The following is a 56107-nucleotide window of genomic DNA, read 5'->3' as shown; positions in this document are numbered from 1 at the left end:
GCATTTTCTGCCTTATGCACGTGCCCTCGGCAGCATTCTTCGTCGCTATTCTCGTCAACGGCACCTTCATCGTCTTTTTCACCGCGACAGGTCAGGCAACTTTCATTGCCATTGCCGTCAATATCCTACTGGTCAGCTTTGGCATGCTGGCCGTGCTGGTGGTCAATTATCGAAATTTCGAAAACATGATCAGCGCGCAGCACAAAACCGAGGCTCTCAGCAACGAGAACCTGCGCCTGGCGAACATTGACAGCCTGACAGAACTTCCCAACCGCCGCGCATTCTTCAAACACCTGGCAGAGGCTTTCACGGTCGCGACAGAAAACAGCACGCGCTTGGCGGTTGGCGTCATCGATCTGGATGGCTTCAAACCCGTCAACGATCTCTATGGCCATTCGTCCGGAGACCGCCTTCTGGTCGAGGTCAGCAACCGCCTCACTGCCAATTTTTCATCCAGCGACATCTTTCTCGCGCGTCTCGGCGGAGATGAGTTTGCCTTCGTGATCTCGGATTGCCCCAGCGAACGATGTGTCGTCAGCGAGGGAAACCACATGTGCGACCTGCTGCGCGCGCCTTTCCACCTTCCTGACGCGACCATCATGATTTCAGGCTCGATTGGCATCGCGGTCTTCCCAGATCTGGCATCCTCCCCGGAAGAGCTTTTTGACCGTGCAGATTACGCTCTCTACAACGGCAAGCGCAGCAAACGGGGCAACAGCACACTCTTCACCGCACTCCATGTGGCAGAAATCCACCGCGATGCCCTCATTGAGCAGATCCTGAAACAGGCTGATCTTGCAAGCGAACTCTTCGTGGTCTTCCAACCCATCGTGGACGCAGCACGCCGCCGAACAACCGGTTTCGAAGCTCTGGCACGCTGGCACAGTTCAGCGCTCGGCAATGTCTCGCCCGGCCAGTTCGTTCCCATCGCTGAGCGCGCTGGAATTGTGAACACGCTAACGCGACCGCTCCTGAAAAAAGCACTGGATGCAGCCTGCAAATGGCCTGACCATCTGACGCTTTCCTTCAATCTTTCAGCGCAGGATTTAAACAGCCCGGAAGCGGTTATAAGCATCATCGCCATCATCGAGACCAGCGGCTTCGATCCTTCACGGCTGGATCTCGAAATCACCGAAACAGCGTTTATCCACGATACGCGGCAAGCCGGACTATCCGTCGAAATGCTGCGCCAGATCGGCTGCGGCATATCGCTGGATGATTTCGGAACCGGCTATTCCAGCTTGACCTCGCTCCACTCCCTGCCGCTGACAAAGATCAAGGTCGATCATAGCTTCGTTCGCGGGATCCAGCAAAACCCGGCCAGCGAGAAAATCGTGCGATCCGTTTTAACGCTCAGCCGCGAAATGGGCCTGGATGCCATTGTGGAAGGTGTCGAGACAGAAGAAGAAATGGCGGTTATCAGCAGCCTCGGCGGCAATCTGGTCCAGGGCTACCTGTTCTCACGCCCCATGCCGGATACAATGATCGAAGGCTTTCTTGCGTCAGAAGAAGAGCGCCAGCAGGAGGTTTATCGCAGGGCGTGAAAGCGCCAGCGCCGAAGCGCTGGCATCTGTTATTATGCGGCAGTCTTTGCATTGGCGATCACGCCAACCAATTCGTTGACGATGCGCTCGACTTGAGCGCTATCGTCACCTTCCGCCATGACGCGGATCAGCGGCTCGGTGCCGGAAGGCCTGATAACCAGACGCCCCTTATTGGCAAGCGCGCTTTCCGCATCGGCAATGGCCTGCTTCACAACAGGATTTTCCAGCGGCTTGCCGCCTGTCGTGCGAACATTCTTCAAAAGTTGCGGCACAGGCTCGAACTTGCGGCAGACTTCGCTGACGGTACGACCAGACCGCTTGACCCGCGCCAGCACCTGAAGCGCTGCGACAAGGCCATCGCCGGTCGTGCCATAGTCTGACAGCACGATATGGCCGGATTGCTCACCACCCACGTTGAAATCGTGGTTGCGCATATGCTCGACCACATAGCGGTCACCGACCTTGGTGCGAGCAAGGGTCATGCCCTTATCCACGAGGAAACGCTCAAGACCCAGATTGGACATGACGGTTGCGACAATGCCTCCGCCGCGCAGGATCTTATCATCTGCCCAGCTTGCGGCAATCGTTGCCATAAGCTGGTCGCCATCGACAATCTCACCCTTCTCGTCAACGATGATCACCCGGTCGGCATCGCCATCCAGCGCGATGCCGATATCGGCGCGGACCTCATGAACCTTTTTCTGAAGCGCGGCGGGGTGTGTCGAACCACATTCGAAATTGATGTTGGTGCCATTCGGCTCGTTGCCGATTGTCACCACCTCGGCACCAAGCTCCCAAAGAGCAGCCGGAGCGACCTTATAGGCCGCGCCATTGGCGCAATCGATGGCGATGCGCAGACCGCTCAGCGTCACATCACGCGGAAGCGTGCGCTTGACGAATTCGATGTAGCGATAAATATCCCCATCCACGCGCTTGGCGCGCCCAATCTCGTTTGGCTTGGCAAGCTGGGAATAGATGTCCTTGTCCAGCAGCTCCTCGATCTCAAGCTCCAGCTCGTCGGAAAGCTTGTAACCATCGGGTCCAAACAGCTTGATGCCATTGTCTGAGAAAGGATTGTGCGAAGCCGAAATCATCACGCCGATATCCGCACGGAGGGACCGGGTCAGCATGGCAACGGCAGGCGTGGGAATTGGGCCAAGCAGAAACACATCCAGACCAGCAGCGGTGAAACCGGCCACCAGCGCATTTTCCAGCATATAGCCGGAAAGACGTGTATCCTTGCCAATCACGACACGATGGCGGTGATGGCCGCGGCGGAAAATGGTGCCCACCGCAATTCCAACCCGCATGGCCAGATCAGGCGTCATTGGAAAGACGTTGGACTGCCCGCGAATACCATCGGTTCCGAAATAGCGACGTGTCATATGAACTCCAGATTTGTCCCGCGCACGACAGACACCCCAATGTCCGCCAAGCTTTCCGGCTAGATGCCATAAAAGGCGCAGCACAGCACGTCAATTACCGCAAAGAGCAAACATATGTTGTTACCAGCTCAGATTCACGCAGGCATACAGCAAAGCAAAAGGGCCGCCCTGTTACGGACGGCCCCTTGATATCAGCAGATTTTGAAGATCAGCGCGGCTGCGGCTCCATGCCGCCTTCCGCTTCACCGTCGCCCTTGGCGTCGGTTGGGCCATCCTTCTTCGCGCCGGTCTTCGGCACAGCCGAACTGCGGCCCGGCGAATCGTCACCCAGATCGCGCGCTGGTTTTTCACCCCGGATCAGCGCCTTGATTTCTTCGCCCGTCAGAGTCTCATATTCCAGCAGGCCTTCCGCAATGGCGACGAAGCCATCGTGGTTTTCGGTCAGAATACGGCGCGCTTCAGTATAAGCTTCGTCGATCAGACGGCGCACTTCCGTGTCGATGGTCTGCGCTGTTGCTTCCGAAACGTTCTTGGACTGCGACACGGAATGACCAAGGAACACTTCCTGCTGGTTTTCACCGTAGGAAACCTGTCCAAGCGCGTCGGAAAATCCCCATTGCGTAACCATCGCACGGGCAAGCTTCGTGGCCTGCTCGATGTCGGATGATGCGCCCGATGTGATGTTTTCCTTGCCGAAGGTCAGTTCTTCAGCCACGCGGCCACCCATCATGATGACGAGACGGGACACCATCCACTTGTAGCTCATGGAGTAGCGGTCGCCTTCCGGCAACTGCATGACCATACCCAGCGCACGACCGCGCGGAATGATGGTTGCCTTGTGCAGCGGGTCAGCCACCGGCACTTTCAGCGCGGTAATGGCGTGGCCAGCTTCGTGGTAAGCAGTCAGCTTCTTTTCAGCCTCGGTCATGGCGGAAGAGCGGCGTTCCGCACCCATCATGATCTTGTCCTTGGCATCTTCGAATTCAGCCATGGTGACAACACGCTTGTTGCGGCGTGCTGCCATCAGGGCGGCTTCGTTCACTAGGTTGGCGAGATCCGCACCAGAGAAACCGGGCGTGCCGCGTGCCAGAACCTTGAGATCGACATTCGGCGCCAAAGGCACGTTGCGAGCGTGAACTTTGAGAATGCGCTCACGGCCGACAATGTCAGGGTTCGGAACAACGACCTGACGGTCGAAACGGCCCGGACGCAGCAAGGCAGGGTCAAGAACATCAGGACGGTTGGTCGCAGCAATCAGGATAATGCCCTCATTGGCTTCGAAACCATCCATCTCGACCAGCAACTGGTTCAGCGTCTGTTCGCGCTCGTCGTTACCGCCGCCAAGACCGGCGCCACGGTGGCGACCAACGGCGTCGATTTCGTCGATGAAGATAATGCAAGGCGCATTCTTCTTGGCCTGCTCGAACATGTCACGCACGCGGCTTGCGCCAACGCCGACGAACATTTCAACGAAGTCCGAACCCGAGATCGTGAAGAAAGGCACGTTGGCCTCGCCCGCAACGGAGCGCGCCAGCAATGTCTTACCAGTACCCGGAGGACCGACGAGAAGCACGCCGCGCGGAATCTTGCCGCCCAGACGCTGGAACTTCTGCGGATCACGCAGAAACTCGACGATTTCTTCCAGATCCTGCTTAGCTTCATCCACGCCGGCAACATCATCAAACGTAATGCGACCATGCGCTTCGGTCAGAAGCTTTGCCTTGGACTTGCCAAAGCCCATGGCTCCACGAGAACCACCTTGCATCTGGCGCATGAAGAACAGCCAGACACCGAGGATCAGGAACATAGGGAGCAATGTACCAAGATAGCTCAGGAAGCCGGACGAACCGTCGCTTTCGGGGCGCGCAACGATTGTCACGTTCTTGCTCTGCAGACGCTCCATCAGCGAATCATCGATGACGGGAGAATAGGTCTGGAAGGCTGTGCCGTTTTCAGTGGTGTAAGTTCCCAGAACCCGGTTGCCGGTGACCGTGACTTCACGCACTCGCCCGGCATCTACATCGCGCAAAAACTGCGAATAGGGAATGTCACGCGAACTCGACTGCGAGGGCGACGTCTGAAACATGCTGAAAAGCGCAATCAGCAACAGTGCGATCACGGCCCACAGGGCGAAATTTCTAAAATTTGGGTTCATTGAACTCCCCGAACTGCAACGGGCAAATGCGTGCCCGCCATTATGTTGTGCCTAACATAAGGACGACAGTTGCCCTTGCCAAGGCAGGTGGGGGCATCAGATGCAATTTGAGGTAAAAACTCTGCGAAAAACCCGTGTGAAATGCGCAAGCAGCGCTAGACCGGGGGAAGCGGAAAGGCTGCGCGGCCAACAAGGCTGGCAATTGCGTTCGCAAGCTTCAGATCAAAGCGCGGCAGAAACAGGTCATAGGGAGCAATCATTCGGCTACATGAGACGTTTCCTGCAGACAATACTTCGCCTTGCTGCCCCTGAAACATCGGCATTGTCTGCCAGGCGCGACGAGCAACCCCCGCAGGAATAGCTGTTACAACACCAGCCCCCTGCGCCTCTTTGCCACAGGGCCGCACGACCATCTCAAATGCAAAATTATTCTTGATCTCGAAGCGCTCGTCCCAGACCCGTGTCTCACCGGCGGGAACCTCTGTCGTTTCGATGCCCCTCTCCTCGCGCACCAGATAAAGGAAGTCTTTCCGGCGGTCGAACATCACCCGCCCGGCCGTTATCTTGCCTGCACCATCTTGCGTGGCGCAGGCCATCACCTTGTCCATGCTCTCAGCCGCCATCGCAAAGCGCCGCCCGCCGACGACGCAGCCAAGCGCTGACAAAGCGTAGCGCAGCGTTGCGGGGTCGGCATTGAGGGCTTCCCGTTTCAACGCAAAAATATTGCCGCCATCCGATATGGCATGGTCTTCAATTAGTTGCGCTGCCTGTTCCGAGAGCTCAGCTCGGTTGATTGAGCGATCAATCAACATCCCGGATGCCTCCTTGCGCATCCGGACACGCTCGTATTTCATGTCGTCATTGCTGGGGTCATCGTACCAGGAAAGCCCCTGCTCACAGAGAAAATCCCTGATATCCTGCCGCGTACAATTCAGGAATGGCCGCAAGATCCAAAGGCGTCGGTCGTAGAGAACGGCGTCCGCCATGCCTGCAAGGCCAAGATTGTCTGCCCGTGTGCTTCGGGCGCTGCGCATGGCAATCGTTTCCTGCTGATCGCCCAGCGTATGGCCGACAACGGCCATGTCAGCACTAATGTCTTGAGCAACCGCCCCTATCAGCCCGTACCGGGCAAGCCGAGCCGCTCCGGAAAGACCGCTCTTCGGCTTGTCTGCATCCCACCCGCGAATATGGTGTGGAATGTCGAGGCGCTCACAAAGACTCCGCACGCCTTGCGCTTCCATGGCAGATTCCGCACGAAGCGCGTGATCGATCGTCACAGCATGAATGGAAATGTCGCTTCTGCCCGCGTCGCGCAAAACGCGATGAAGCGCGATGAGCAACCCGGTGGAATCGCTACCGCCGGAAACGGCGACGAGAAGTGTGGTGGGTTTTGAAATCTTGTCGATGAACTGCCGCGCGGCCAAAAGAGGCGCAATCGGCGTCACCAAGGACGACCTGCCATGACAAGCGGTCGTCACAGCCTTAGCAGCTCAGGCGTTTTTGTTCGCTGGTAACCTTGCCCAGAACGGTCTTGGAGGCGCTGGGGTAACGCTTTGGCACTTCACGCAGGGTTGCGCAGGCCGTTTCTTTGTTGTCGAGAGCAGCCAGTGACATGCCAAGCTTCAAGAGCATTTCCGGTGCCTTTGGCGACTTGCTGTAGGTCTGGTGCGCATTCAGAAACGTCTTGGCAGAATCGGTGAATTTGCCCTGGCTATACTGGGCTTCACCCAGCCAGAAGTTGGCATCAGCAGCCTTCGTTCCCTTGGGATAGCCCTGGATGTACCGCTCGAAACCCTTTTCCGCCGCCTTGTAATCACCAGACAGAACATTGCTGTAGGCAGCCTGATAGATGTCGTTTTCGCTGGTCAGCGCTGCCGTGTTGACGGGATCAGGTCTGGAAGAGCGTCCGGTTTCAACGCCAGGCAACGCGCCAGCGGAGTTGTTAGCACCGGAGTTCAGCGAACCGCCCACGGGCGCCCCACGGGAATCAAGCTCGATAGACCCCAGCGTGGTTTCGCCGGGTGCTGCATTAGCGCGTGGTGGTAGTCCAATGTCGCCACCACCCATTGAAGCGCCGCCCTCGGACGGCGTTTCAATGATGGATGCGACATCGTCCTGAGGACCAGCCGATGGAATGTCGGCTTCAGCCTTCTTCTTTGGCGCAGGTGCAGCGGCCTTGCCGCCCTCAAGTTCCTGGAAACGGAACTCATTGTCTTCCTGTGCCTTGCGTATCGTTTCCTGCATCTGCAAAAGCTGGAAGCTCATTTCCTCGATGCGGCCATTCAGCTGACGGATCTGCTCCTCAAGCTGCTGCACGCGGTAGGTTTCGCTTGCCTGCACATTGATCACGGGTGCATTTTGCGTGTTCGACGTGCCGAAGGCCCCACCTGAACCGAACAACGGACCCGAGACGGCCACGCCGCTCAAGCCGGTGCAGGCTGCAAGCCCCAGCATTCCCGCCACGACAAGTTTCTTCATGTTGCGTCCTGTCTGGTTGATTTGCGCCCCAACGACGCAAAACCGGATTTTTTCCATCTGGCGTCAAAAAGCAACTTAAGTTCGGCCAAACTATGGAAAAAAGAAAGGCGGCCCGAGGACCGCCTGTCAATCATCATCACACAATCGCGAGACGGTTTAGCGAGCGCCACCGAGAACGGTAACCGCACGGCGGTTCTGCGACCAGCAGGAAATGTCGTCGCAAACAGCAACAGGACGTTCCTTACCGTAGGAAATGGTCTTCATGCGGTTTGCAGGAACACCCTGCGAAGCGAGGAATTCCTTGGTGGCAGATGCACGGCGTGCACCCAGCGCAAGGTTGTATTCGCGTGTGCCGCGTTCGTCGGCATGGCCTTCAACGGTGATGGCGTAGTTGGGATAACGGGCCAGCCACTGAGCCTGACGCTGCAGGGTCTGCTGTGCGTCGGCGCGGATCGATGTCGAGTCCGTATCGAAGAAGATGCGGTCGCCGACATTGACAGTGAAGTCCTGTGCAGAACCAGGCGTCGCAGAACCGGCACCGCCGCCAAGGCCAAGCTCGCCAGCGCTGTTCGGCATGTTCTTCTTGTTGGCGCAACCGGCCAGCGCAAGCGCGAGTGTCAGAGCGATCATGGCCGGGTTACGGGCAATTTTCTGCATCGGGCCGAGTGCCGAAGTGTTTGTACGGCTCATAGCCGGTCTCTCCTTAGAAATTCAGTAACGTTGCCAGACAATAACCGAATGCAGTTAATTGCCCCCAAACGATTATGGTTAACAGAAAGGAAATGCCTTATTTTTTGCCCACTCACAACCAGATGCAGCAGAAAATTAGACAGCCCCCCAGGCGACATGCGTAGAAAATATGGAGGCCCGCCCTCAAGCGAACCTCCACAATGGCTATGTTAGTCCAGCAGCGGCGACCAAGCAGGGTCAGACGCAAATGTCGGCGTCTTAATCTGCTGCTCGTTATATCCCGTTAGATCGATGGAGTAGAGCTGAGGACCGCCGGCACCTGCATTCTGGCGGAAGAACATCAGAACGCGGCCGTTCGGTGCCCAGGTCGGTCCCTCATTGTGGAAGCCCGACGTCAGAATACGTTCGCCCGAACCATCTGGCTTCATGACGCCGATGGAGAACTTGCCACCCGACTGCTTGGTAAAGGCAATGAGATCGCCGCGTGGGGACCAGACCGGCGTGGAATAGGAACCGTCACCGAAGGAAACGCGCGTCTGACCGGAGCCATCGGCATTCATAACGTAGATCTGCTGACGGCCGCCACGGTCGCTTTCGAAGGCGATGCGCTGACCATCAGGCGCGTAGGATGGTGCAGTGTCGATGGCGCCAGTGTTAGTCAGGCGTGTCGTGGTGCGCGAGCGCAGGTCCATCGTATAGATATTGGCGTTGCCTTCCTGCTGAAGGCTCATGATGACCTTCTGTCCATCAGGCGAGAAGCGCGGCGAGAATGTCATGCCGGGGAAGTTGCCGACAACTTCACGCTGTCCGGTCTCCAGCTGCAACAGATAAACGCGCGGCTGCTGGCCCTCAAACGACATGTAGGTCACTTCCTGACGGCTTGGCGAAAAGCGCGGCGTCAGAACCAGATCCTTGGTCGTGGTCAGGTTACGAACGTTGAAACCATCCTGATCCATGATCGAAAGGGCACGCTTGCGGTCAGTCTTCGGTCCGCTTTCAGACACGAACACGACACGGGTATCGAAATAACCCTTTTCACCCGTCACACGCTCATAGATCGCATCGGCGATGATGTGAGCGACGCGACGCCAGTTCTCCGGCTGGGTAAAGAACTGCTGGCCGCTCATCTGCTGACCCGCAAACGTATCCCAAAGGCGGAATTCGGCACGCAGGCGACCATCGGCCTCCTTCGTTACGCGGCCCGTGACCAGTGCCTGCGCATTGATGACCTTCCAGTCTTCGAAACGCGGCTGCTGATCGGGATTGCTGATCTTTTCGATGAAGGCATTCTTGTTGATCGGCGCAAACAGCCCCGAACGCTGAAGATCGGCAGCGATAACCTGCGAGACCTGCGCGCCGATACCATCGCCCGACATGAAATCGGTGACGGCGATTGGCAACGGCTGCACATTGCCCCTGTTGATGTTGATTTGAACTTCAGCGCTGGCCGGTGTGACGGCGATGAGCGAAAACAGCATGCCAGAGGCAACCATCATCGCACGCATGAGAGAGAACTTGATCATTGAGACAAGCCTTTCAGCTTCATACAGAAATTTGACATCGAGTTGGGTGGCAAAGTTGTCATCGTTCCCAAAACTGTCGGTTAAATCGCAAACTCAGACGGGTCGAAGTTCAGGACCATCGTGTTCCATCCCTTTTCGCCCTCGTATTTCTCTAGCGGCAGGTTTTTCAGCGGCTGCGACCGGAAGATCGCACGGCGGGCGCTGCCTTCAACGGCGCGGCGCGTTCCCTCTGGTCCACCCGTTGCGGTAATTTCAGGCTGGCCGACGATATTGCCGGATTGATCGAGCGAAACGCGCACAACCACGCGGACTTCCGAAACGCCCGTCAGGCCGGATGCCATCGTCCAGTTGCCTTCGATCTGACCGCGGACATTGTCGATCTCACTCGAACTCAGGCCGGTGCCAATCGTCTTCTTGCCGCCAAGCGACGCCGTTTCGGTCGAACGCTTCGCGCCTCCACCGGATGGAGCTTGCTTGTTCAGTAGCTTAGAAATCTCATCGGCATTGAACTCGCTGGCCTGCGAGTTGGCAGACTTTGCTGTTTCCTGCTTGCGGTCAGCAACCTTCTTGTCGTTAGGCTTCTCATTCGATTTGGCCTGATCGGATGTCTTTTCAGGCGGCTTTTCGGCAGGTTTCTGCTCGGCCGGCTTCTGTTCGGCTTCCTTGGGCGGCTCCGGCTTTGGCTGCGGCGGCGTCGGGCGCGAATTGGGGCGCGGCACATTCGCCGGCACGGGAATTTCAGCCGGTTCCTGATTTTGTGGTGGAGGTTCCTGCGCCTGTTGTTCGGCAGGCGGCTGCGTCGGCGTCGGCGGTGTTGCTATTTCCGGCTTGGGAATAGGAAGCGAAGCCGTTTCCTGCGGCTTGGGCGCAGATGTCTCTTCCTTGACGATATCCTTGACGTCGTTAGGCTTGTTATCGACGACAGGCGCTGGCTTCTCCTGCTTGGGAGGAGCTGCCGCGCTATCATTGTTGTTGGGCTTTTCCGTCGGCGTTGGCGGCGCATCCAGATCAGCGCTGTTGTTGCCGATGTTCTGCGCATTGGCGACGACATCAGGGCGGGTCGTGGGAACGGGGGCAGACTTCTCGGCCTTGGGCGCGTTCTTGTCGCCCTGCTGCATCTGCGTCATCTCTTCCACGGACACGAGTTCCACGGGCATCGACTCAGCCTGGCTCACCTCCAGCGGTGCCGGCGAGCCCAGGGAAACCAGGGCAACAGCCAGCACTGAAGCGTGCACAATCGCAGATGTGGTAATGCTGCCCTTCATCGCTTACGTCAATTATCCTGTTTCTGTTGCGTTACGAGGCCGATATTCTTGAAACCCGCAGCCTGAATACGCGCCATCACATCCGCCACGATGCCATAGGCCGCGACGGAATCTGCACGCACGAAAATGCGCTCATTATAGCCGGTGGTGGCAATTGCCTGCAGCTTGTCGGCCACTTCCACCGCCTGGATCGGCGTTTCCTGCAAATGGATCACGCCATCCGCATTAACCGAAATGGTGATCGGTTGAGTCTCAGAATTCAGAGCACTGGCAGAGGTCTGCGGCAGATCGACAGGCACGCCCACCGTCATCATCGGTGCAGCGACCATGAAGATGATGAGCAGCACCAGCATGACGTCCACGAGTGGCGTCACGTTGATTTCGCTGATTGCGCCACCCTTGCGGCGCCCCCGGCCTCGGCCACGACGTCCGCCGGATCCACCGCCGCCACCGCCTGCTGACATACCCATTGTGTTTACTCCACTCGCTCGGTGACGCGGTTACTGCGCGGCCTGACGTGTCTGCAGCTTCTCATCGATCTGGCGCGAAAGAATGGCGGAAAACTCGTCCGCAAAGCCTTCCATGCGCGCAGAAAGCTTGCCTGCATCGCCTGTGAACTTGTTGTAGGCGATAACGGCCGGAATAGCGGCGACAAGACCGATGGCCGTTGCCAGAAGCGCTTCGGCGATACCAGGTGCCACAACCGCAAGGTTGGTGGACTTGGAACCGGCAATCGCCTGGAACGAGGTCATGATACCGATAACCGTACCGAACAGACCGATAAACGGACCCGCCGAACCGATCGTTGCCAGCGAACCGAGGCGCGCTTCGAAGGTTTCGCCTTCACGCGCCATCGTCACATCCATGGCTCGGTCGATGCGCATCTGCAAACCGATGGGAGACCGCGCACCGCGCTCGAATGATTTCTTCCACTCGCGCATGGCTGCCACGAAGATAGCCGCAAGGCCGGTATTCTGGCGCTCGGCCAGCGTGCGATACAGCTCTTCAAGCGACTGGCCAGACCAGAACACCTGCTCGAACTGGTCGAACTGTCGCTTCGCCTTACCGAAGGCCACATATTTGTCGATGACGATAGCCCACGTCCAGACCGAAGCTGCGAGAAGGCCGATCATGACCAGCTTGACGATGAGGCCAGCCTGCATGAACAAAGCCCAGAGACTTACGTCGTGCGTTGCCGCGGCCAATCCTGCCTGTTCCATAAAAATCCAATCCCCGAATCCAAACGCCCGGTGCATGACCGGGCGATTTAAACGCGCATCAACGTTTGAAGTCCTTCGGCAGTCGCCGAAAACCCCTTGAGCCGTGCCCCGATATGACCATTCAGCCTTCCTTGACTGTAAATTTGGTAAAAGGAAGGCGTGCGGCGCACAAATACCGGATGGTTAAGATAGACTACATTATGGTTAAGAGAGTGTTACGAAATAGGCACGACTAACAGCAACTGCATCATCGGAAATTCTTAACTTAGAAATTTCTCAGCAATCGTCTCCGGCAGACGTCGCGGTCTTCCCTTGGAATTGATCACCGCGATGATCACTTTCGCGACAATAAGCAATGTGTCGCCGCGCCGGATTTCCTGCGCAAGCACCATCTTGGCCCCACCCGCTTTTTCCGTCGTGGTCGTAATGGTCAGAACATCATCCATCCGCGCAGGCGACTTGAAGTCAATTTCCATGCGGTGAACCACGAAGACAAGCCCCTCCTCATCCGCAGTCAGAAGCGCACTCTGCTCGCAGCCCAGACACCGCAGATAATCCGTGCGCCCGCGCTCAAGAAAATGCAGATAGCGCGCATGATAAACGAGACCCGAGAAATCCGTATCCTCGTAATAAACCCGCTGCGTCAAACGATGGCCGTGTTCGATGAGTTCGCCAGAGAGGGATACGGTCAGCTCAGTCATTTGTCGTCCAGATTGCGATCATCCCAGACGATATGCTGGGTCGTGACGGGCAGATTTTCGATCTGTCCCGCGATAAAATAGGGTGGAATATCCAGCTGCGTCAAGGCTTCGGTTGTCGCCCTTGCCCAGCGAAACTCCAGCGGGTACTTGCCGTCCTGCATGCGGTGGACGATATCTGCTTCGTGGAAGGGGAATGTCTCCGGCAATTCCATCAGGTAGTAAAACCCAAGCTCGTGCCAGTCCTTGCCTTCGTAGTGGTAGAAGTTCTCAACCACCCAGAGCAGGCGCCCAACCGTTGCTTCAACGCCAAGCTCCTCCACCATTTCACGTGCCAACGTCTCCTTAGTCTCCTCACCCATTTCGGCGCGACCGCCGGGGAAACTCCAGAATTTCTCGTGTGTCGCCCGGTGGACCAGCACGTGGCCATCGCGAAAGGCAATGCCTGCTACCCGCATCTGGAAAAGGCGCTTCGGCTTGAATTTCATGCGTATACGGAGGTCTTCAGTCATGCGCTTCTTCCAGAAAAAGGAGGTCAGGTTGCCGCGAGCCTACGCGTTTGCGCCTGCTTTGCGAACCCCGCATTGCCAGTTTCAGCATAAGCCCCGTATCGTCAGGCCTTTTCCAGTTCCGAATGGCTTTTCAAAACACGCCCACCGTCTTCCTGCTCAATCAGGTAGGCGGGCTCGTCCTCACTGGCTTTGCGCTTGATAACTGAACCTTCGATCTTGCGCTCGACATCTTCGGTAAAGCTCTCGGCCACCTTGCCTTCGCCCTTGCCGGAACCCCATTTCCACTGAACTTTGGTGCCCTTGCGAAACTTTGTCATCACACGCTCCTTGCCAAAAAGAGAGCAATGGCCAGAGCTGCCGATGGTTCCTCAGGCTTCGCCCAGGTCTATCACCACGATTTCGGGCGGAGACAGGAACCGCACGGGCGCGATGGAGCAACCAAGTCCACCGGACACGACAAGATGCCGGTCATTCTCCACCACATGGCCGTAAACGAAGCGCTCTCCATAGCGCGATGGCACAGCCGGACGCCAGCCGAAGAGATTGACCTGTCCGCCATGGGTATGGCCTGAAAGCGTCAGCGACACACGGTCCGGTACCTTCACGAAAATATCTGGCTCATGCGCCAGCAGAATGACCGGCGCATCGTCGCTCACCTGCGCAAGCGTGCCGGACAGATCGTCCAGACCGATCAAGCGGCCTCCGGTCTTGTACGCCCATTGGTCTTCCACCCCGGCGATCCAGAATGGATTGCTCTCAGTGCCACAGCGCACAGCCTTGTTGGAATGAACCTGAATGCCCACCGCCCGCAGTGCCTGATGCGCCACCGTTTCCTTCAACCGCAGCCGTTGCGCCTCAACGTCCTGCCACCAATCATGGTTGCCGCACACGGCGTGCACGCCTTGCGGTGCCTTCAAACCCGAAAGCGCCTTTGCCCAATCTTGCGGCTCTACGACACCCGTCACCAGCTTCATGCCCGACATGTAGTCGCCCAGCAGCAGCATCACATCGCCACCCAGAGTATTGGCGTAATCGCAGATTTTGGCTATCCGCTCTGCCGGCATCCAGGGCTCGCAAGCATGAAAATCGGCAAGCGCCACGATGCGCAGGGTCTGGCCCTTTGGCCAGCCGGGCGGATTGATGCGGTAACGGGTGGTGGAAAGCCGCGCCAGCGGCTCAATGCCACCCGCATAGGCACCGAGAGAAACCAGTCCCGCCGCCATTGTCGCAGCAGTCTTGAGCAAGGCACGGCGGGTGATCACAATCAATCGTCCTCAAGAGACATGCGGAACTGTGCCGCTTCGATATCCTTTGGCGGCTGCATACCAAGATGCTTCCACGCCGTGCCGGTCAACACCCGTCCCCGCGGCGTGCGCTGGATGAAGCCCTGCTGGATCATATAGGGCTCGATAATGTCTTCGATGGCATCACGCGGTTCCGACAATCCGGCCGCGATTGTCTCGATGCCGACAGGCCCACCGCCGAAATTCACGGCAATCATCATCAGATAGCGCATATCCAGCTGGTCGAGACCCATATTGTCCACCAGCAGCCGCGTCAGCGCCTCGTCAGCAATCTGGCGCGTCACGGATTCAGCCCGCGCCACTTCCGCAAAGTCACGTACGCGGCGCAACAGCCGCCCGGCGATGCGCGGCGTTCCGCGCGAACGGCGGGCAATTTCGCGCGCGCCTTCTTCCGTCATCGGCAGGCCCATGATGCGGGCACCACGGCGCACGATCAGCTCAAGCTCCTCGACGGTATAGAAAGACAGGCGAACAGGAATGCCGAAGCGATCGCGCAGCGGGTTGGTCAAGAGCCCAAGCCGCGTGGTGGCCGCCACCAGCGTGAATTTCGAAAGATCGATCTTTACCGAACGTGCCGCTGGCCCCTCGCCAATAATCAGGTCGAGCTGAAAATCCTCCATTGCCGGATAGAGAATTTCCTCCACAGCCGGGCTCAGGCGATGGATTTCATCGATGAACAGCACATCGCGCTCTTCAAGATTGGTCAAAAGCGCCGCCAGATCGCCCGCCTTGGCAATGACAGGACCGGAGGTGGACTTGAAATTGACGCCAAGCTCCTTGGCCATGATCTGCGCCAGCGTCGTCTTGCCGAGGCCCGGAGGCCCGACGAACAGAACATGGTCCAGCGCCTCGCCACGGTTCTTCGCAGCCTCGATGAAGATCTTGAGGTTGGCACGCGCCTCTGCCTGACCGGTAAAATCATCCAGCGTCTGCGGCCGCAGCGTCGTATCAATATCTTCGCCGCGCTTTTCCGAAGAAATCAGCCGTGCCGCGTCGCTCATGTCAGATATTCCATTCCGGGTATTTGCTTGGCGTTTTTACCATGGCGCGCACTAGCGCGAAAGCTCCTTAAGCCCCAGCCGGATCAGCTTTGCACTGTCGCCACCCTCACCGCCATTCTTCAGCGCAGCAGCCACGGCATTGGCCGCCTGGTCACGGGAATAGCCAAGGTTGGTCAGCGCGGAAACAGCATCGGCCACCGGTGCCGACGCTACGCCTTCGCCCAACTCCTGCTTGAAACCGATGGAGCCGGAGGCGTCTCCCGCAAAGGCGGGTGCCTTGTTGCGCAACTCGGTCACGATACGAACAGCCACTTTCGGCCCCACACCCGGAGCACGCGAGACAACGACCTTGTCCTGCAACGCGATGGCATTGGCAAGTTCGGATGGCGTCAGGGTAGACAGCACGGCCAGCGCCACCTTGGCGCCCACGCCCTGAACGCTCTGTAGCAGGTTAAACCATTCCCGTTCCAGCGCCGTCATAAAACCGAACAGCCTCAGCTGGTCTTCGCGCACATAGGTTTCGATGAAGAGAACAACCGCTTCCCCCGCAGAGCCCAGCCGAGACAGGGTGCGCGCCGAGCAATAGGCCACGTAGCAGACGCCGTGCACATCGACGACCACATGGTCATCTGCGATTTCATCGATGGTGCCTTTGAGTTTTCCGATCATGGTAACGCCTGTGAAAAGAGGAAATCAGCTTGCTGCCAGCACGCGGCGCATGCGCTCGCTTGCCCGGTTGTGGGCGTGACAAATGGCAATGGCAAGCGCATCTGCCGCATCATTGCCCTTGAATTCGGCCTTGGGCATCAAAATCTTGAGCATCATGTGAATTTGCTGCTTCTCGCCATGGCCCACGCCGATCACGGCTTTCTTGACGGCATTGGGCGCATATTCGGCAACCGGCAGACCGGCACGGGCCGGAACCAGCATGGCGATGCCACGGGCCTGCCCCAGCTTCAAGGTTGCCACCGCATCCTTGTTGACGAAGGTCTGCTCAACAGCCGCCTCATGTGGTTGATGCGAATGAACGATCTCCGAAAGACCATCATGCAACTGGCAAAGGCGCGATGCCAGGTCCATGTCGCCATCCGACGTGACAGTGCCGGACGCCACGAAACGCAGGCTGTTGCCCAAGGTCTCGATGATACCCCAGCCCATTCGCCGCAGCCCAGGGTCTATCCCGATAATTCGAATCGCATTTTGCATATGGCATCCTAACGTTGCGGCTCGAAACCTGCCAGCGATAAGTGAACAAAACGACAACATTGATCTCAAAAGCGCCTTGGCCGTTGCACGAGTTTTTTTGATCCATCGTTCAATTCGCTGCGATTGGGCTGGCAAATCCGGCCATGTCGCTTACATCTTGAGCAACGAAATACGCACCAGGAGCGTCCAATGATCCCTTTTTCCATTCTCGACCTGTCGCCCATTGGTGAAGGCGAGACCGCGAGCAAGGCGCTTGATAATTCCCGTCGCATGGCAATCAAGGCGGAAGAAGAAGGCTATGAGCGCATCTGGCTGGCCGAACATCACGGCATGCCGGGCATTGCCAGCGCCGCAACCTCCATCGTCATCGCCCATGTCGGCGCTGCCACATCGCGCATTCGCGTCGGCTCCGGCGGCATCATGTTGCCAAACCATTCACCGCTGGTCATTGCCGAGCAATTCGGCACGCTGGATGCACTGCTGCCCGGTCGTGTCGATCTCGGTCTTGGTCGCGCACCCGGCACGGACATGCGCACCGCCCGCGCTCTGCGCCGCAATCTGGACGCAGGTGCGGAAAATTTCCCGCACGACATCATCGAATTGCAGCGCTATCTCGGAGCGCCGGAACCGGATCAGGCCATCCTGTCTGTGCCGGGCATGAATTCAAATGTGCCGATCTGGATGTTGGGCTCAAGCACCTATAGCGCCCATGTGGCCGCAGCCCTTGGCCTGCCCTACTCCTTCGCCTCGCATTTCGCACCTGATATGCTGATGGATGCCATCGCCATTTATCGCGAGCGTTTCCAGCCATCGGAAACGCTGAAAGAACCCTATGTCATGGTCGGCGTCATGGGCGTGGGTGCCAATACGGATGACGAGGCACAGCATCTGTTCACGTCAGCCCAGCAGCAATTCGTCAATCTGCGCAAAAATGTCCGCACGCAGTTTCCGCGCCCCGTCGAAACCATGGACGGCCTGTGGAGCGATATGGAGCGCATCACGGTTGATCATACGCTCCGATACGCAGTCGTTGGCTCCCATGCCACGATCGAGCGTAAGCTCGGCGACTTCCTGGCTGAGACAGGCGCAGATGAGCTGATCATCTCGATGCCGGTCCACGATATCCAGAAACGCCTTCGCTCCGTAGAGGTCTTTGCGCAGGTGCGGGGTGGGCTGAAACTGGCGGCTTAAACCTCAAACAAAAAAGAAAACCCCGGTGATGAGCCGGGGTTTTTCATTGTGTGGTCTTTGTTCTCTTGGCCAATTCAGGCCGAAAGCTTGGCCATGATTTCTTCGGATACTTCGAAGTTCGAATAAACGCTCTGAACGTCGTCATCGTCTTCCAGATTGCCGATCAGCTTCATCAGCGACTGCGCCTTTTCTTCATCCACCGGCACCGTGTTCTGTGGCTTCCAGATGGACTTAACGCTGTCAGCTTCGCCCAGCACCGCTTCCAGCGCCTTGGACACTTCGTTCATCGCTTCGAATTCGCAAATGATCGTGTGGCCGTCTTCGCTGCTTTCCACATCATCGGCACCAGCTTCAATCGCCGCTTCCATGACGCTATCGGCACTACCGACAGAGGCCTTGTAGCTGATTTCGCCAACGCGGTCAAAAGAGAAGGAAACCGAGCCGGTTTCGCCCAGTGCGCCGCCAGCCTTGGTAAAGATGGAGCGAACGTTGGATGCCGTGCGGTTGCGGTTGTCCGTCAGCGCTTCAACGATAACCGCCGTGCCGCCTGGACCATAACCTTCGTAACGCACATAATCGTAGTTCTCAGCATCTGCACCGGATGCCTTCTTGATGGCGCGGTCGATGTTGTCCTTCGGCATGGACTGCGCCTTGGCGTTTTGCACTGCCAGACGCAACGCCGCGTTCATGCTCACATCCGGCAGACCGGACTTGGCAGCAACGGTGATTTCACGCGCAAGCTTGGAGAACATCTTCGAACGAATCGAATCCTGTTTTCCCTTGCGATGCATGATGTTCTTGAACTGTGAATGGCCAGCCATGGCACCCCTGATCGGATCGTTTGTTTGGATTGCGGTGCTTATAAGTGCGATGGCCCGGCGGTTCAAGCCCACATGACCAACTCTTGTCGCAGCACGGTCATACTTCTCCTGACGCAGGAAGGAACTGAAATCTCCACACTTCGTTTCGTTACCAGTCAGCAAATGTGAAGGAGACATATTGAATGGTCAGTTTGAGTGAAGCACGCGAAGCCCCTGCTCGTCAGCTTTGGGATGAGATCAATTCCGTTCATGCGGGCATGCTCGGCCTCGAAGGGCTCCAGAACCACATGCAGCCCATGGCGCCTCACGCAGATCCGAAAACCAACACCATCTGGTTTTATTCCAAGAAGGATTCGCAGCTCGTCCAGTCGCTGAGATCAGCCTCCCGCGCCCATTTCTGCGTCATTGGCAAGGATCACGATTATCATGCATGCCTAACCGGTAAGCTTGAGGTACGTGATGACAAGACCAAGGTCGATGAATACTGGAACTCGGTTACCGCTGCCTGGTACGAGCACGGCAAGAGCGATCCCCTGCTCACCATGCTTGCGCTGCATGTCGACGATGCCGAAATCTGGGCTTCCACCGATAGCACGCTGAAATTCGGCTGGGAAATTGCAAAGGCCAATATGTCTGACGACAAGACGCCGGACATTGGCGTGCGCCAGCATCTGACTTTCGCATAAATTCTTACTCCGCCCTCCGCATCTTCACATGCCTTGCGGCACCAGAATTTGCGGCTGGCGGGGCAAGTTCCTCATAGACACATTGATAACCGGATCACCTGCATAGGCGATCTGAAATTGCGGCCCGAACGTCACCAGAAATTGCTCCAGACCGCTCGGCTGGTGCATCGGCAAGATCAAGGCAGACCGCAGCCGCTTGACGATCCGGCTCATACTGTCGGCCCCCATCGTCAATCCCCCATCCACCGGCACCATCAATATATCGAGGCGGCCAATTTCGGCATATTGCGTTTCTGTCAGCTCGTAATGCAGGTGGCCGAGATGCCCGATGCAAAGACCGGCGACCTCGAAAATGAAAATCGAATTTCCATCCTTTTGCAGCAGCCCGCCTCCACCCCAGCGGTTGCGAATATCGGATGTGACATTGCGAATATAGACGTCACCCAGCTGCAACTTGTGCTGGGCTTTCTCCCCCGGCACATCGCCCCAGCCATGCAAAACGTGCTTGATCGCCGGGTCAGGATACATCGTGTAATGCGTGGAATGCGCATTGTTCATCGTCACAACGGTGGGCGTCACAGGCGGCAGATAAACACCATTGTAATCGGTGGCAATCGTCACCCCCTCGGGCGAGGTGATGAGAAATGTCGAATGCCCGATATATTGGATTTTGACGTCTTCTTTGGTCGCCTGCACCCGTTGCAACCCGCTCGTGACGCTGGCGAAGGTAACGCCGGGGATTGTGCTGGCAATGACCTGGCATTGGCTGACGGGAGGTCGTGCGGGCCGTTGCTGCGCCTGTGCCATCGTTCCGCACAGAACCGTGGCGGCCATCGCCAGAATGAGCATGCGAAGCATCACCACCACTCCTTAAACGAAATGAGTGGGGCCAAGATGCGGCAAGGCTCAATGATCGTCTACACGCAAGCGCGCTCACGGCACTCACAATGTCGTCATTGTCAGGAGCGTCAGGTCAGGCCCAGAAGGCCGGAACCGTCTCCGCCAGCCGTGGCCCCAGCCGCAGCGGCGCAATCTTTTCAGCCAATCCCGTGCGGTCGGATATCTCAACGCCCACGCCGCAGATTGTGGCGGGGCCGCTCGCCGCCTCAAACCGGCCCTTCGGCATTTTGGAAATGAAGCGATTGATCGGCTCTTCCTTTTCCATGCCAAGCGAGGAATCGTAATCGCCGCACATGCCCGCGTCAGACATATAGGCCGTACCGCCATTCAGGATCTGCGCATCAGCCGTCGGCACATGCGTATGGGTGCCCACCACAAAGCTTGCACGGCCATCGACGAAATGGCCGAAGCACTGCTTTTCGCTGGTCGCTTCCGCATGAAAATCGAACACGATGGCATCCGCCTGCTCACCGAGCGGGCAGGAGCCCAGAATGGTTTCCGCCGAGCTGAAAGGATCGTCCAGTTCCGGATGCATGAAAACGCGGCCCATAATGTTGGCCACGAGAATGCGGGCGCCGTTGCGCGCATAAAACAGGCCGGAACCCTTGCCCGGCGTTCCCTTGGGATAATTGGCAGGCCGCAGAAACTGGTCGTGCCGCTGGCAAAAGCTCACAGCTTCCTTCTGGTCCCAAACGTGGTTGCCGGTGGTCACCACATCGGCCCCGGCGTTGATCGTCTCGAGATAGATGTCCTCGGTAATCCCGAAACCACCGGCGGCGTTCTCACCATTGACGATCACGAAATCCAGTTTCAGATCGGAGATCAGTCCCGGAAGACGCTCCCACACCGCCGTGCGGCCCGTCTTGCCAACCATATCCCCGAGAAACAGTAATCTCATTCCGCCGTCCTGCTGTTGAAAAATCGCATGCCGCTCTCGGTCAGAATGGCATCCAGCGCCACATCATGCGCTTGCGCGGGCACTGATGGCACTTCCTGGCAGTCGAATGCAATGCCGATCAGCGTTGTTTCAAGCCCTTTTGCATGAAGTCTGGCGATTGCGCGGTCGTAATGCCCCGCTCCATAACCAATCCGCTGGCCCGTCGCATCAAAAGCGGACAGGGGCACAAGCAATATTGCGGGGTCAAGGACCGCCGCATGCGCATCCGGTCCGGTGGTGCCAAATCCGGTTTTAACCAGCTCTGAGCCGGCGGCAAACTCACGGAACGCAATCGTCTCCCGGTCCAGAATAACAGGAAGGCAGATCCGCGCACCCTTTGCGCGAAGACGCTCCATCAGCGGGCGCAGGTCCGCCTCGGACCTTATTGGCATGAAGCCGGAAACAATCGTCCCCGGTTCAAAACGGATCGCATCGGCACCGTGTTCGGCAATATCAAGGCTTTTGGCGGTGCGTTCATCAACGGAAAGAGCGTCCCGCAAGGCGAGACGCTCTGATCTGATCCGGGCTTTATCGAGGTCGCCAGATGTCATCAGGCAGCCCGGCTCACCAGCACCTTGTCAATGCGGTGCCCATCGAGGTCGATCACTTCGAAGCGCCAGCCATCGCGGGTGATGTGTTCACCCAGCTCCGGCAACCGCCGAAATTCGTCCAGTACCAGACCGGCAACCGTTTCGAATTCGGCGTCGTCGGCAATCTGGAAACCCATGCGGTCGGCAAATTCGTCAGCCGGCATCCACCCGGCAACAAGGAAACTGCCGTCCTCGCGCTCAACCATGGCAGGCTCTTCGCCGTCATCTTCCTGAAACGCGCCGGTAATGGCTTCCAGCACGTCGCCGGAGGAGACAATACCTTCGAAGTGGCCGTATTCGTCATAGACCAGAACCATATGCACGGTGGAGCGACGCAACGACTGAATCACGTCAACAGCGCTGGTAAGGTCCGAAACGACTGGTACTTCGCGCAATAACTCGCGAATGTTCAACTCCCTGCCGGATGCCAGTGCATCAAACGCATCTTTGGCAAAGAGAACGCCGAGAATCTCGTCGGATGCCCCGTTTCTGACCGGCAGACGCGAACGTTGCGTCTCGCGCAACTGCACACGGATTTCCTCCGGCGTATCTTCGATATCAACCACTTCCACGTCGCGGCGCGGTGTCATCAGGCCGCGCGCATTGCGGTCAGCAAGGCGCATGACGCTGGTGATCATGGCGGATTCTTCGCTTTCGATGACACCGGCACTGTGTGCTTCGGCCAGAACGGTGCGAATTTCATCGTCGGTCACGGAATTGTTGGATTCACCGCTATGGCCAAGAAGCGCCAAAATAAGCTTGCCGGAGCGGTCCAGCAACCACACGATGGGCGCGCCGACTTTCGCCAGCATCACCATGGCCGGAGAGACACGAACGGCAATCTTTTCAGGGTCACGAAGGGCGATCTGCTTGGGTACCAACTCACCAACAATCAGCGAGAGATAAGTGATGGCAACCACCACAACGCCGACGCCGATGGCATCGGCGGCACGGTCTGGCACGCCCTGCTCCAGCAGCCATCCGGTGAAGCGCGCACCAAGTGTGGCGCCCGAAAACGCACCGGACAAAACGCCAACGAGCGTAATACCGATCTGCACCGTGGAGAGAAAACGCCCGGGATCTTCGGAAAGGGTGAGCGCCATTCCAGCGCCCTTGCTGCCCTGTGCGGCAAGTACTTTTAACCTCGCTGGTCTGGAGGAGACAACGGCGAGTTCAGACATGGCAAGCACACCGTTCAGAACGGTAAGCAGAACCACGATCATAATTTCAGTAAACAAGTTTCGCTCTTTTTGGGCTGTTGAACGGCACGTCGCGACTGCAACCACAATCGTAAAGGTTGAATGCGGGAGCGCACATACCAAGGCAAATAATAAGGATTTGTTCCACCAATGCAATGACCGGAGGATGAAAATTCAGGCCCGGCAACTCTTGCCCCACGCAAAACGCGTTCTGCAAAGGCAGGTCACGCGAGGTGGGAGCAGGCTTGAGGCAGACGAGGCGCTTCTGGGCAGCTCGTGGCCGGAGCAATAAATAAAGTGCGATCCGCGGCGACCGATGGAGTTTTACGATCCTGGGTGCCTACAAACGTAGGTGGGCGCCATATGTCCAAGCCCACGGGCCTGGCCAGGGACAGCTCCCTTTGGATCGAGTATGGCCCCAGGGATTGAGTTTCCTGTCGAGAAGCGCAGAACGCATTCTTTATATAGGGAAGTTCGTGAACATGCGGAAGGGGGCGACACCATAAATTCGCATGAAGGGCGCCAAGCTTGAAATCGCCCGGTCAGGCCGTACTAATTCACCGCAGGCTTAGGCCGTGCCACCAGTTTTTCGGTAATCCCGTTCAGGCGCGATGACAGATCCGAGATGGCATTCACCACGAGTTCGTCGGTCTTTGCCTTGCTCTGGGCCATTCCATCATGGCTGTGCTGAAGCGATGCGACCTGCTTTTCCAGAGCTTCGATCTTGCGGGAAAGCTCCGACATTTCATCGGTTATCATGATGCCCGCCATAACCGTCAGGCGCAGATCGCCGATCTCGCCGAACTGGCTTTTCAGGTGGCCGACATATTGGTCGAACTGGGTGGCGAGATCGGTCAGATGCGCTTCCTGCCCTGCCTCGCAGGCCATGCGATAGGCCTTGCCGTCAATCATCACCGTTACTTGAGCCATGAATTTAAGTCCTTACCGGTCCAGCACTGCGCGGATCGTTTCCATTGCCGTCACAAGACGGCGGGAAACCTCGCGATTGACTTCCTCAAGGCGGTTGGCGCGAAATTGCGACTGGTCAAGCTCCTGCGCCAGGCGCGCACGGTCCACATGCACGCGCTTCACCTCGTTCTCAACCTCGCCATTTTCGCGTTGGCGCTCGATCCGCATGTCGATTGCGTTTTCGAGGCTGTTGATGGCGGAGCTAAGCTCCGACAACGCGATGTGTATGGTTTTTTCCGCCGTCATCGTTTCTTCCAAACCGCAAGCCACAAGCCGAATCGTTGTCGCTTGGTGTCAATCAGGGCCATCGCACGATATGACCTTGTTAACCTCTACGTCAATCAAACCAATACATTCAAACACTTTGCGCTGTGGATGAATGCACCACCGCAAGGGCACAAGCGTGGCAGGCGTCCAAATATCGCCATCATGCGAAACGATTTTTGTTCGAGATCGAACCGCAAGCTGCACTGGTTTTATTGACTCGCCCGCACCACCTGCTATGGATCAAACCGCTTTTTGGATAGTCATAAGGCTATCTCCTTTCACCCGGAACAGACGGAAAAGCCATGATTTCTCGCGATAAACACGACCGGATGGCCAATGCAATCCGATTTCTTGCCATGGATGCTGTGGAGAAGGCCAATTCCGGCCACCCCGGCCTGCCATTGGGCGCAGCGGATGTGGCCACGGTCCTTTTCACCCGTTACATGAAATTCGATCCGAAGGCCTGGCAGTGGCCAGACCGCGACCGCTTCGTGCTGTCTGCCGGTCACGGCTCCATGCTGCTTTACGCGCTCCTCTACCTCACCGGTTACGAGGACATGACGATCGACGAGATCAAGCGCTTCCGTCAGCTCGATTCCAAGACCGCCGGTCACCCGGAATACAACCATGCTACGGGCATCGAGACGACAACAGGTCCGCTCGGTCAGGGCATTGCTAATGCCGTCGGCATGGCCATTGCTGAGCGCAAGCTGGAAGAAGAATTCGGCTCGGATCTGCAGAACCACTTTACCTACGCGCTGTGCGGCGACGGCTGCCTCATGGAAGGCATCAGCCACGAAGCCATCGCGCTTGCTGGCCACCTGAAGCTCAACAAGCTGGTTCTGTTCTGGGATAACAACAACATCACCATCGATGGTGAAGTTGGCCTGTCCGATTCCACAGACCAGATCGCGCGCTTCAAGGCCGTTCACTGGAATACCATCGAGATCGACGGTCACGACCCGGAAGCGATTGCAAACGCCATCGAAGCCGCACACAAGTCCGACCGCCCCACCTTCATCGCCTGCAAGACCATCATCGGTTTTGGCGCGCCAAACAAGCAGGGCACGCACAAGGTGCACGGCAACCCACTGGGTGCCGAAGAAATTGCAGCCGCTCGCAAGAACGCAAACTGGGAAGCCGAAGCATTCGTCATTCCAGAAGATGTGCTCGACGCATGGCGTCTGTCCGGTCTGCGCTCCACCAAGGCTCGCCAGGAATGGATCGCACGCCTCGAAGCAACAGACGCGGACAAGAAGGCTGAGTTCAAGCGCCGCTTTGCTGGCGATATGCCGGGCAATTTCGATAGCTCGATCGATGCCTTCAAGAAGAAGGTCGCGGCTGACAATCCAACCGTTGCCACACGCAAGGCATCGGAAGATGCACTCGAAGTCATCAACGGCATTCTGGCTGAAACCATCGGCGGCTCTGCCGACCTGACGCCATCCAACAACACCAAGACCAGCCAGATGAAGTCGATCACACCGACCGATTTCTCGGGCCGCTACCTTCACTACGGCATCCGCGAACACGGCATGGCAGCCGCCATGAACGGCATCGCGCTGCATGGCGGTCTTATTCCTTACGCTGGCGGCTTCATGATCTTCTCGGATTATTGCCGTCCGTCCATCCGCCTGGCTGCTCTTATGGGCATCCGCGTCGTTCACGTTCTCACCCATGACTCGATTGGCGTTGGTGAAGACGGCCCGACCCACCAGCCGATCGAGCAGATTGCAGCGCTTCGCGCCATTCCGAACCTTCTGGTCTTCCGCCCTGCGGATGAGACGGAAACAGCGGAAGCATGGCAGTTCGCCCTGCATCAGAAAAACCGCCCATCTGCGCTGGCTCTGACCCGCCAGAACCTGACACCGGCCCGCAAGGACTACGAGGAAAAGAACCTCGTTTCCCACGGAGCCTATGAGCTGGTTTCGGATAGCGATGCCAAGGTTTCGATCTTTGCCTCCGGCTCAGAAGTGGAAATCGCACTCAAGGCCGCAGCTGATCTGAAGGCAAAGGGCATTTCCACACGCGTTGTGTCGGTTCCCTGCTTTGAACTGTTCATGGATCAGCCAGAGACATACCGCGAGGCCATCATCGGCACCTCGCCTGTCAAGATCGGCGTCGAAGCCGCCATCCGTCAGGGTTGGGATTACTTCATCGGCAATGATGGTGACTTCATCGGCATGCACTCCTTCGGCGCATCCGCACCTGCCAAGGAGCTTTACAAGAAGTTCGGCATCACCGCAGAAGCAGTGGTTGCTGCGGCTGAAGCAAAGCTCGGCTGAACGGCCTGAACAAAACCTGGGGCGGCGGACATTCAGTTCGCCTCTCCGGGCTGTCACCATTTCAAACAAAATTCGAATATATTGACAGGGAGTATCTCAATGACAGTTAAAGTTGCCATCAACGGTTTTGGCCGCATCGGCCGCAACGTCCTTCGCGCCATCGTGGAATCCGGCCGCACGGATATCGAAGTCGTTGCCATCAACGACCTCGGCCCGGTCGAGACCAATGCGCACCTGCTGCGTTATGACAGCATCCATGGCAAGTTCCCCGCAGACGTGAAAGTCGAAGGCGACACCATCATCGTTGCCGGTGGCAAGCCGATCAAGGTGACCGCTGTTCGCGATCCTGCCCAGCTGCCGCACAAGGAACTCGGCGTCGATATCGCGCTGGAATGCACAGGCATTTTCGTTGCCCGTGACAAGGCCGCAGCCCACCTCACCGCTGGCGCAAAGCGCGTCATCATCTCGGCTCCTGCCGAAGGTGCAGACCTGACGGTCGTTTTCGGCGTCAACCACGACCAGCTGACGAACGAACACCTCGTCATCTCCAACGCATCCTGCACTACCAACTGCCTGGTGCCGGTCGTCAAGGTTCTGGATGACGTCGTCGGTATCGACCACGGCTTCATGACCACGATCCACTCCTACACCGGCGACCAGCCGACGCTCGACACCATGCACAAGGACCTGTACCGCGCCCGCGCCGCAGCCCTGTCCATGATCCCGACATCGACCGGCGCTGCCAAGGCTGTCGGCCTCGTGCTGCCGCACCTCAAGGGCAAGCTCGACGGCACATCAATCCGCGTTCCAACCCCGAACGTATCGGTTGTCGATTTCAAGTTCGTGGCCAAGAGAAACACCACGGTCGAAGAAATCAACGAAGCCATCAAGGCCGCTTCCAATGGCGCGCTGAAGGGCGTTCTCGGCTACACAGACGAGCCACTGGTCTCCAGAGACTTCAACCACGACAGCCACTCTTCCATCTTCGCGACAGACCAGACAAAGGTCATGGAAGGCAACTTCGTGCGTATCCTTACCTGGTACGACAACGAATGGGGCTTCTCCAACCGCATGTCGGACACAGCCGTGGCACTCGCCAAGACCATCTGATTTTGTTCAGTCTAAGAACAGAAAAACCCGGCGAGAGCGATCTCGCCGGGTTTTGTGTTTAAAGACTATCCCTAATCGGCCAGATCAATCTGCCGACCATTCTGCGCAAGCCTCAAGATAACGACGCGATCTTGCTCAACGACAAACGCGACACTGACACTCCGCTCAAACCCCACGACACGCAGACCTTGCCTCACATCATTGCGCAAGCTGCCGCGTTAGGGAAACACTTCAAATGTTTCGAGATAGGACGTGAGGCGTTCGACATATTGCCGAGCGACCATCGAAGACATTGAGACGTCACTTATGGACCGATAAATATCGACAATATCTGCCTCCGCTTCCGGAGACAAAAAAACGTCATAACGCTTCATTCTTGAGAACTGTCGATGTCATCGAACTGGCGGTGCAGCTTCGACATGCTGTCTCTCAACAATGTAGCGCGTTGGGGCTCGGATTTGTGAGCATCATAAGCCGCTGCAACATCCTCTTTCAGCCACCGTTCAATCGCCGAATCCCGCGCTGCCAATGTGCGCAGGCCATCGCGAATAACTTCGCTTTCCGTGGCATATTGCCCGGAGGCAACCTTCGCCTTGACCATATCCGCCATATCGACTGGCAGCGTAACACTGAGTGACCGCGTGGTTCGCATCGCATCGCCTTTCCATTTTTCAAATCATAACACGCGACACGATTAAATCCTACACATCGCTTGATGTGACACACGAGCATCCCTTAATGCTCTTCCTTTTTTTGCGTCACCGCCTTGCTCTCGTCTATTTTCGCCCGGAAAAATCAACACTAGGGATTCGGTCGCGTGTGCCTGCGCATCGCTCCCTGCCGTACCATTCGATAGACCTCGCCTTGCCCTGACCTCTGCGCGAAACAGCGCGCCGTGGCCGTCCAAAACGTGGCGCATTGATTGCTGACGTGCGGGAGCATGCGTGGCAAGCGACCTTCATCGAAGGGACGTGTGCGTGGAATCGTTTTACATCTTGTTGCTGGTCGCAACCGTCCTCGTCCTTGTCGCCGCCTTTTCCAGTCTCATCGCCTACCGCTTCGGCGCACCGCTTCTGCTCTTGTTCCTGATGATCGGCCTTGCCGCCGGCACGGATGGCCTGGGCATTCATTTCAGCAACAATCCGCTGGCCTATATGATGGGCTCGCTGGTGTTGGCCGTCATCCTGTTCGATTCCGGCTTCGGCACATCGGTCCAATCCTTCCGGCTGGCGGCGGGGCCGTCCATTGCGCTCGCCACCGTCGGTGTGGTGCTGACATCGGTGTTTTTCGCAGGCGCTGCGGCACTTCTTCTCGGCTTCTCCTGGCTGGAAGGCCTGCTGCTCGGCTCCATCGTTGCCTCGACAGATGCGGCAGCCGTGTTCTTCCTGCTGCGCATCGGCGGCATCCATATTCGCGATCAGGTGCGCTCCACCCTCGAAGTGGAGTCCGGCACCAATGACCCCATGGCGATTTTCCTCACCATCGCACTGGTCGAAGTCGTGTCCAAGGGCGAAGGTCTTGCCGGTTTCGATAGCAGCTTCCTGTTGCTGTTCCTGCAGGAAATGGGTCTCGGTGTGGTCTTTGGCCTCCTCGGCGGCTGGATGATTGCCACTGTGGTCAACCGCTTTCAGGTGGATCGCGGGCTGGTGCCCATCCTTGTTCTGGCCTTGGCGCTTCTGGTCTTTTCCTTCACCGGCGCCATGCATGGCAGCGGCTTTCTGGCGGTCTATGTGGCGGGCATCGTTGCGGGCAACCGCACCGTCTTTGCCAAGGGCGCCATTCGCCGTTTCCATGAGGGCATGACGTGGCTGGCGCAGATCATCATGTTCCTGATGCTGGGGCTGCTCGCAACGCCGTCGCAATTTCCGGCCATCATCATACCGGCAGTCTTGCTAGCGCTGTTTCTCATCTTCGTCGCTCGCCCGCTCGCAGTCTGGCTCAGCCTCATGCCCTTCAATTACACCCAGCAGGAAACCACCTTCGTCGCATGGGTCGGTCTGCGCGGCGCGGTCTCCATTCTGCTCGCCATCCTTCCCGCCCTTGGCGGATTGCCGGGTGCAGATGTCTATTTCAACGCAGCCTTCATCATCGTGCTGGTTTCACTTCTGATACAGGGATGGACCATCAAGCCCGTGGCCACAAAGCTCGGCCTCATCGTCCCGCCGCGCATGGGTGATGTCGACAAGCTGGAGGTGGACCTGCCCGGAACAGCCAACCACGAACTCATTTCCTATCGTGTCGCCAAGGGCAGCGCCGTGTTGCAGGGTGAGCGCATTCCCCGCTGGGCCATGCCATCGCTTGTGGTGCGGGATGGCAAGTCCATCCGTTACCAATATGCCGGGCGGCTGCGCGAAAACGATCTGGTTTATCTCTTCGTCATGCCTAGCTACACCCGCCTTCTGGACCGGCTGTTTGCCAGCGCCAAACCCTTGACGAAGGATGATGAGGATATTTTCGGCACCTTCGCCATCTCTCCCCAACGCCCGGCCAAGGAGCTGGATGCGTCCTACGGCCCCGGCCTTCTGACGACGCAGGAACAGTCGCTGACGGTTGCCGAACTCATCCAGAACCGTTTCGGCGGCAAGGCGGAATATGCAGACCGCGTGCGGTTGGGCTCGCTCATTCTCATCGTGCGGGATCTGGATGAAAACCACGCCATTTCCAGCGTCGGTATCTCGCTGGAGCCGGTCGAACCGGCCACGGCGCTTCCCGTCTTCATCAGCTTCAAGGAGATCAACCAGCGCATCCGCAGCCATATCGCCAAGAAAAAGCAACGCGAAGCGCCTGCCGTTCCCGGTAACACGATACCGTCAGCGACACGTGACCCCGGCCAGAGCGAAAATCATGATTGAGCGACTTGCACCACCGGTCAAGCATAGTATGGTCGCGCGCAAAGCCAATCCTTTCAACGATATCAGGATCGATCCATGCCAGCCTTCAAGACCCTCGATCACCTCACCGACATCTCCGGAAAGCGCGTTCTCGTTCGCGTTGATCTCAACGTGCCGGTTGCTGACGGTAAGGTAACGGACAAGACCCGCATCGAGCGTGTTGCGCCAACGATCCTCGAATTGTCGAAAAAGGGCGCGAAAGTCATTCTGCTGGCGCATTTTGGCCGCCCCAAGGGCGAACCTGTCGCGGATATGTCGCTGTCCCTCATCACCTCCTCGGTGGAAGAAGTCTTGGGCCAGAAGGTCCATTTCGCCTCTGATGCCATCGGCGCACCCGCAGCGGATGCCGTCGCCGCCATGAAGGACGGAGATATCCTGCTTCTGGAAAACACCCGCTTCCACAAGGGCGAAGAAAAGAACGATGCGGCCTTCTTGGCCGAGCTTGCCAAGAACGGCGATATCTACGTCAATGATGCGTTCTCCGCAGCACACCGCGCCCATGCCTCCACCGAAGGTCTGGCCCGCCACCTGCCCGCTTATGCTGGACGCACCATGCAGGCAGAGCTTGAGGCGCTGGAAAAAGGCCTTGGTGCACCGGTGCGCCCCGTGGTTGCCATCGTTGGCGGCGCAAAGGTCTCCAGCAAGATCGATCTCTTGATGAACCTCGTCAAGAAAGTCGATGCCCTCGTCATCGGCGGCGGCATGGCCAACACATTCCTGGCCGCACGCGGCACGCAGGTCGGCAAGTCCCTCTGCGAGCATGATCTGGCAGAAACCGCAAAGCAGATCATGATCGAGGCCGCCACCGCAGGCTGCGCCATCGTTCTGCCGGAAGACGGCGTAGTTGCCCGCGAATTCAAGGCGAACGCTGAAAACGAAGTGGTCGATATCAACGAAATCCCTGAAGATGCCATGGTGCTGGATGTCGGCCCCAAATCCGTCGAAGCCATCAAGGGCTGGATTTCCCGCGCTGAAACGCTGGTCTGGAACGGCCCGCTCGGCGCCTTCGAAATCGCACCCTTCGACAAGGCAACCGTCGCAGCCGCACAATATGCAGCTGAATGCACCCGAAACGGCAAGCTCGTTTCCGTGGCCGGTGGTGGTGATACGGTCTCTGCCCTCAACCATGCTGGCGTGGCCGATGACTTCACCTACATCTCCACCGCAGGCGGCGCGTTTCTGGAGTGGATGGAAGGCAAGGTCCTTCCCGGCGTCGCCATCCTTCAGGAACAGAAGTAAACTTCAACACCGCGTCCCGCTCTCCACTTGGAGGGCGGGAGTGCTTTTCCATCCTCGGACTTGTTTCCGGGGACCGCGCAAGACATGGCGTCCGAAGCGCGCAGCGGGGGCCTATCCCCTCATTTAAATATTTTTAAAGATTTCCTAAAGTTTCAAACGATTGAAATGATTTCAATCGTTTCAATGATTTAGCATGCCATTTTCCTTCCCAAATTCTTCTGCTAACCCAGATTCATCGTGCTTAGGGAGATTGAAAATGACGGAACGTCTTGAAGACATCGCAGTGAAAATGGTTGCCGACGGCAAAGGTTTGCTGGCAGCAGATGAATCCACCGGCACCATCAAGAAGCGCTTTGACAGCATCGGTCTGGCATCCACCGAAGACAGCCGCCGCGATTATCGCGAAATGCTGTTTCGCACCGAAGATGCGATGACGAAGTGCATTTCCGGCGTCATCCTCTATGAAGAAACCCTGTTCCAGAAGGCCGCTGATGGCACGCCTTTCGTTGATATCATCAAGGCGGCGGGCAGCATTCCCGGCATCAAGGTCGATACGGGCGCAAAGCCGCAGGCCAACTTCCCCGGCGAAACCGTCACAGAAGGTCTCGATGGCCTGGCAGATCGCCTGAAGACCTATTACGAAGCCGGTGCACGTTTTGCCAAGTGGCGCGGCGTCATCAACATCGGTCAGGGCCTGCCAACATGGGGCTCCATCAAGGCAGATTCGCAGGCGCTTGCCCGTTATGCCGCGCTGTGCCAGCAGGCTGGCATCGTTCCGATTGTTGAGCCTGAAGTTCTGATGGATGGCGAACCCGGCACCCACAGCATCGATCGTTGTGCCGAAGTAACCGAATGGGTCCTGCGCACCGTCTTCACCGATCTGTACGATGCCCGCGTCAACCTCGAAGGCATGATCCTCAAGCCAAACATGGTCATCGATGGCAAGAACGCCCGCAAGGCATCCGTCGAAGAAGTCGCAGAAAAGACCGTCAAGGTTCTGAAGGCCACCGTTTCATCAGCTGTTCCCGGCGTTGCCTTCCTCTCAGGCGGCCAGTCCGCCGAAGAAGCAACCGCACATCTCAGCGCCATGAATGCTGGCTATGACCTCCCATGGGCCCTCACCTTCTCCTATGGTCGCGCCCTTCAGGATACGGCCCTCAAGGCGTGGGGCGGCAAATCCGAAAATGTCGCCGCTGGCCAGCGCGCCTTCCGCCACCGCGCAGAAATGAACACGCTTGCAGCACTGGGCAACTGGAAGCAGGAGCTTGAAAAAGCCGCCTGATCCAGCCTCTGGCTTCAAAACCAGTCCAAACGCCGCTCGCAACATCGTTGCGGGCGGTTTTGTTTTTCCATTCCCCTTCAAAATCGCCTCCAGTCAAAGCATGATCCGTCCGGCATGCAACCTGCGTCACCCGACACGAACCCGACAGTCGGCGCGGTGACATGGCAGTGGTGCGGCATCCAAGGCAGGTGTTCGGCATCGAACGTGGAGAGACATCAATGTTGATACAGAAACTGAGACTTCAACGCGGCTGGTCGCAGGAACAACTGGCGACCATCAGCGGCCTCAGCACACGCACCATTCAGCGGATCGAGCGTGGGCAGGCACCAAGTCTGGAGACCTCAAAAACATTGGCGTCCATCTTCGAGATTGATGTATCGCAACTCACCGAACAGGACCCCAAAGACATGCCAGCCACACCCATAAACAGCATCGAAGCGGAAGAGGCTGTCGCCTTCGCCCGCGTTCGCAATATCAAGGCTTTTTACATGCACGTCGCCAGATATGTCGTGCTTGTTGCGTTCCTTGCCGTGGTCAACCTTCTCACCAGCCCGCATTATTTCTGGGCCATCTGGCCAGCACTTGGGCTGGGCGTCGCCGTCATCGGCCATGGCTTGCGAACATTTGACATGGTCCCATTCCTCAATGCGGATTGGGAAAAGCGGCAGGTGGAGCATTATCTGAAGAGAAAACTTTGAAGATGTCAGAATGCTGCGGCTCTATTCAGGGCCGCAGCAACAGCACCAGAGACCAGATGACAAAGGCAATCACGGCGAGTTTCCAGAAGTCGGCGCGTTTGCGCAGGCCCGGCAGGCCAAGCGGGCGAATAATCTGGACGACCATGGCCAGTAGTAAAAAAAGCCCTATTGCCTTCGTCATCCCGAAACCTTTTGGCTTTATTGTCACAGTGTCACAGGCTGGACATTTTTAACGCTCACCAAAGACACATACCCCATTCGCGCGCCATCCACAGCGGCGCAAACAATCGCTTAGCATGAGAGTGGCCTTATGAGCAGAAACCTTCTACCCGTATTCGCCCTTTTAGCCAGCACCTTGTTTCTGTTTCTGGGCAACGGCCTTCAAGGCCTTCTCTTGCCCGTGAGGGGATCGGCAGAAGGATATTCCAATGAAGTGCTGGGCTTTCTCGGCACCTCCTGGGCTGCGGGCTTCGTTGTCGGTTGTTTCGTGGCGCCCAGCATCGTGCGGCGCGCCGGGCACATCAGGGCCTTTGGCAGTTTTGTCGCCCTCATCTGCCTGACTATTCTGCTCACCGGACTTTTCGTCGATGATGTATCCTGGGTCGCCTTGCGTACGCTGACCGGCTTCTGCACCGCCGGTACGTCAATGATTATCGAAAGCTGGCTGAACGAACGCGCGACCAATGAAAGCCGTGGCGCGATCTTCTCCCTCTACATCGCCATCACCCTGTTCGGCGTTGTGGCAGGGCAATTGCTCGTTCCCTTCGGCACCGTCAGCAACACCTCGCTCTTCATGGTCTGCGCGATCATTTACTGCGTCGCCATCATGCCAGCCATGCTGTCTAAAGCGGAAAGTCCCCAGCCTCTCAAAAAGGTCAAGCTGGATCTTCCCGCACTCTACCGCACCTCGCCCGTTTCATTCATAGGCATTCTGCTGATTGGCATCGCCAATGGCGCATACGGCACCTTGGGTGCGGTTTTCGGCGCGCGTGCTGGGCTTGATCCCACGACCATCGCCATCATGGTCAGCGTTACGATCTTCATCGGCGCATTGGCTCAATTCCCGGCGGGCAAGCTTTCCGACAGAATAGACCGCCGCTATGTGTTGGCTGGTCTTTCCGGCGTGGCCGCCCTTGCAGGCCTTGCCGTCACCCTTATCCAGCCCGCTCACGTCTATGTGCTGATCGGCATGATCGCAGTCTATGGCGCCACAGCAAACGCGCTCTACCCCATCGCGGTCGCGCATGCCAATGACTACGCCTCTTCGGAAGACTTCGTCAAAGTCTCGGGCGGCCTTCTTCTGCTTTACGGCATCGGCACGATTATTGGTCCAACGCTTGGTGGCCCGATCATGACGTCCTTCGGCCCCTACGCCCTCTTCTGGGTCACGGCCATTTCGCACCTTCTCATCACCGCCTATGCCATGTTCCGCTCACGGCAGCGCGCCGCGCTGCCTTCGGAAGAAAAGGACAATTTCTCCACCACCGCCATGGCACAGATCACCCCTGAAAGCGCCTCGCTCGATCCTCGCGCCCCGCAATATCCTGAGGATGAGGCTGAGTTGGAAAAAGGAGCCGGAATATGAGTGCCTTTGACGAACAGTCCATGAAGCAACAAGCCGCCACCCATGTTGTGGGTGGCGATCTCTCGCCATTGTCGGTGGACGAGCTGACGGCGCGCATCACAATACTGCGAGTAGAAATCGAAAGACTTGAAGTTGAGCGCGAGAAGAAGGCAGCGGGTCGAAAGTCAGCAGAAACCCTGTTCCGTTCTTGAACGGCTGCGTGACGTTCCATTAACGTTACGCAGCGGGTCAGAATTTCGTTTACCATTAACCAAAAATTAAGCTTTTTAAGCGATTAATATACATGTTCAGTTCTGCTGGACCTCAGGCAGTTTCTCCTATCGGCGATTTGGTCTGATTTTTCTCCCTGTTTTACCTTGAGAGCCGCTTTTGCGGCTCTTTTTTTGTCCAGCCCCAAAATGACCAAAGCTGTGGGTATTAACCTTTCTTTAATAATCAGCTTGCGTATTTGGGCTATTGCTATCATCCTGAAAATACAAAGACGCCGGAACTATTACGCCTCAGTTCCGTTGCCGTAGTATGGTGCGTAAGCAGGATTTGAAAAAATGTCAGAACAGGTTTTGAATACTATCAGCTTTGCTGGCCGTGCTGCAGCTTCCAACCAGTTCAAGGGCCTTTATTCTGAAGGCATGACTTTGGTAGAAGAAACTGCGACCTACCTCGACGGTTCCGGGCGCGCAGCTTCCAAAGTATTGCCACGGATGGCCTCGGTTCTTTACGCCGCAGAATCCATGCGTCTCACGACCCGACTCATGCAGATGGCTTCCTGGCTTCTTCTCCAGCGCGCCGTCAACAATGGCGAAATGAGCCGTGATCAAGTTCTGAGCGAAAAGAACAAAGTTCGCCTCGACAACTTCAACGTTGATCGCAACGCTCCGGGCTGGGGTGACCTGCCAGAATCGTTCCGCGATCTCGTCGAGCGTTCGCTTCGCCTTCAGAACCGCGTTGCTCTCCTCGACCGCGAAATCTACCGCCCGTCGGAAGCCGCCAAGGTTCCAGACAATGAGAACAGCGTTCAGGCGCAGCTCAACCTTCTCCGCACCGCATTCTCAGGCAACTGAGACGCCAAGTCGGCTTTGAAGACGACTAAACAGTTTTAAGGCAGGCTTCGGTCTGCCTTTTTTGTTTTTCGGCTCTGTGAAATTTGGCACCTCCCAAGCGAAGCGGCAAACGCCCAAAAATCCACGCAACAAAAAACCCCGGATCGCTCCGGGGTTTTTTCTATTCTTTTCAGTATCAAGAAGCTTAGAGGCCGAGGCCGCCGAAACGCTTGTTGAACTTGGAGACGCGACCGCCACGGTCCATCAGCTGCTGGTTGCCGCCTGTCCAGGCAGGGTGCGAGCTTGGATCGATTTCGAGGTTCATGACCTGACCCTCGGAGCCCCATGTGGAGCGTGTTTCGTATTCTGTGCCATCGGTCATGACCACTTTGATCATGTGATAGTCGGGATGAATTTCAGCCTTCATGACAATCTTCCTGCTTTAGTGACATGCGGACCATTTGCCGCAATTGCGTCAACTGAGCCAATTCAATAATGAAGCTCCAGACCATTTGGCCATGGCTTCCCAATTCGATGCGGAGCCTATACATGAAGGTCACCGAGATAACAAGTGCCTGCTGATGCTCGGTCAACACTTGGCACAGCAGCATGTCGGCAAATGTAGGAGTTGATCGTGGCAGACATTCAGGAACCGAAATCGGCCATGCGCAAATCGCCCAAACCCCTCGCGAGCCTGTTCCCCTATCTGAAGCGCTATCGCGGGCTGGTTGCAGCCGCCATTTTCGCCCTTGTCCTGTCTTCTGCCATGACGCTCGCTCTGCCGCTGGCCGTTCGCCGGATCGTTGATCACGGCTTTGCAGGTGCCGATGGCGCCATGATCAACAATTATTTCGCCATGCTTCTTGCCATTGCCGTCGTGCTCGCGCTGGCCAGCGCCATGCGTTATTATTACGTCATGACCATTGGTGAGCGGGTCGTTGCCGATCTTCGCCGCGATGTGTTTGCCCACCTCACCTCGCTGTCTCAGGCTTTTTTCGATATCAACCATTCCGGCGAACTGGCATCGCGGCTGACAGCCGACACGGTGCAGATCCGCTCCGCCTTCGGCTCATCCGCCTCGCAGGCGCTGCGCAACATCCTGCTCTGTCTGGGTGCTGTGGTCATGATGGTCTATACCAGCCCGAGCCTCTCGGGCCTTGCGCTGCTGGCCATCCCGCTCATCGTCTTCCCGCTCATTGCCTTTGGCCGCTCCGTGCGGTCGCGGTCACGCATCACGCAGGATGCCCTTGCCACATCCTCGGCCTTTGCCGCCGAAACCATTTCCGCAAGCCGCACCATTCAGTCGTTCAATGCGGAAGTGCTGGCCAACTCTCGCTATAATAATGCGGTCGAAACGGCCTATCGCGGCGCCCGTGCTGCCATCAGCGCCCGCGCAGTTCTGACAGCCGTTGCCATCAGCTTCGTCTTCGGCAGCGTCGTCGCAATCCTTTGGTATGGCGCGCATGGCGTTCTCAATGGCACGATTTCGGCTGGCACGCTCAGCCAATTCGTTTTGTATTCCGTCATCGCCGCAAGCTCGCTTGGCCAGCTCTCCGAAGTCTGGGGCGAGCTGTCGCAAGCCGGAGGTGCCGCCGAGCGGCTGTCCGAATTGCTTCAGGAAAAATCGCCGGTCGAAAATCCCGCAGCGCCAGTTGCCCTGCCCGTTCCGGCCCGTGGCGAAGCCAGCTTTGAGAATGTTGCATTCCATTATCCACAGGCCGTTGGCAGACCGATTCTATCCGACCTGTCCTTCAAGGTTGCAGCGGGTGAAACGGTCGCGATTGTCGGACCATCGGGCGCTGGGAAAAGCACGGTCTTTTCTCTGCTGATGCGCTTTTACGATCCGCAGAACGGACGCATCATGGTGGATGGCACCGATATCCGTTCGGTCACGCTGGAAGAGCTGCGCTCACGCCTGGCCATCGTGCCGCAGGATGTCGCGATCTTTGCCGCTTCCATCCATGACAACATCGCCTTTGGCAAACCCAATGCGAGCCGTGACGATGTGCAGGCGGCAGCGGTCGCCGCACAGGGCGATGGCTTCATCACCAAGCTCGCAAATGGCTACGACACCATTGTCGGCGAACGCGGCGTGACGCTGTCAGGCGGCCAGCGCCAGCGCATCGCCATTGCCCGCGCCATTCTGCGTGACGCGCCGATTCTGCTTCTGGACGAAGCGACGTCTGCGCTGGATGCCGAGAGCGAAACGCTGGTGCAGAAGGCGCTGGACCAACTGATCGCCAAGCGCACCACCATCGTCATCGCCCACCGCCTGGCGACCGTGTTGAAAGCCGACCGCATTCTGGTGATGGATGAAGGCCGCATCATCGAAGAAGGCACGCATCAAAGCCTGTCCAGACAGGGCGGCCTCTATGCGAAACTCGCCCGCCTTCAGTTCCAGACATCAGGCGAGGACGAAGTCGTCACGCTATTGAAATCCAGCTAGCCTCCGACACTTCGACCCGCCACACGTCCGGAAAACAGGCATCCTCCCAGAAAGGTGCCTTCCAGCGCATTATAGCCGTGCATGCCGCCGCCGCCGAAGCCTGCGACTTCGCCCGCCGCGTAAAGTCCGGGCACAGCAACGCCGTTGCCATCCAGCACCCGGCCATTAAGGTCAGTGTGCAGACCGCCCAGCGTTTTGCGGGTGAGGATGTGCAGACGAACGGCGATCAGGGGTCCGGCTGCGGGGTCCAATAGGCGATGGAGCTTTGCGGTGCGCATCAACTTATCGCCGAGGTAATTGCGGGCACCCCTGATGGCGGTGATCTGCGCATCCTTGCTGAAAGAGTTGGTGAGTTCCCGGTCCCGCGCCTCGATCTGGCGGCGAATGTGGCCCGCATCGAGATGCCCCTCACCGGCAATCGCGTTCATCGCATCCACCAGTTCTTCCAGCGTATCGCGCACGGCAAAGTCCTCGCCGTGCTCCATGAAGGCCTTGACCGGACCGGGCGGCTCCTTGCCAAGACGTTTGAGAAGAAGGCGGATATTCTTGCCCGTCAGATCCGGGTTCTGCTCGGAACCGGATAGGGCAAACTCCTTCTTGATAATGGCCTTGGTCAGAATGAACCAGCTGTAATCGCTGCCCCGTTCACGCAGAATTTTCAGCGTGCACAGCGTATCGAAACCCGGCATGGCAGGCGCTGGCAACCGATCACCACGCGCATCGCACCAGAAGGATGACGGACCGGGGAGAATGCGTATGCCGTGGTTTGGCCAGATCGGATCGTGATTTTTCACCCCCTCGGTATAATGCCACATGCGATCGCGGTTGATGACGGCACCGCCCGCCGCTTCTGTGATGGCCACCATGCGCCCGTCCACATGGGCAGGAACGCCGCAGACCATCTCCGCTGGTGGTTGCCCCAACCGCTCGACCGGCCAGTTCTGGCGCACCAGCGCGTGGTTGCCACCAATGCCACCCGATGTGACAATGACCGCCGAGGCGGTAAGTTGAAATGTATCAATACCGAGCCGGCTGCTGCTTTGCCCACGCTGAACGGTGTCCCGATAGAGCACCATGCCGGAAACGCCGGTCACCGCACCATTGGTGCTATCAAGCACATCGACCTGATGGCGGAATTTGAGAACGATGCGCCCGGTCTCTGCAAGGGTTTTGACCTTTCTGACGAAGGGCTCCAACACACCGGGGCCGGTGCCCCAGGTCACATGGAAGCGGGGAACGGAATTGCCGTGACCATGGGCATGTGATCCGCCGCGTTCGGCCCAGCCGACAACCGGAAACCACCGCATGCCAAGCCCATGCAGCCAGGCGCGTTTCTCGCCGGCTGCGAAATTCAGATAAGCTTCAGCCCAAAGGCGCGGCCAATGATCTTCTGGCCGGTCGAAGGCAGCTGAACCGAACCAGTCCTGCCGGGCAAGATCGAGACTATCGCGCACCCGCATGAACCGCTGTTCAGGACTATCGACAAAAAACAGACCGCCTAGCGACCAGAAGGCCTGCCCGCCGAGATTCTGCTCGCCTTCCTGATCCAGTAGACAGACTTTCAGCCCGCGCTCGGCAGCCTCGCTGGCCGCAACCAGACCGGCAAGCCCTGCGCCCACGACAATAACGTCAAATTGCTCCATCAACCCCTCCCGGATCAGCCGGATTACCTTTACGCAAACGTCAATTTTTTTGCAACGGATGGAGAAGCGCATTCCTTCAGCCAAGCTTCGCCGTTCACGCGGCAGCATCTGCCCGTGGCTTGATCTTCCCAGTTCTGACCATCGCCGGTTGAGGCCAATGGGTATTCGGACGGGGCGCTGAAAGTTGCCTCGTTGGGTAGTAGTAGTATCGGCACCTTTCAGCACCCCGTTCAGCGGTTTGTGCCCGCCCACGATCTCTTGCCACGGCTGGCTGTTCCCGGATGGCGAGGGCGAACCTTGCCGAAAAACCGGTCGGACATGGCCAAGATCCAACCCTTCCCCATTCCGGGCAGCGGCATCCCAAGAGATACCGCCTGCCAGTTCGGCCACACCTGCCTTCGCCTGACATCCACGCCGATTGATCGAGGCGCGGACCTGAGGCGATCCGTTTTCCGCAAGGTGAAACATAGGCTGTTGACCTCTGCTGTCCCTCACGATCCGTCCGCATCCTTTACGATGCGGGGCAGATGCAGCGTGTTCCTGTGTACCGCCTGACTTTCGCCGTTCCGCCATCCGGTCGCGTTCGACCATTGGCGAAGGGCTGTCGGTACGCCCGGTAGCTGACGAGCCGGACTGATGCAGACGCGAAACGAAGCTGTAAGGCATTCGCAACGCGCAAGCGTCAGGCCGGATCGAACATGGAGGAGATTGCGCCAGCCGGTCCGAAACCGACGCTATCCCCTCACCCGTTGCCACCGGGGAGATCGCTGCCAGACCCCGGCGATGAAAGGTTGCGTAGCCTCATCATCACCAGCGCCGGTTCCGCCTCGCCGCAACGCCTTGCGGTGTATCCGAGGGCGGAACGGCGACATTGTGCGGGTGATTCGCCCGCCATTGAGAAAGTGCAGATCGATTTTTTGAGGATTTTCGGAGATTTTTATTAAAGCATTGATTCAGATGGGAAATATCTGGCGATATAGGACCGCTAGCGGTTGGTGCACTACCCCTCACCTGCAGAATTACCGACTTAGCTGCACTGAGATCGTGATTTTCTATCCTCTCCCACAAGGGGAGAGGCAAGCCATAGCTGAGCCCTTACCTTTCGGTCAGCTTCAGCTCGATGCGTCTGTTCTGGGAGCGCGCTTCGGGCGTATCGCCATCAGCCAGGGGTTGGTATTCACCGAAGCCAGCCGCGACGAGGCGGTTTGCGGGGACGCCTTTGGAGATGAGGTATTTGACGACCGACGTTGCGCGGGCAGATGATAGCTCCCAATTGTCGCGGAAGCGGCCTGTGCCCGAAAGCTGGACATTATCCGTGTGGCCATCCACGCGCAGAACCCAGTTGATTTCTGCGGGAATTTCCTTCGCAAGATCGATAAGGGCTATGGCGAGCTTGGCCATTTCGTCCTGACCTGCCGGGTTCATGTCATTGCCGCCGGAAGGAAACAGAACTTCGGACTGGAAGACAAAGCGGTCTCCGACGATGCGAATATTCTCGCGGTCCGACAGGATTTCACGCAGGCGTCCGAAGAAATCCGAACGATAGCGGTTCAACTCTTGCACACGCTGGGCCAGCGCCACATTGAGGCGGCGACCGAGATCGGCGATCTTGACCTGAGAGGATGAATCCTTCGCTTCAGATGCCTGCAGGGCCGTTTCCACCGAGGCAATCTGGGCGCGAAGCGCTGCGATCTGCTGGTTGAGAAGGTCGATCTGGGCAGACGCACGCGCACCTGTCTGGCGCGCATCTTCCAACTCGCCCGTCAACTGACCTACGCGGGCATTGGCGGCTGAACTGTTGCCCGCGCCGGAGTCCAGCAGGGATTGCAGGCGCGAACGCTCGGTTTCCGACACGGCCAGCGTGGATTGGAGATTGGCCAGCGTATCTTCAATATCCTGCTTGCTGCCCTTTTCCAGCGCCAGCAATTCGGTCAGTTCCGCGATCTGGTTGTTCAGCCGGCTCATCACCTCATCCTTGCCGGAAATTTCCCGCGACAGAATGAACTGCGCCAGCACGAACACGGTGAGCAGGAACATGATGGCCATGAGAAGCGTGGACAAGGCATCCACGAAACCCGGCCAGTAATCGACACCCCGGTCGCGTCGGCGGTTGCGCCCAAGCGCCATGATCACTCGCTCCCGTTATCGTGACGGGATGAACTTCTTGCGTATTTCTGGTCGGCATCCATGCGCGCAGACAACCTGTCCAGCGTGCGGCGCAGGGATTTCGATTCCTCCTGTTGCGCCTCGATCCAGTCTCGCAGCATCTGCTGTTCGCCGCGCATGTTCTTGACGAGGCCCTGAATGCCTTCGGCAAGGCTGGTCATGGCGGCCAGTGAACGCTCGCTGCCAGCGGCGCCGTAATTAGCAGACTTGCCATCCATGTCCTTACCGGTATCGGTCACGGAAGAAAGCCAGTTTTCCAACTCGGTATAAAAACGGTTCTGGGCACGACCGGCCTGAAGATCCAGAAAACCGAGAATGAGAGAACCGGAAAGGCCGAGAAGAGAGGACGAAAACGCCGTGCCCATGCCGGACAGAGGCGCGGTAAGACCCGACTTCAAAGACGAGAGAATATCGTTGGTATCACCCGATGTGGGGTCAAGGCCCTGAATGACGCCGCTGATGGCGGCAATGGTGCCGATCAAACCCCAGAATGTGCCGAGCAGGCCGAGAAACACCAGAAGGCCGATGAGATAGCGGGAGGTATCGCGCGATTCGTCCAGACGCGTGGCGATACTATCCAGCAGGGAACGCTGCGTGACGGTGGAGACGCGCACATCGGTGCGCTTGCCGAAGACGGCGCGCATGGGCGCCAGAAGCTTTGGCGTGCGACCGGCCTTATCGACAGTGCCTGCCGCCTGAAAGCCGTTGAACCAGCGCACTTCCGGGCGAAGCGAGAGAACCTGCGTGAAGACGAGGATGATGCCGATGACCAGAACGCCCAGAATGAAGCCGTTCAGGCCCGGATTGGTCATGAAGGCAGATTGCGCCTGCCGGAAAAGAATGGCGGCGAGGAATGCGACGATGATGAGGAAGATGACCATCGTCCACAAAAATGGCGTGGGGCTCGACAGTTTGTGATGATATTCCTTCGTCACCACTCGCTCGACGCCGACGTCCAGCCGTTCCGTATCCGCCATAATGCTCATTCCCTTTGGACCTGCCGCAACACACGTTTGAACACGCCTTGCAGCGGTTCGCAAACGCATGATCGCGGTTACGAGCGGAAGCTAGTGGAAAATTGCGACGAATTGAAGTGAAAAGCCGGTAACGTCCCAAGGGTTTTTCAACCCTTGATCAAGAGAGGCGTCAGCAAACGCCTCTTCTGGAGATTTACGAGCGAAAAAAGAGGCTTAACGGCCCGGAATTGGTCGGCTGACAACCTCGGCCAGCGCCTTGCGGATATATTCGTTGCCAGCAACGATGCTGCCAGTGCCGAGAATATCCTGTCCGCCCTTCATGTCGCTGACGAAACCGCCCGCTTCACGGATAATGACGAGGCCAGCGGCCATATCCCATGGGGCAAGATCAGCTTCCCAGAAACCATCCAGACGGCCTGCCGCGACATAGGCCAGATCCAGCGACGCAGCGCCGAAACGACGGATGCCAGCCACTTCGCCCATGGCATGACGCAGCTCCACCAGGAACTTGCCGTGATTGCCGCGGCCCAGATGCGGCACGCCGCAGCTGACAACGCAATCGGTGATCTGCTTGCGGGCTGCCACACGAATGCGGCGATCATTAAGAAACGCGCCACTGCCGCGTTCCGCCGTGTAAAGTTCATCCGTTGCAGGGTTGAAGATCACGCCCGCGACGATTTCGCCATTGCGCTCCAGCGCGATGGAAACGGCAAATTGCGGAATGCCGTGCAGGAAGTTGGTGGTGCCATCCAGCGGATCGACGATCCAGCGATGCGCGCCGTCAGAACCCTTTTCCTCGCCGCCTTCTTCACCCAGAAAGTCATAGGTCGGGCGGGCCTTCATCAGCTCGTCATGGACGATCTTTTCAGCCTTGAGGTCTGCCTGCGATACGAAATCGCCGGGACCCTTGACCGAAACCTGCAGGTTCTGAACTTCACCGAAGTCACGAGCCAACGATTTTCCGGCCTTGAGAGCGGCCTGAACCATGACATTGAGAAGGGCTGAACGGGCCATGACGTTGTTCCTGAAAGGTGGCTGAACCTGCTAGCCGAAATTTCCGGCAGGCACGCAAATGCGGTTTCTGATTGAAAGTTTGCGGTTCAAGACCACAAAACGCGCTGGAATTCAAGGTAAAAAGCCGAAAGCCACCCGAACTGGCCTCCAACTCAGGCAGGGCGGAAGCGGTTTGCAGCGTCGATGGCTTTTCTTTGCTGTTCTTCTTCGATTCCGAGGTAGAAATCTTCCAATCCGGGGTCCTTGAGACCGGCGCGGCGCGACAGCACGTACCATTTGGCGGCTTCGACCGGATCCGGCTTGGTGCCGAGCGCCTGAATATAGAGATGAGCGATCTTGTTCTGGGCAACGACATTGCCGCGCTGGGCCGCGCCAAGGAGCCAGCGAAAGCCCTCCTCCAGATTGCGCTCACCGCCCACACCGTTGACGAGCCAGACGCCGAGATCGACCTGCGCGGTATCAAAGCCTGCCTTTGCGGCGCGCATCAGCCAGTCGCGGGACTTGGCTTTCTTTTCGGCCGGGATGTCGTTGAGGTTCCAGTAGATCTGCGAAACGGCATATTGCGCGTCGGCTACGCCCTTTTCGGCGGATTTCTCATAAAATGGCAAAGCGGAGTGAAGGCCGTTGGGTCCCGGCGCCTGGGACACCAGGATCTGCGCCCAGTTGAATTCCGCCTCGGCATTACCAGCCTCTGCGGCACGGCGCATGTAATCATCGGCCAGCGTCTTGTCGCGCTTGACGACTTTGCCTTCCATCAGGATGAGGGCATACTTGAACATGGCGACAGGATCGCCGCCCTTTGCCGCCTGCTCGAACCAGAAGGCTGCGGTCTTGTCATCGCGGGCAATGCCGAAGCCGCGCGACATCATTTCGGCCACCAGTGTCTGGGCCGGTGCATCGCCTTTTTCCGCGCGCGCCAAAGCCTTGGACAGCGCCTGCACATATTCACCGCGCTGATAGTGGCCAAAGGCCTCATCCACCTTGCCGGTGAATTTTTTCTCTGCCGGAAGGGCTGGAAGCTCGGCCCCCATGCGCTGGTAGACAGTGACCCCTTCGGAAGGCTGCAAATCCTTCTGATCGTCAGCGCCAACGCGCCCTCTGCGGATCGGCTCGGCATTGGCGTCAGACGGACGCGACAGGACTTCGGGGCCATCGGCTTTGGCGGGGCCAAAATCCGTATCCTCATCCGTCGGCGTCATCGTATCAGGCTGCGGCGCGCTCGTTCCCACACCCGGCAGAAGCTCGGATTGTGGCGGTGCCGGTTTCGGATCCTGTGCAAAAACGGCATGCGGCACAATCGCGCACGCCAGAGCGAGAGCCGAAACAGACAGACGGAAACGAAGCAAACGAGCGATCATCGCCTGTATCAACCGCCAAACCGTGGCGCTTTTTCGTCCAGCAGCGCATTCGCTTCAGCAACCGCCTGCGCGGCACCTCCGGCATGGCCGAAAACGGCATCCCGCAGGGCGACGAATTCGACGCCGGTTTCCGACACGGCAACCACCGAGGCGACATCGGAACCGCCCATGACGATGGCCGGGATTTCGATCATGGAAGCCCACCATTCGCCAAGCGCGAGGTTCTTGGAATGGGCGTCCGGCTTGATATCGCCTTCCAGCTTGCCGAAGAACATGTAGTCCGGGTTGCTCTCGCCCTGTTCCAGCGCCTTGTGACGGTCATCGGCATTGCCGCCGCCAACGATGAGCTTTGGCGAGAAACTCTCCATGGCTTCAGACAGGGCTTCCGCACCGCCCAGCACATGCAGGCCATCTGCCTTCACGCGGCTTGCCGTGCGGCTATCGCCAGCCACCAGTGCAGCAGCCCCTGCCTCCTGGACGATGGGAACCAGCGTCTCGGCCAACTTCTGGAAGGTCGCGTCGTCAAGACCATATTGCGGAATGATGACGGAGGCGACATCGCCGCCACGCAGCGCATCTTGCAGCGTCTTTGCCTGATGGTCGGCATCATCATGCGCAGGCACGATCAGAACGAGGCGGCAACGGTTTTTGGGTGCAGACATCGGTTTTTCCATTTTCCGCAGACAGAACGCTTCTCGCGCAATCTGCACTCGTTTTCATATAGCAATTCCGATAGACCGGACAGGCGAAAGGATCAACCTTCATCCATGCTGCATGATTTTCATTTTTTTCTCGTCGCCATCCCTGCTGTCATCCTCGTTGGCCTTTCCAAAGGCGGGCTGGGCGGCGCGCTGGCATTGATGGGCGTGCCTTTGATGTCATTGGCCGTGCCACCGGTGCAGGCGGCGGCGATCTTTTTGCCGATCCTCGTGGTCATGGATCTGGTCGCGCTGATGGCATGGCGCAAATACAATCACCGCCAGACGCTGCTGCTTATGCTGCCGGGTGCAATTGCAGGGATTACGCTGGGTTGGGCGATGTCCAGCATGATTTCAGCCGATGCCATGCGCCTTGTCGTGGCAAGCGTCACCATCATCTTTGTCATCCGCTATTTCTTCGAGGCTTATCGCACCGCGCGCGGCGGGCAGGAAGCGCCAGCCAAAGCCCAGAGCCCCGTGAAGGCGACCATCTGGTCCAGCCTTTCGGGCTATGCCAGCTTCGTGGCGCATGCGGGCGGGCCGCCTTTCCAGATCTACGTGCTGCCGCTGAAACTGGACCCGAAGGTCTATACCGGCATGAGCGTTCGCTTCTTCGCCATCATGAATGCGATCAAGCTCATTCCTTATTTTGCGCTGGGCGCGCTTGATTCCGCAAACCTCACGACATCCGCCATGCTGTTGCCGGTTGCCATGGTGGCAACCTTTGCCGGGGCAAAAGTGGTGAAATACATGAAGCCGGCGATCTTTTATCCGCTGATGTACGCCATGGCCTTTCTGGCGGCGCTGAAGCTTCTGTGGGATGGGCTACCAATCTAGCCACGGTAAGCCAAACAAAAGGCCCTGATCGCGGTAGCAATCAGAGCCGGGCTTTCAGGCTGCGACGTAAACGATACTGACGTCAGGCAACAAAGATTTTAGGCGATTAATGCTTGGTGGAGGCTTGTAGCCTCTGCATTTCATCCTTCAGGCGCAGTTTCTTGCGTTTAAGATCCACAATCTGCCGATCATCTGAGGAGGGAGAAGCCAATACGGTTTCGAGCTCCTCCTCAAGAGCACCGTGTTTCTTTTCCAGCGATGCAATATGAGCCTGAATGGTCATGCGGCACGTCCTTCCTTGTTGAACCTACCTCCAGCGCTCCATCGCTGGAGTTTCAGGTTTACGACACCAATGTGACATGGAACGCCCCGCTTGTCGAAGGCGAAATGAAGGCCATAGTGGGGCAATTTGGTTGTTAGGGAAACTTCCCGTTACCGTGATTTGATGGTACAGGCACCAAGACCGAAAACAAAATGGCCGGATGGCGGTCCGGTTGTCTCAAAATGGGGAAGAATAGAGATGCCCGACCAGGATCAGGCCGACGTTCGGCTGGTGCTTGCGCGACTTCGCCAGGAACACGAAGATTACGATGCGGCAATCAACGCCATGATGCAGACCAACTGCGAAGCGTTGCGCATTCAGCGCATGAAGAAGAAGAAGCTGATCATCAAAGACAAGATGACCCAGATCGAAGACCAGATTATTCCTGATATTATTGCCTGATACGGAGATTACCGTTGAGCACAGAAACACCGCCCGTCGCCATCATCATGGGTAGCCAGTCCGACTGGGAAACCATGAAAAACGCCGCAGATACGCTGGATGCGCTGGATGTGGAATATGAAGCGCGCATCATTTCCGCCCACCGCACGCCAGAGCGCATGTTCAGCTTTGCCAGCGGCGCGCGCGACGAAGGCTTCAAGGTCATCATCGCAGGTGCCGGTGGCGCAGCCCACCTGCCCGGCATGACAGCCGCACTGACGCCCCTGCCGGTTTTTGGCGTTCCCGTTCAATCAAAAACCATGTCGGGTCAGGATAGTCTCTATTCCATCGTGCAGATGCCCGCCGGCATTCCCGTCGGCACGCTGGCCATCGGCCGTGCAGGCGCCATCAACGCAGCCCTTCTGGCCGCAGCCGTTCTCGCCCTGTCGGACGAGGATCTGGCAGACCGGCTGGACGAATACCGCGCCCGCCAGACAGCGGCCATTGCAGAATATCCGCTGGATACGCCGCAATGACCTCGAAACATCAAGGGAAATCCGGGACCATCGGTATCATCGGCGGTGGTCAGCTGGCGCGCATGCTGGCCATGGCTGCCGCCCGCCTCAACTTCCGCACCATCGTGCTGGAACCGCAGGCCGATTGTCCGGCAGCACAGGTCTGCAATCGGCAGATCGTGGCCGCCTATGATGACGAGACGGCGCTGGCCGAACTTGCCAGCGTTTGCGACGTCGTGACCTATGAGTTCGAGAATGTGCCCGTCGTGGCCGCACAGACGCTGTCGGCGTCTGTTCCCGTCTACCCGCCACCGCAGGCGCTCAGCGCCTCGCAGGACCGGCTGACGGAAAAGCGCTTCCTCAATGATTGCGGCATTCCGACCGCCGGTTTCCGGCCAGTGGACGATCAGGCAAGCCTTGAAGCCGCCGTTGTGGAGTTTGGCGGCAAGGGCGTGCTGAAGACCCGCCGCATGGGATATGACGGCAAGGGCCAGCGGGTGTTCAAGGGTGGTGAAGACCTGACCGGCATCTTCGAGGCGATGGGTGGCGTTGCCCTCATCCTCGAAAGCTTTGTGCCCTTCGAGCGTGAAATCTCCATCATTGCCGCCCGCTTTGCCGATGGCACCGTGACCTGCTACGACCCTGCCGAAAACGTGCATCTTTCCGGCATTCTCCACACCTCCACCGTTCCGGCCAATCTTTCCGATTCTGCCAGAGCCGTGGCCGAGGAATCCGCCCAGAAACTGCTGGCTGCGCTGGATTATGTCGGTGTTGTCGGTATCGAGTTCTTTGTTCTCAGCGATGGATCGCTGGTCGCAAACGAGATCGCGCCGCGTGTGCACAATACCGGCCACTGGACGGAAGCGGCCTGCGTGGTTTCGCAGTTCGAACAGCACATTCGCGCCGTGGCGGGGCTTGCTCCCGGCTCCACACAGCGGCATTCCGATTGTGTGATGACCAACCTGATTGGCGACGACATCAACGATGTGCCGGGCTGGCTGGCAAAAGAGGATTGCCTTGTGCATCTCTATGGCAAGACAGAAGCGCGCGCAGGCCGCAAGATGGGCCATGTTACGCAGGTAACGAGCCCCGGAAAACCAAGTCTTTCCCGGCAAAATATGCCTTAATGTGTTGACAGGCTGGGACTGACGGGGTATTTGCCAGCCAACCGAAAAAAGCGCGCCCTCGTAGCGCGTTTTTGATTGTTGAGATATGCGTGGCAAGAAGCGTCACGCCAAACTGCGGACCAGAAAAATGAAAATCAAGAACTCGCTTAAAGCGCTTAAGGCCCGTCACCGCGACAACCGTCTGGTTCGCCGTAAGGGCCGCGTCTACATCATCAACAAGATGAACCCACGTTTCAAGGCTCGTCAGGGCTGATTAACGTTTGCATCTGTGCCCGTCTCGTCGTGGCGGATCACATTGTTGATAGACTGCAAAATTCGATTTCATAATTGGCGCAGCTGGATTATCCTGTCCAGATGCGCCAGTTTTGTTTTCGAGCCACCACCCTTGTCTGCCTCGGAGCTGCTTTTGCCAGCGCCCCGCACCTGACCACGCCTGCCGCCGCGCAGGCTCCCCAGGTGCAGACACCCCAACTACAAACGCCACAAGTCCAGACACCTAATGGGAACGCCGCCTCCCCCACCGCGAATGCCGGGGCCGCCGCCCAGCCGGAAACAACACCTGACGCCGCCTTGAGCCGTCTGTTTTCCAGCCTGAAGAAAGAGCGCGATCCTCAGAAAGCCCGCGTCATTGCCAACGAGATTGTTGGACAGTGGACGGATTCCGGCAGCGCCACCATCAATCTGCTTTTGACATGGTCTGAAGAAGCCGCTGAGGAAAAGCGCAAGGCTGCGGCCTATGACTTTCTCGATCAGGCCATTCTTCTGGAGCCGGATTTCGCGCAAGCCTGGTATCGGCGTGCGCTGGTGCACTATGCGGATGGCGATACCCGCAAGGCCATGGCCGACCTGAACAGCACGCTGCAAAAGGAGCCGCGCTTTTTTCCGGCACTCGCCAGCCTTGCCAATATTCTTGAAAGCAACGAGCGCGACGCGCTGGCGCTGAAAGTGTGGGAGCAGTATCTGGCGCTTTACCCCGCAGACAAGGATGCCCAGAAGGAAGCAAGTGACCTTACGGAAAAACTGGCGGGAACGCGCAGCTGACGCCAGTTAGCGGCTGATGATTTATGCCACGCCGATGCGCAGCAGATCGTGGAAGTGGATAAGACCAATGGGCATGTTGTCTTCATCAATCACGATCAGCGCGCCGATGTGATGTTTTTCCAGCGTTGCGAGTGCGGCTGTCGCCAGAACGTGCCGGCTAACCGTTTTCGGCGTGACCGTCATGATATCATCGACCCGGAGCTCCGACAGATTGAGTGTCAGATTTCGAGCCAGATCGCCCTCGGTCACAATACCGCAGAGACGGCCGTCCTCATCCAGCACGCCCACGCAACCGAAGTGCTTGCTTGCGAGAACGCCGATGGCTTCTCGCAACTGGGTGCCCTTGGGCACCAGTGGCAGACGGTCGCCCGTGTGCATGATGTCGCCGACGAGTGCGAGACTCGCGCCGAGCTTTCCGCCCGGATGAAACACGCGAAAATCACCCGCTGTAAAGCTGCGCGCTTCCAGAAGGGCGATGGCCAGAGCGTCGCCCAAGGCAAGCTGCATCATGGTGGATGTGGTGGGGGCCAGCCCGTGCGGGCATGCCTCCTGCTCATTGGGAACAAGCAGCACGATATCCGACGCCTTGGCAAGAGAGCCGTTTTCCGATGAGGTCAGCGCGATGAGCGGAATGGAAAAACGTCTGGTGTAATTGATGATGCTGCGAAGCTCGGCACTTTCACCACCCTTGGAAATAGCCAGCACGACATCATTGCCGCCGATCATGCCCAGATCGCCATGGTTGGCTTCCGCCGCATGCACGAAAAAGGCCGGTGTTCCGGTTGATGCGAAGGTAGCTGCGAGCTTGGAGCCGATATGGCCGCTTTTGCCGACACCGGTGATGATCAGACGTCCATCCGATTTGCCAATGGCATCGATGGCCTTGCAAAATCCAACACCAAGATCGCCCTGAAGCGCCTGCTCCAAAGCTGCCAGACCGTTTCTCTCGATCGAAACAGTCCGCAGCGCAGACTCGATGGCGTTGTTTTCAACCAGTGTGACAGCTCTCGTAATCATGCCGGACTGATACTCTTTTCCACAAAACATGTCTATTGGCGACAAGCTTGAGGCCGCCTTTAGCGCGCCATCTTTTTCTGGCCAGGCAGCATGCCCGTGGGGCAGTCGCCCCCATGGCGCGCATCAATTGTGAAACTCTGCGCCTCCTCCCCGTCCTTGCCCGCAAAGACGGTCGTCGATTCCAAGTGGTACTGCGACTGAAAATCCCCTGACAATTCCACCAGAAGCTTGACCTTACCTGTGAGGCCGGACTGGCACTGGGCAAGCAACGTGCGCCCCTTCTCAGTCTTTTCCGTGTGAAGAACCTCGCATTCAGCGGCAAAATCCGTCCAGATGTCGGTGTTGATGACATTGTCCTTGCTGTCATCCACGCAGGCAGACCAGTTTGCAAACAGGTTGTCTTTAGAGGAAATAATCCAAAGCCCCGCCTTGCGCGCAGGCAAATCAGAGGCGCTGCCAGCAGTTGGCAAAAGCAGCGCGGTAACGGCAAGGCAGGCGGCGCGTCGCAAAGATCTGTTCACTGCAAGATTCCCAAGACGTAGCATGTTCTGGCCTTCCTATAGACCAGACGGTCCGCCGGTTGAAGAGCAGCACGTACCTGCCATTTTTTACAGAATGTTAACCATAAAATAACCCTGCACGGGCAGACTGCGATTTCATCACAGCACCGCCAGGGGCTTATATCCTGCAAGAAAAACAGATGCTTATGACGATTGAAACGTCTGAGATGCAGGAAGCGGAAGATTTGCCTTTGGCGGCGAGATTTTGTCGGGACCGGATAGAAGCACGCATGGAATATCACAGCACCGCAAGACGTCTTTCGACGTGGCGGACAGCCGCCCCGGTGCTGCTGGCCCCGGCGCTTGTTGCTTGTGCCGTGTTGTGGCCTGAAACAGCGGCTCTTGCCCAATCGGCCAACCGGACACCCCAGACGTCCGGCCTTCGAACCCTGACGAGTTCCGATCCCTTTATCGGCCAGAATAATCTGTCCGTCATAGATCCCGACAGCCCTAACCGCCAACCGCCAGCACCGGCAGCGGTTACCCCAGACCCATTGACCACCGGCGCCACGCGCCTGCTTTCCAACCCCGGCGACGCCATACCGGAAGACCTCGACGGTGCGGCGGAGGCTGCAGTCAGTTCTGAAAACGGGGCCGAGCCAACCGTGGATGGCGGCGAAAATGCACGGAATGATGATGGCACTGCGCCAGGCATCCGCTTGGGAACGCTGACGCTTCGCCCTTCCATCAGCCAGACGCTGAACCACGAGAACAAGACATTTTCCAACGGCTCCACCAGCCGCACCTATTCGACCACGGCCATTCGCGGCACGCTGACCAGCGACTGGTCGCGCCATGCGCTGACCATCACTGGCGAGGGCGCCTATCAGCGCAATCTGGGTGGCAGCAGCGCGGGCGAAGAGCCGACCGCCAATATAGGCGCCGACCTTCGCCTTGATCTGGGTGACGGCACACAGGCTAACCTCAAAGCCGGATATGCCTTCAGCCGCGAAGACACCAATGATCCCAACGCCATCTCTAACGCCTCCGTGCAGGGCGGCGAACATGTGTTCAGCGCTGGTGCATCTGTGGAGCGTAATGTCGGTATCTTGAAAGCCCTTGCCGCGCTGGATCTTTCCCGCACCGTCTATACGGATGCCAAGGGCGTCAACGGCCAATCCATCAGCCTTGCCGACCGCGACCGTTATGGTGCGGGCGTTCGGGGGCGGCTGGGTTATGAATTATCGCCCGCACTCGTTCCCTTCCTCGAAGTCACCGCAGGCCTGACCAATTACGACCAGACGCGGGACAATACCGGCTATGAACGCTCCTCGCAGACCTATGGCGCGAAGGTGGGCGCGCAGGTCGATCTGGGGGAAAAGCTGCGCGGGGAAGCCGCCATCGGTTATCTCCGCAAAGGCTATGATGACGACCGTCTGGCGGCGATCAATGCGCTGGCGGTGGATGGCAACATCGTGTGGTCGCCCCAGCGCGGCACCGATGTCAACCTTGGCCTTCGCACCACCATTGAAGATTTTGCCGGTGGCGCGCGCGGCGGCTGGATATCAAGGCAATTGACGACGGGCCTGACGCATCAACTACGCAGCGACCTCGTGGCACGACTGACGGCCGGGCTGGAGCGCCGCTCCTACCTCACCTCCAGCATTCAGGACGAAACGGAATATACTGTTGGTGCCGGGCTGACATGGAACATCAACAGATATCTCGATCTGACCACTGACATCAGCTACGAGACGACGCCTGTGACCGACAACAGCCAATGGCGGATTGGCGCAGGGCTGACCCTGAGACGCTAAAACAAAAATCCCGGCACGAAGGCCGGGATTTGTCGTTTAAAGGTTTGAGACCTTACTTCAGCTTGTTGACGAGCGCCTTCAGCGGGCCCTCGATGGAAGGGCGGATATCGCCACGTTCCAGCGCAAACGCTACGTTTGCCAGGATGAAGCCATCCTTTGCGCCGCAGTCGAAGGTTTCACCGTTGAAGCGGTAGCCCGCAAAGTCCTGGCTCTTGGCCAGCGACAGCATGCCATCGGTCAACTGGATTTCGTTGCCAGCGCCGCGTTCCTGATTTTCGAGAATATTGAAAATCTCGGGCTGAAGGATGTAACGGCCATTGATGTAGTAGTTCGATGGCGCAGTTCCCTTGGCAGGCTTTTCGACCATTTCCGTGATTTTGAAGCCTTCGCCAACAGTTTCGCCAACGCCGACGATGCCGTATTTATGGGCCTGGTCGGGTTCGCATTCCTGAACCGCGATGACGTTGCCGCCGGTCTGATCGTAAAGATCGACCATGCCCTTGAGGCAGCTCTTTTCAGAGTGCATGATCATGTCGGGCAACAGCACTGCGAAAGGCTCGTCGCCAACGATATCACGCGCACACCAGACGGCATGGCCAAGACCAAGAGGTACCTGCTGGCGCGTAAAGCTTGCAGTTCCTGCCTTGGGCAGAATACCCGACAGCAGCGTCAGTTCAGCGTTCTTGTTGCGCTCGCGCAGCATCTGCTCCAGCTCGAACTGAATATCGAAGTAATCTTCGATCACCCCTTTTCCACGGCCGGTTACGAATACGAAATGCTCGATACCCGCTTCGGCAGCCTCATCCACCACATACTGGATGACCGGCTTGTCGACCACGGTCAGCATTTCCTTTGGAACTGCTTTTGTTGCGGGCAGGAAACGTGTTCCAAGACCCGCGACCGGGAAAACTGCTTTTCGAATTTTCTTCTGTTCTACCACACGTTCCTCCTTGAGGGATTCGCTCGATCAAATATCACCCACGACATTGTTATGGCAAAAGTGGCGATCTTTTGTAAGTGATGACGTTACCCATAGTTAATGGTAAAGAATTTGTTGACTTTGAGTTGTTAAAACATCGTCAAGCCCGATGCGTATCTCGCAATCGAAATGAAATTCGAGAGAAACGAAAGACTGCCGATGAAAAAGCTGATCCTTTCCCACATTCGCAAATTTGGCTGCATGGCATTTGCGGGCATCGCAATCGCCTTTGCGCCATCACCTGCCAATGCTGATGCAGGTTTCCGCCAGTGGATCAACCAGTTCTACGCCACAGCCGCTAAGGAAGGCATTAGCAAATCGACCTACCAGAAGGCATTCGCAGGCGTGACCGAGCCTGACCCGGACGCCTTGCGCAAGGCCACCTTCCAGCCGGAATTCACCACCAAGATATGGGATTACGTCGATAGCCGCGTCAATCCCTACACGGTGCGCATTGGCCGTGAAATGAAGATGAAGCACGCCACGACCCTCAACTGGATCGAGCGGAATTTCAAGGTGGACAAGCACGTCATCCTCGCCATCTGGTCGATGGAGTCCAATTATGGTGCAGTTCTGGAAAAGCCGGAACGCCTGCACA

General features: G+C 57.7%; 57 protein-coding genes and 1 other RNA gene (2 of these 58 cut by a window edge). 21 read left to right on the top strand and 37 right to left on the bottom strand.

Going from position 1 to position 56107, the window contains the following annotated elements:
• Positions 1-1544, top strand: partial view of a putative bifunctional diguanylate cyclase/phosphodiesterase gene (locus tag ACQZ51_RS06555; protein WP_448776097.1) — the 3' portion only. It extends 295 nt beyond the left edge of the window; 1544 of the gene's 1839 nt are visible here — the last part of the coding sequence; its start codon lies beyond the left edge, outside the window; its stop codon occupies positions 1542-1544.
• A gap of 32 nt (positions 1545-1576) precedes the next feature.
• Here the strand turns inward: ACQZ51_RS06555 and glmM are convergent, their stop codons facing one another.
• From glmM to ruvC, 16 genes are all read right to left on the bottom strand, one after another.
• Positions 1577-2929 (bottom strand): phosphoglucosamine mutase, encoded by a 1353-nt coding sequence (gene glmM, locus ACQZ51_RS06550; protein ID WP_448776096.1) that lies wholly within the window; start codon positions 2927-2929, stop codon positions 1577-1579.
• A gap of 208 nt (positions 2930-3137) precedes the next feature.
• Positions 3138-5084: an ATP-dependent zinc metalloprotease FtsH gene (gene ftsH, locus ACQZ51_RS06545; protein WP_042617514.1), complete on the bottom strand. Its 1947-nt coding sequence runs from the start codon at positions 5082-5084 to the stop codon at positions 3138-3140.
• 155 nt (positions 5085-5239) lie between these two features.
• Positions 5240-6529, bottom strand: coding sequence for a tRNA lysidine(34) synthetase TilS (gene tilS / locus ACQZ51_RS06540; protein ID WP_448776095.1), 1290 nt, complete (start codon positions 6527-6529; stop codon positions 5240-5242).
• A 37-nt stretch (positions 6530-6566) separates the two neighbouring features.
• Positions 6567-7562: a tol-pal system protein YbgF gene (gene ybgF / locus ACQZ51_RS06535; protein WP_042617786.1), complete on the bottom strand. Its 996-nt coding sequence runs from the start codon at positions 7560-7562 to the stop codon at positions 6567-6569.
• A gap of 156 nt (positions 7563-7718) precedes the next feature.
• Positions 7719-8252, bottom strand: a complete 534-nt coding sequence (gene pal, locus ACQZ51_RS06530) for a peptidoglycan-associated lipoprotein Pal (protein ID WP_448776094.1) — start codon at positions 8250-8252, stop codon at positions 7719-7721.
• 209 nt (positions 8253-8461) lie between these two features.
• Positions 8462-9775 carry a Tol-Pal system beta propeller repeat protein TolB gene (gene tolB, locus ACQZ51_RS06525; protein WP_448776093.1) on the bottom strand — a complete coding sequence of 438 codons (1314 nt, stop codon included), beginning with the start codon at positions 9773-9775 and terminating at the stop codon, positions 8462-8464.
• An 80-nt stretch (positions 9776-9855) separates the two neighbouring features.
• Positions 9856-11040: a hypothetical protein gene (locus ACQZ51_RS06520; RefSeq protein WP_448776092.1), complete on the bottom strand. Its 1185-nt coding sequence runs from the start codon at positions 11038-11040 to the stop codon at positions 9856-9858.
• 8 nt (positions 11041-11048) lie between these two features.
• A complete protein-coding gene (gene tolR / locus ACQZ51_RS06515; protein ID WP_042617518.1) occupies positions 11049-11510 on the bottom strand; it encodes a protein TolR in 462 nt (153 codons plus the stop codon).
• Positions 11511-11540: 30 nt separating this feature from the next.
• Positions 11541-12260: a protein TolQ gene (gene tolQ, locus ACQZ51_RS06510; RefSeq protein ID WP_042617787.1), complete on the bottom strand. Its 720-nt coding sequence runs from the start codon at positions 12258-12260 to the stop codon at positions 11541-11543.
• A 260-nt stretch (positions 12261-12520) separates the two neighbouring features.
• On the bottom strand, positions 12521-12961 hold the full coding sequence (gene ybgC, locus ACQZ51_RS06505) for a tol-pal system-associated acyl-CoA thioesterase (protein WP_448776091.1): 441 nt from the start codon (positions 12959-12961) through the stop codon (positions 12521-12523).
• The gene (locus ACQZ51_RS06500) at positions 12958-13470 is read right to left on the bottom strand and encodes an NUDIX hydrolase (protein ID WP_448776090.1); all 513 of its coding nucleotides are present in this window, start codon (positions 13468-13470) and stop codon (positions 12958-12960) included. Before ACQZ51_RS06500 ends, ybgC begins: the two co-directional genes overlap by 4 nt.
• A gap of 101 nt (positions 13471-13571) precedes the next feature.
• Entirely contained in the window at positions 13572-13787 is a 216-nt protein-coding gene (locus tag ACQZ51_RS06495; protein WP_448776089.1) for a DUF2945 domain-containing protein, read from the bottom strand.
• A 51-nt stretch (positions 13788-13838) separates the two neighbouring features.
• On the bottom strand, positions 13839-14732 hold the full coding sequence (locus ACQZ51_RS06490) for a metallophosphoesterase (protein WP_448776088.1): 894 nt from the start codon (positions 14730-14732) through the stop codon (positions 13839-13841).
• 2 nt (positions 14733-14734) lie between these two features.
• Complete coding sequence (gene ruvB, locus ACQZ51_RS06485) at positions 14735-15775, bottom strand: Holliday junction branch migration DNA helicase RuvB (RefSeq protein ID WP_042617521.1); 1041 nt, start codon at positions 15773-15775, stop codon at positions 14735-14737.
• A 51-nt stretch (positions 15776-15826) separates the two neighbouring features.
• Positions 15827-16444, bottom strand: a complete 618-nt coding sequence (gene ruvA / locus ACQZ51_RS06480; RefSeq protein ID WP_042617522.1) for a Holliday junction branch migration protein RuvA — start codon at positions 16442-16444, stop codon at positions 15827-15829.
• A 24-nt stretch (positions 16445-16468) separates the two neighbouring features.
• A complete protein-coding gene (gene ruvC / locus ACQZ51_RS06475) occupies positions 16469-16981 on the bottom strand; it encodes a crossover junction endodeoxyribonuclease RuvC (protein WP_042617523.1) in 513 nt (170 codons plus the stop codon).
• 189 nt (positions 16982-17170) lie between these two features.
• Between ruvC and ACQZ51_RS06470 the strand changes: the two genes are divergently transcribed.
• Positions 17171-18172 carry an LLM class flavin-dependent oxidoreductase gene (locus ACQZ51_RS06470; RefSeq protein ID WP_448776087.1) on the top strand — a complete coding sequence of 334 codons (1002 nt, stop codon included), beginning with the start codon at positions 17171-17173 and terminating at the stop codon, positions 18170-18172.
• 74 nt (positions 18173-18246) lie between these two features.
• Here the strand turns inward: ACQZ51_RS06470 and ACQZ51_RS06465 are convergent, their stop codons facing one another.
• A complete protein-coding gene (locus tag ACQZ51_RS06465; RefSeq protein ID WP_192064429.1) occupies positions 18247-18993 on the bottom strand; it encodes a YebC/PmpR family DNA-binding transcriptional regulator in 747 nt (248 codons plus the stop codon).
• A 182-nt stretch (positions 18994-19175) separates the two neighbouring features.
• Between ACQZ51_RS06465 and ACQZ51_RS06460 the strand changes: the two genes are divergently transcribed.
• Positions 19176-19679: a pyridoxamine 5'-phosphate oxidase family protein gene (locus ACQZ51_RS06460; RefSeq protein WP_042617525.1), complete on the top strand. Its 504-nt coding sequence runs from the start codon at positions 19176-19178 to the stop codon at positions 19677-19679.
• 24 nt (positions 19680-19703) lie between these two features.
• On the opposite strand, the gene ACQZ51_RS06455 is transcribed toward ACQZ51_RS06460, so the two are convergent.
• From ACQZ51_RS06455 to ACQZ51_RS06425, 7 genes are all read right to left on the bottom strand, one after another.
• A complete protein-coding gene (locus ACQZ51_RS06455) occupies positions 19704-20540 on the bottom strand; it encodes an MBL fold metallo-hydrolase (RefSeq protein WP_448776086.1) in 837 nt (278 codons plus the stop codon).
• 112 nt (positions 20541-20652) lie between these two features.
• On the bottom strand, positions 20653-21477 hold the full coding sequence (locus ACQZ51_RS06450; protein ID WP_192064432.1) for a TIGR00282 family metallophosphoesterase: 825 nt from the start codon (positions 21475-21477) through the stop codon (positions 20653-20655).
• Complete coding sequence (locus ACQZ51_RS06445) at positions 21474-22067, bottom strand: 5-formyltetrahydrofolate cyclo-ligase (RefSeq protein WP_448776085.1); 594 nt, start codon at positions 22065-22067, stop codon at positions 21474-21476. The genes ACQZ51_RS06450 and ACQZ51_RS06445 overlap by 4 nt, the downstream gene beginning before the upstream one ends.
• Entirely contained in the window at positions 22067-23329 is a 1263-nt protein-coding gene (locus tag ACQZ51_RS06440) for a hemolysin family protein (protein WP_448776606.1), read from the bottom strand. Before ACQZ51_RS06440 ends, ACQZ51_RS06445 begins: the two co-directional genes overlap by 1 nt.
• A gap of 273 nt (positions 23330-23602) precedes the next feature.
• A non-coding RNA gene (gene ssrS / locus ACQZ51_RS06435) (6S RNA) lies at positions 23603-23761 on the bottom strand.
• 96 nt (positions 23762-23857) lie between these two features.
• Positions 23858-24235 (bottom strand): cell division protein ZapA, encoded by a 378-nt coding sequence (locus tag ACQZ51_RS06430; RefSeq protein ID WP_448776084.1) that lies wholly within the window; start codon positions 24233-24235, stop codon positions 23858-23860.
• A gap of 12 nt (positions 24236-24247) precedes the next feature.
• The gene (locus tag ACQZ51_RS06425; protein WP_192064435.1) at positions 24248-24520 is read right to left on the bottom strand and encodes a DUF4164 domain-containing protein; all 273 of its coding nucleotides are present in this window, start codon (positions 24518-24520) and stop codon (positions 24248-24250) included.
• A 323-nt stretch (positions 24521-24843) separates the two neighbouring features.
• On the opposite strand from ACQZ51_RS06425, the gene tkt reads away from it, so the two are divergent.
• On the top strand, positions 24844-26826 hold the full coding sequence (gene tkt / locus ACQZ51_RS06420) for a transketolase (RefSeq protein WP_448776083.1): 1983 nt from the start codon (positions 24844-24846) through the stop codon (positions 26824-26826).
• A 99-nt stretch (positions 26827-26925) separates the two neighbouring features.
• A complete protein-coding gene (gene gap, locus ACQZ51_RS06415) occupies positions 26926-27936 on the top strand; it encodes a type I glyceraldehyde-3-phosphate dehydrogenase (RefSeq protein ID WP_448776082.1) in 1011 nt (336 codons plus the stop codon).
• 370 nt (positions 27937-28306) lie between these two features.
• On the opposite strand, the gene ACQZ51_RS06410 is transcribed toward gap, so the two are convergent.
• Entirely contained in the window at positions 28307-28588 is a 282-nt protein-coding gene (locus ACQZ51_RS06410) for a ribbon-helix-helix domain-containing protein (protein WP_448776081.1), read from the bottom strand.
• Positions 28589-28913: 325 nt separating this feature from the next.
• Between ACQZ51_RS06410 and ACQZ51_RS06405 the strand changes: the two genes are divergently transcribed.
• From ACQZ51_RS06405 to ACQZ51_RS06390, 4 genes are all read left to right on the top strand, one after another.
• Positions 28914-30788, top strand: coding sequence for a potassium/proton antiporter (locus tag ACQZ51_RS06405; RefSeq protein ID WP_448776080.1), 1875 nt, complete (start codon positions 28914-28916; stop codon positions 30786-30788).
• Positions 30789-30863: 75 nt separating this feature from the next.
• Positions 30864-32066 carry a phosphoglycerate kinase gene (locus ACQZ51_RS06400; RefSeq protein WP_448776079.1) on the top strand — a complete coding sequence of 401 codons (1203 nt, stop codon included), beginning with the start codon at positions 30864-30866 and terminating at the stop codon, positions 32064-32066.
• 256 nt (positions 32067-32322) lie between these two features.
• A complete protein-coding gene (locus tag ACQZ51_RS06395) occupies positions 32323-33348 on the top strand; it encodes a class I fructose-bisphosphate aldolase (RefSeq protein WP_192064440.1) in 1026 nt (341 codons plus the stop codon).
• Between the two features lie 218 nt (positions 33349-33566).
• Positions 33567-34046 carry a 2TM domain-containing protein gene (locus ACQZ51_RS06390; RefSeq protein WP_448776078.1) on the top strand — a complete coding sequence of 160 codons (480 nt, stop codon included), beginning with the start codon at positions 33567-33569 and terminating at the stop codon, positions 34044-34046.
• 25 nt (positions 34047-34071) lie between these two features.
• On the opposite strand, the gene ACQZ51_RS06385 is transcribed toward ACQZ51_RS06390, so the two are convergent.
• Positions 34072-34227, bottom strand: coding sequence for a hypothetical protein (locus ACQZ51_RS06385; protein ID WP_192064442.1), 156 nt, complete (start codon positions 34225-34227; stop codon positions 34072-34074).
• Positions 34228-34356: 129 nt separating this feature from the next.
• Here ACQZ51_RS06385 and ACQZ51_RS06380 point away from each other — a divergent pair, with 129 nt between their 5' ends.
• The 3 genes from ACQZ51_RS06380 (at position 34357) to rcdA (ending at position 36692) form a co-directional block, all read left to right on the top strand.
• On the top strand, positions 34357-35631 hold the full coding sequence (locus ACQZ51_RS06380) for an MFS transporter (protein WP_448776077.1): 1275 nt from the start codon (positions 34357-34359) through the stop codon (positions 35629-35631).
• Positions 35628-35822 carry a DUF1192 domain-containing protein gene (locus ACQZ51_RS06375; protein ID WP_448776076.1) on the top strand — a complete coding sequence of 65 codons (195 nt, stop codon included), beginning with the start codon at positions 35628-35630 and terminating at the stop codon, positions 35820-35822. The genes ACQZ51_RS06380 and ACQZ51_RS06375 overlap by 4 nt, the downstream gene beginning before the upstream one ends.
• 354 nt (positions 35823-36176) lie before the next feature.
• The gene (rcdA, locus tag ACQZ51_RS06370; RefSeq protein ID WP_448776075.1) at positions 36177-36692 is read left to right on the top strand and encodes a protease adaptor protein RcdA; all 516 of its coding nucleotides are present in this window, start codon (positions 36177-36179) and stop codon (positions 36690-36692) included.
• 184 nt (positions 36693-36876) lie between these two features.
• Here rcdA and rpmE read toward each other — a convergent pair whose 3' ends face one another.
• Entirely contained in the window at positions 36877-37098 is a 222-nt protein-coding gene (gene rpmE, locus ACQZ51_RS06365) for a 50S ribosomal protein L31 (RefSeq protein ID WP_042617559.1), read from the bottom strand.
• A 207-nt stretch (positions 37099-37305) separates the two neighbouring features.
• Between rpmE and ACQZ51_RS06360 the strand changes: the two genes are divergently transcribed.
• Positions 37306-39117, top strand: a complete 1812-nt coding sequence (locus tag ACQZ51_RS06360) for an ABC transporter transmembrane domain-containing protein (RefSeq protein WP_448776074.1) — start codon at positions 37306-37308, stop codon at positions 39115-39117.
• Here the strand turns inward: ACQZ51_RS06360 and ACQZ51_RS06355 are convergent.
• The 6 genes from ACQZ51_RS06355 to ACQZ51_RS06330 all read right to left on the bottom strand — a co-directional run bounded on the left by ACQZ51_RS06355 (position 39114) and on the right by ACQZ51_RS06330 (position 46937).
• Positions 39114-40760: an FAD-binding dehydrogenase gene (locus ACQZ51_RS06355; protein ID WP_448776073.1), complete on the bottom strand. Its 1647-nt coding sequence runs from the start codon at positions 40758-40760 to the stop codon at positions 39114-39116. The genes ACQZ51_RS06360 and ACQZ51_RS06355 overlap by 4 nt on opposite strands.
• 1095 nt (positions 40761-41855) lie before the next feature.
• A complete protein-coding gene (locus ACQZ51_RS06350) occupies positions 41856-42887 on the bottom strand; it encodes a peptidoglycan -binding protein (RefSeq protein ID WP_448776072.1) in 1032 nt (343 codons plus the stop codon).
• A gap of 2 nt (positions 42888-42889) precedes the next feature.
• Positions 42890-43903 (bottom strand): flagellar motor protein MotA, encoded by a 1014-nt coding sequence (locus tag ACQZ51_RS06345; RefSeq protein ID WP_448776071.1) that lies wholly within the window; start codon positions 43901-43903, stop codon positions 42890-42892.
• A gap of 213 nt (positions 43904-44116) precedes the next feature.
• Positions 44117-44917 carry an inositol monophosphatase family protein gene (locus ACQZ51_RS06340; RefSeq protein ID WP_448776070.1) on the bottom strand — a complete coding sequence of 267 codons (801 nt, stop codon included), beginning with the start codon at positions 44915-44917 and terminating at the stop codon, positions 44117-44119.
• Between the two features lie 152 nt (positions 44918-45069).
• Positions 45070-46275: a tetratricopeptide repeat protein gene (locus ACQZ51_RS06335; protein ID WP_448776069.1), complete on the bottom strand. Its 1206-nt coding sequence runs from the start codon at positions 46273-46275 to the stop codon at positions 45070-45072.
• Between the two features lie 8 nt (positions 46276-46283).
• Positions 46284-46937 carry a thiamine phosphate synthase gene (locus ACQZ51_RS06330; protein ID WP_448776068.1) on the bottom strand — a complete coding sequence of 218 codons (654 nt, stop codon included), beginning with the start codon at positions 46935-46937 and terminating at the stop codon, positions 46284-46286.
• A 105-nt stretch (positions 46938-47042) separates the two neighbouring features.
• Between ACQZ51_RS06330 and ACQZ51_RS06325 the strand changes: the two genes are divergently transcribed.
• The gene (locus tag ACQZ51_RS06325; RefSeq protein WP_448776066.1) at positions 47043-47810 is read left to right on the top strand and encodes a sulfite exporter TauE/SafE family protein; all 768 of its coding nucleotides are present in this window, start codon (positions 47043-47045) and stop codon (positions 47808-47810) included.
• A gap of 106 nt (positions 47811-47916) precedes the next feature.
• On the opposite strand, the gene ACQZ51_RS06320 is transcribed toward ACQZ51_RS06325, so the two are convergent.
• Positions 47917-48093 carry a YdcH family protein gene (locus ACQZ51_RS06320; protein ID WP_042617567.1) on the bottom strand — a complete coding sequence of 59 codons (177 nt, stop codon included), beginning with the start codon at positions 48091-48093 and terminating at the stop codon, positions 47917-47919.
• A gap of 237 nt (positions 48094-48330) precedes the next feature.
• Here ACQZ51_RS06320 and ACQZ51_RS06315 point away from each other — a divergent pair, with 237 nt between their 5' ends.
• From ACQZ51_RS06315 to ACQZ51_RS06295, 5 genes are all read left to right on the top strand, one after another.
• Complete coding sequence (locus ACQZ51_RS06315; protein ID WP_448776063.1) at positions 48331-48534, top strand: YdcH family protein; 204 nt, start codon at positions 48331-48333, stop codon at positions 48532-48534.
• A gap of 47 nt (positions 48535-48581) precedes the next feature.
• Positions 48582-49049 (top strand): 5-(carboxyamino)imidazole ribonucleotide mutase, encoded by a 468-nt coding sequence (gene purE, locus ACQZ51_RS06310; RefSeq protein WP_042617795.1) that lies wholly within the window; start codon positions 48582-48584, stop codon positions 49047-49049.
• Positions 49046-50155 carry a 5-(carboxyamino)imidazole ribonucleotide synthase gene (locus ACQZ51_RS06305; protein WP_448776062.1) on the top strand — a complete coding sequence of 370 codons (1110 nt, stop codon included), beginning with the start codon at positions 49046-49048 and terminating at the stop codon, positions 50153-50155. The genes purE and ACQZ51_RS06305 overlap by 4 nt, the downstream gene beginning before the upstream one ends.
• Before the next feature lie 127 nt (positions 50156-50282).
• Entirely contained in the window at positions 50283-50408 is a 126-nt protein-coding gene (gene ykgO, locus ACQZ51_RS06300; protein WP_007607121.1) for a type B 50S ribosomal protein L36, read from the top strand.
• Positions 50409-50509: 101 nt separating this feature from the next.
• A complete protein-coding gene (locus ACQZ51_RS06295) occupies positions 50510-51196 on the top strand; it encodes a hypothetical protein (RefSeq protein ID WP_448776060.1) in 687 nt (228 codons plus the stop codon).
• A 21-nt stretch (positions 51197-51217) separates the two neighbouring features.
• Here ACQZ51_RS06295 and ACQZ51_RS06290 read toward each other — a convergent pair whose 3' ends face one another.
• Complete coding sequence (locus ACQZ51_RS06290; protein ID WP_448776058.1) at positions 51218-52213, bottom strand: KpsF/GutQ family sugar-phosphate isomerase; 996 nt, start codon at positions 52211-52213, stop codon at positions 51218-51220.
• A 59-nt stretch (positions 52214-52272) separates the two neighbouring features.
• Positions 52273-52734, bottom strand: a complete 462-nt coding sequence (locus tag ACQZ51_RS06285) for a DUF3617 domain-containing protein (protein WP_448776056.1) — start codon at positions 52732-52734, stop codon at positions 52273-52275.
• A 269-nt stretch (positions 52735-53003) separates the two neighbouring features.
• On the opposite strand from ACQZ51_RS06285, the gene ACQZ51_RS06280 reads away from it, so the two are divergent.
• The gene (locus tag ACQZ51_RS06280; RefSeq protein ID WP_448776604.1) at positions 53004-54530 is read left to right on the top strand and encodes an outer membrane beta-barrel protein; all 1527 of its coding nucleotides are present in this window, start codon (positions 53004-53006) and stop codon (positions 54528-54530) included.
• 52 nt (positions 54531-54582) lie between these two features.
• Here ACQZ51_RS06280 and galU read toward each other — a convergent pair whose 3' ends face one another.
• Positions 54583-55470: a UTP--glucose-1-phosphate uridylyltransferase GalU gene (gene galU, locus ACQZ51_RS06275; protein WP_042617571.1), complete on the bottom strand. Its 888-nt coding sequence runs from the start codon at positions 55468-55470 to the stop codon at positions 54583-54585.
• 198 nt (positions 55471-55668) lie between these two features.
• Here galU and ACQZ51_RS06270 point away from each other — a divergent pair, with 198 nt between their 5' ends.
• Positions 55669-56107, top strand: partial view of a lytic murein transglycosylase gene (locus tag ACQZ51_RS06270; RefSeq protein ID WP_042617799.1) — the 5' portion only. 785 nt of this gene lie beyond the right edge of the window; the window shows 439 of its 1224 coding nt (coding positions 1-439); the start codon lies at positions 55669-55671; its stop codon lies off the right edge, out of view.

Source organism: Agrobacterium sp. CG674, assembly GCF_053521645.1.
The sequence above is the reverse complement of the archived record's forward strand: the minus strand, read 5'-3'. Positions and strand labels throughout refer to the sequence as shown.

What these genes read in the sequence shown, in the direction of transcription:
- glmM (WP_448776096.1), bottom strand. Translation starts at nt 2,929, where the DNA reads ATGACACGTCGCTATTTCGGAACCGATGGTATTCGCGGGCAGTCCAAC.
- ftsH (WP_042617514.1), bottom strand. Translation starts at nt 5,084, where the DNA reads ATGAACCCAAATTTTAGAAATTTCGCCCTGTGGGCCGTGATCGCACTG.
- ybgF (WP_042617786.1), bottom strand. Translation starts at nt 7,562, where the DNA reads ATGAAGAAACTTGTCGTGGCGGGAATGCTGGGGCTTGCAGCCTGCACC.
- pal (WP_448776094.1), bottom strand. Translation starts at nt 8,252, where the DNA reads ATGAGCCGTACAAACACTTCGGCACTCGGCCCGATGCAGAAAATTGCC.
- tolB (WP_448776093.1), bottom strand. Translation starts at nt 9,775, where the DNA reads ATGATCAAGTTCTCTCTCATGCGTGCGATGATGGTTGCCTCTGGCATG.
- ACQZ51_RS06520 (WP_448776092.1), bottom strand. Translation starts at nt 11,040, where the DNA reads ATGAAGGGCAGCATTACCACATCTGCGATTGTGCACGCTTCAGTGCTG.
- tolR (WP_042617518.1), bottom strand. Translation starts at nt 11,510, where the DNA reads ATGGGTATGTCAGCAGGCGGTGGCGGCGGTGGATCCGGCGGACGTCGT.
- tolQ (WP_042617787.1), bottom strand. Translation starts at nt 12,260, where the DNA reads ATGGAACAGGCAGGATTGGCCGCGGCAACGCACGACGTAAGTCTCTGG.
- ybgC (WP_448776091.1), bottom strand. Translation starts at nt 12,961, where the DNA reads ATGACTGAGCTGACCGTATCCCTCTCTGGCGAACTCATCGAACACGGC.
- ACQZ51_RS06500 (WP_448776090.1), bottom strand. Translation starts at nt 13,470, where the DNA reads ATGACTGAAGACCTCCGTATACGCATGAAATTCAAGCCGAAGCGCCTT.
- ACQZ51_RS06495 (WP_448776089.1), bottom strand. Translation starts at nt 13,787, where the DNA reads ATGACAAAGTTTCGCAAGGGCACCAAAGTTCAGTGGAAATGGGGTTCC.
- ruvB (WP_042617521.1), bottom strand. Translation starts at nt 15,775, where the DNA reads ATGAGCGACGCGGCACGGCTGATTTCTTCGGAAAAGCGCGGCGAAGAT.
- ruvA (WP_042617522.1), bottom strand. Translation starts at nt 16,444, where the DNA reads ATGATCGGAAAACTCAAAGGCACCATCGATGAAATCGCAGATGACCAT.
- ruvC (WP_042617523.1), bottom strand. Translation starts at nt 16,981, where the DNA reads ATGCAAAATGCGATTCGAATTATCGGGATAGACCCTGGGCTGCGGCGA.
- ACQZ51_RS06470 (WP_448776087.1), top strand. Translation starts at nt 17,171, where the DNA reads ATGATCCCTTTTTCCATTCTCGACCTGTCGCCCATTGGTGAAGGCGAG.
- ACQZ51_RS06465 (WP_192064429.1), bottom strand. Translation starts at nt 18,993, where the DNA reads ATGGCTGGCCATTCACAGTTCAAGAACATCATGCATCGCAAGGGAAAA.
- ACQZ51_RS06460 (WP_042617525.1), top strand. Translation starts at nt 19,176, where the DNA reads ATGGTCAGTTTGAGTGAAGCACGCGAAGCCCCTGCTCGTCAGCTTTGG.
- ACQZ51_RS06450 (WP_192064432.1), bottom strand. Translation starts at nt 21,477, where the DNA reads ATGAGATTACTGTTTCTCGGGGATATGGTTGGCAAGACGGGCCGCACG.
- ACQZ51_RS06445 (WP_448776085.1), bottom strand. Translation starts at nt 22,067, where the DNA reads ATGACATCTGGCGACCTCGATAAAGCCCGGATCAGATCAGAGCGTCTC.
- ACQZ51_RS06440 (WP_448776606.1), bottom strand. Translation starts at nt 23,329, where the DNA reads ATGATCGTGGTTCTGCTTACCGTTCTGAACGGTGTGCTTGCCATGTCT.
- ACQZ51_RS06430 (WP_448776084.1), bottom strand. Translation starts at nt 24,235, where the DNA reads ATGGCTCAAGTAACGGTGATGATTGACGGCAAGGCCTATCGCATGGCC.
- ACQZ51_RS06425 (WP_192064435.1), bottom strand. Translation starts at nt 24,520, where the DNA reads ATGACGGCGGAAAAAACCATACACATCGCGTTGTCGGAGCTTAGCTCC.
- tkt (WP_448776083.1), top strand. Translation starts at nt 24,844, where the DNA reads ATGATTTCTCGCGATAAACACGACCGGATGGCCAATGCAATCCGATTT.
- gap (WP_448776082.1), top strand. Translation starts at nt 26,926, where the DNA reads ATGACAGTTAAAGTTGCCATCAACGGTTTTGGCCGCATCGGCCGCAAC.
- ACQZ51_RS06410 (WP_448776081.1), bottom strand. Translation starts at nt 28,588, where the DNA reads ATGCGAACCACGCGGTCACTCAGTGTTACGCTGCCAGTCGATATGGCG.
- ACQZ51_RS06400 (WP_448776079.1), top strand. Translation starts at nt 30,864, where the DNA reads ATGCCAGCCTTCAAGACCCTCGATCACCTCACCGACATCTCCGGAAAG.
- ACQZ51_RS06395 (WP_192064440.1), top strand. Translation starts at nt 32,323, where the DNA reads ATGACGGAACGTCTTGAAGACATCGCAGTGAAAATGGTTGCCGACGGC.
- ACQZ51_RS06390 (WP_448776078.1), top strand. Translation starts at nt 33,567, where the DNA reads ATGTTGATACAGAAACTGAGACTTCAACGCGGCTGGTCGCAGGAACAA.
- ACQZ51_RS06385 (WP_192064442.1), bottom strand. Translation starts at nt 34,227, where the DNA reads ATGACGAAGGCAATAGGGCTTTTTTTACTACTGGCCATGGTCGTCCAG.
- ACQZ51_RS06380 (WP_448776077.1), top strand. Translation starts at nt 34,357, where the DNA reads ATGAGCAGAAACCTTCTACCCGTATTCGCCCTTTTAGCCAGCACCTTG.
- ACQZ51_RS06375 (WP_448776076.1), top strand. Translation starts at nt 35,628, where the DNA reads ATGAGTGCCTTTGACGAACAGTCCATGAAGCAACAAGCCGCCACCCAT.
- rcdA (WP_448776075.1), top strand. Translation starts at nt 36,177, where the DNA reads ATGTCAGAACAGGTTTTGAATACTATCAGCTTTGCTGGCCGTGCTGCA.
- rpmE (WP_042617559.1), bottom strand. Translation starts at nt 37,098, where the DNA reads ATGAAGGCTGAAATTCATCCCGACTATCACATGATCAAAGTGGTCATG.
- ACQZ51_RS06355 (WP_448776073.1), bottom strand. Translation starts at nt 40,760, where the DNA reads ATGGAGCAATTTGACGTTATTGTCGTGGGCGCAGGGCTTGCCGGTCTG.
- ACQZ51_RS06350 (WP_448776072.1), bottom strand. Translation starts at nt 42,887, where the DNA reads ATGGCGCTTGGGCGCAACCGCCGACGCGACCGGGGTGTCGATTACTGG.
- ACQZ51_RS06345 (WP_448776071.1), bottom strand. Translation starts at nt 43,903, where the DNA reads ATGGCGGATACGGAACGGCTGGACGTCGGCGTCGAGCGAGTGGTGACG.
- ACQZ51_RS06340 (WP_448776070.1), bottom strand. Translation starts at nt 44,917, where the DNA reads ATGGCCCGTTCAGCCCTTCTCAATGTCATGGTTCAGGCCGCTCTCAAG.
- ACQZ51_RS06335 (WP_448776069.1), bottom strand. Translation starts at nt 46,275, where the DNA reads ATGATCGCTCGTTTGCTTCGTTTCCGTCTGTCTGTTTCGGCTCTCGCT.
- ACQZ51_RS06330 (WP_448776068.1), bottom strand. Translation starts at nt 46,937, where the DNA reads ATGTCTGCACCCAAAAACCGTTGCCGCCTCGTTCTGATCGTGCCTGCG.
- ACQZ51_RS06325 (WP_448776066.1), top strand. Translation starts at nt 47,043, where the DNA reads ATGCTGCATGATTTTCATTTTTTTCTCGTCGCCATCCCTGCTGTCATC.
- ACQZ51_RS06320 (WP_042617567.1), bottom strand. Translation starts at nt 48,093, where the DNA reads ATGACCATTCAGGCTCATATTGCATCGCTGGAAAAGAAACACGGTGCT.
- ACQZ51_RS06315 (WP_448776063.1), top strand. Translation starts at nt 48,331, where the DNA reads ATGCCCGACCAGGATCAGGCCGACGTTCGGCTGGTGCTTGCGCGACTT.
- purE (WP_042617795.1), top strand. Translation starts at nt 48,582, where the DNA reads ATGGGTAGCCAGTCCGACTGGGAAACCATGAAAAACGCCGCAGATACG.
- ACQZ51_RS06305 (WP_448776062.1), top strand. Translation starts at nt 49,046, where the DNA reads ATGACCTCGAAACATCAAGGGAAATCCGGGACCATCGGTATCATCGGC.
- ykgO (WP_007607121.1), top strand. Translation starts at nt 50,283, where the DNA reads ATGAAAATCAAGAACTCGCTTAAAGCGCTTAAGGCCCGTCACCGCGAC.
- ACQZ51_RS06295 (WP_448776060.1), top strand. Translation starts at nt 50,510, where the DNA reads ATGCGCCAGTTTTGTTTTCGAGCCACCACCCTTGTCTGCCTCGGAGCT.
- ACQZ51_RS06290 (WP_448776058.1), bottom strand. Translation starts at nt 52,213, where the DNA reads ATGATTACGAGAGCTGTCACACTGGTTGAAAACAACGCCATCGAGTCT.
- ACQZ51_RS06280 (WP_448776604.1), top strand. Translation starts at nt 53,004, where the DNA reads ATGGAATATCACAGCACCGCAAGACGTCTTTCGACGTGGCGGACAGCC.